This is a genomic window from Pseudomonas sp. S2_E02 (assembly GCF_054668355.1).
Genome location: NZ_CP162761.1, coordinates 5634019 through 5691477 on the forward strand (window position 1 = coordinate 5634019; position 57459 = coordinate 5691477).

Genomic DNA, 57459 nt, shown 5'->3' on the forward strand with positions numbered 1-57459 from the left:
CGGGGAAGTTGACCCCGACCAGCGGAATCTCCAGGCCACGCGCCAGCTCCAGGGCAATCAGCGCCAGTGCCAACGGCTGGCCGCGACGGGTCTGCAACACTTTGTGCAACAGCGCCGCTTGCGGGCGCAGCGGCAGGAAGTGGTCCTGGGCAAAGCCCAGATCAGTCATGCGGCGCAACAGGGGCTGCGCCAGTTCACTGACCGGCAACATCGGCAAGCCGTAACTGACTCGTTGTTGCAGGTCTTTGAATTCTTGTAACAGCGCGTCGGGATCGACCGCTTTTTCATGCTCGGCCGCCATCCACAGCGCGGCTTCGAACAGCGCGGGCGGTGAACGGTACAGGCATTCGAAAAAACGTTGACGCGCACTCATCGAAATCTCCGGGGAATGCCTCGTTTTAGCCCCGCCCGCAAGATTCGTCCAGTCCCCTGCTGCGCAGGTGTCGGGTTATGCCGCAAAACCGTTGTCGGCGCGGGCGCTTATTCCGGCGCGCTCCAGCAATTTTCAGGCGCAGGCCTATACTGGCGTTCTACAAGAAGTGATTCGGGAGCCCAACGATGTTTGCGCTCATGCAAAGCACTCGCCTGGAATCGCTGCACCTTAGCGTTGATCCGGTCACCGGGTTGAAGGCGGTCATTGCCATCCATAACAGTCGCCTCGGGCCAGCCTTGGGCGGATGTCGTTATCTCGCCTATCCCAATGACGAATCCGCCGTCGAAGATGCCATTCGCCTCGCTCAGGGCATGAGCTACAAGGCTGCGCTGGCGGGGCTGCCGCAGGGCGGAGGCGTGGCAGTGATCGTGCGCCCGGCTCATGTGGAAAACCGTGGCTCGCTGTTCGAAGCTTTTGGCCGTTGCATCGAACAGCTCGACGGTCGCTACATCACCGCCATCGACAGCGGCACTTCGGTGGCGGATATGGATTGCATCGCCCAACAGACTCAGCATGTCACCAGCACCACCTCGGCCGGCGACCCCGCTCCGCATGCCGCGATGGGGGTATTTGCCGGCATTCGGTCAACGGCCATGGCGCGGCTGGGCAGCGACAACCTGGAAGGCTTGCGCATCGCCATTCAGGGGCTGGGCAATGTCGGTTTTGCCTTGGCCGAGCAATTGCACGCCGCCGGCGCGGAACTGCTGGTCAGCGATATCGACCACGGCAAAGTACAACTGGCGATGGAACAACTCAACGCTCACCCGATCGCCAACGACGCGTTGCTCAGTACGCCGTGTGACATCCTCGCGCCGTGCGGTCTGGGCGGGGTTTTGAACAGCCATACCGTCACGCAATTACGCTGTTCGGCAGTGGCAGGCTCTGCCAATAACCAGCTGACACATCTGGATGTGGCCGATCAACTGGAACGGCGCGGGATTTTGTATGCGCCAGACTACGTGATCAATGCCGGTGGCTTGATCTACGTCTCGCTGAAACATCGTGGTGAAGAGTTGTCGACGATTACCGCGCATCTGTCGAAAATCAGCTCACGGCTGACCGAAGTCTTCGCCCATGCGCAGGCGGAAAAACGTTCGCCGGCACGAGTGGCGGATGAGTTGGCGGAGAAAGTTTTGTATCGCTGAGTTTCACAGGCATGAAAAAGGCCCTGAGCCATTCGACTCAGGGCCTATTCAATTTGGGCTGGATTACTTCGCAGCCTTCACCGCTTTGGCTGGCTTCGCAGGCGCTTCAGCAGCTTGCGCCGCTTCACCATTCTCCATCGGTTCGGCCGGTGCGTTGATCAGCTCCGACAACGCATCCGGCTGGCTCTTGAACGCCCGGGCGAACACATCGCGATTCTTCGCCATGTAGATCCCGGCTTCTTCCACTTGCTGTTCAGTCAGGGACGGAACGGCTTTTTGCAGGACATCGGCCAGATATTCGGCCAGTTCGAGCATTTTGTCATGACGGTCAGCTTCGGCTTTATCCATGAACAAGCGCTCCAGATCTCGGCTGCTGCGGTATACCACTTCGACGGCCATTCACCACCTCACATGCCTTCACATTAAGTTGTCTTGACGACTACTGTATCCATATACAGCGAAAAGGATAAGCGAATCCCTGCGCCATGGGTAGTGGCTTTTCAATGTAGACCGGATTTCGGGTTTGTCAGGCGACCGTGTCGCTGCATTCGCGAGCAGGCTCGCTCCCACAAAAGCACAGCGGTGCGACCAAACGCCACGGCGCGGGTTTGGCGGCGGCTCGCCATGATGGCGTGGCCTCTTTTCTGCATGAAAACCGTTACGTGCAGAAAACCGTCACGTCCAACACGCATCATCCGCTCGCATTCGAGCTAAGGAACATCATCGTGAAAATCAACTGGGCCGAGAAACTGCGGCAAAACGTGCATCAACTGGCCGAGTCCCTGGGCAACCTGTTCGTCGAAACCTTCCACTATCTGGCGTTGTTCGCCATCGGTGCGGTGACGGCATGGGCGGCGGTGATGGAATTTCTCGGGATGCTCGAGGAAGGCCATATCAAGATCGATGACATTCTGCTGCTGTTCATCTATCTCGAATTGGGGGCAATGGTCGGGATCTACTTCAAGACCAACCACATGCCGGTGCGCTTCCTGATCTACGTGGCGATCACCGCGCTGACCCGTTTGCTGATCTCCAACGTCTCGCACCACAACCCGCCGGACATGGGCATCATCTACCTGTGCGGCGGCATTCTGTTGCTGGCGTTCTCGATTCTGGTGGTGCGTTACGCCTCGTCACAATTTCCCTCGGTGAAGATCGAGAAACCGCAGCGCAAACTTGGCGCCGGTTCCAGCGAGCATCCGGAAGTCGAGAAGGGCGAGCTTTAAAGCCCGGCTGCTTGCCCGGGCTGCCCGATGATGCGTGGCGGTGGCGGGGTCAGCCCGTCGCCGCTGGTCATCGCTTCGAGGATTGCCATGGCGCTGTGGCCTTGCTCGATGGCAATGCCGAACTGGATGCTTTGCACCAGACGCTTGAGGCGCACGGGGTCGTTGCGCTGCTCGGCGCTGATCATGCGCTTGGCCACGATCCGGCCGCTGTTGGACAGGGTCAGCATTATGCTGCCGTCCAGGCCTTGAATGCTCAGGTTGATCTGATAGTCCGGCGCGAAGGCATCGGTAATGATCTGAAAAGGATTGTCCATGATGCGTCACCGCCTGATTGAACGTGCAGTTGTTGACCGGCCGTGATCGGGTTGGTTCGCCCAACCGGATCATCGGCCATTCCGTGGCCTGTATTTGTTGCTTCATGTAGAGCTGTCGAGTGAAACGAGGCTGCGATCTTTTGATCTTCGGTGTTTTGATTTCGATCATGAAGATCAAAAGATCGCAGCCTGCGACAGCTCCCACAGGGGAGTAGCAAGGGCTGTGCCGGGAAAATTGTCGAACAATGAACACGGGCATAAAAAAGGCGAGCCGCTTGGCTCGCCTTTTTTTATGGCGCGTTTTCAGGGCAGAACCGAGTAGATGATCGCTGACAGTGCAATCAGGCCGATCAACACCACAAACACGTTGGACGCCTGGCCCGAATACTGGCGCAAGGCCGGCACACGGCGGATGGCGTACATCGGCATCAGGAACAACAGGCAGGCAATCACCGGCCCGCCGAGGGTTTCGATCATGCCAAGGATGCTCGGGTTGAACGTTGCCACGGCCCAGCAACTGAGGATCATGAACACGGCGGTCGCACGGTTCAGCCAGCTCGCTGACATCACCCGGCCACGGCTGCGCAGGCTTTTCACGATCATGCCCTGGAAGCCTTCACTGGCGCCGATGTAGTGGCCGAGGAAGGATTTGGTGATCGCCACCAGCGCAATCAGCGGCGCGGCGTAAGCAATGACCGGGGTCTGAAAGTGGTTGGCCAGGTACGACAGGATCGAAATGTTCTGCGCCTTGGCCGCTGCCAGATCCGCCGGCGACAGCGCCAGCACACAGCTGAAGCAGAAGAACATCACCGTGACGACCATCATGCCGTGAGCCATAGCGAGGATGCCGCTGCTTTTGCGTTCTGCCTGCTCGCCGTAACGTTGTTTCTGCTCAACCGCGAACGCGGAAATGATCGGCGAATGGTTGAACGAAAACACCATCACCGGAATCGCCAGCCACATTGTCTTGAAGAAAGCGGACATTGGCATGGCTTCTTGGGCACTGGCAAAAAACGCACCGTTCCAGTTTGGAATCAGGCTGAGCGCCAGTAGCAGCAATGCGGCAACAAATGGATAAACCAGCACGCTCATGGCTTTGACGATGACGCTTTGACCACAGCGCACAATCGTCATCAGACCGAGGATCAACACCAGCGAGAGGATCGCCCGTGGTGGCGGAGCGATGTGCAATTGGTGTTCGAGGAAACTGCTCAGGGTGTTGGTCAGCGCCACGCTGTACACCAGCAGAATCGGGAAGATTGCAAAGAAATACAGGAGCGTGATCAGCTTGCCGGCACCGATGCCGAAGTGTTCTTCGACCACTTCGGTGATGTCCCCGGAGCGCCCGGACAACACGAAACGGGTCAGCCCACGGTGGGCAAAAAACGTCATCGGGAAAGCCAGTACGGCGAGAATCAGCAAAGGCCAGAAACCGCCGACACCGGCATTGATCGGCAGGAACAAGGTGCCAGCACCGATCGCAGTGCCGTACAGACCGAGCATCCAGGTGGTGTCGAATTTGTTCCAGCCCTTGTGGGCCGTTTCTGCATTGCGTGTGCGGTCTACAGCGGGATTTTCGGCAGCAGGTGTACGTACATCGGTCATCGGTATCGCCTCGTTATTATTTTTGCTCGGGCTCACGGTTGGCAGGCGGCTTCGTGCGGCCTGCCGGGGCGGTCAGGGAATGGGCCTCAGCATTCCACCCAGTTCACAGCCAGGCCGCCCCGTGAAGTCTCTTTGTATTTGTCGTGCATGTCGGCGCCGGTATCGCGCATGGTGCGGATCACCCGGTCGAGGGAAATGAAGTGTTTGCCGTCGCCGCGCAGGGCCATTTGCGTGGCGTTGATCGCTTTCACGGCGGCGATGGCATTGCGCTCGATGCACGGCACCTGCACGAGGCCGCCGACCGGGTCGCAGGTCAGGCCAAGGTTGTGTTCCAGGCCGATTTCGGCGGCGTTCTCCAGTTGTTCCGGGGTGGCACCGAGCACGTCGGCCAAGCCAGCAGCGGCCATCGCACAGGCCGAACCGACTTCGCCCTGGCAGCCGACTTCGGCGCCGGAGATCGAAGCATTTTTCTTACACAAAATGCCGACAGCCGCCGCGCCCAGAAAGAAAGCGACGACATCATCGTCAGACGCGTCCGGATTGAATTTCATGTAGTAGTGCAGAACGGCCGGGATGATTCCGGCTGCACCGTTGGTCGGTGCGGTGACCATGCGCCCGCCGGCGGCGTTCTCTTCGTTGACGGCGAGGGCGAACAGGTTGACCCACTCCATTGCCGACAGCGTCGAACTGATCACGTTCGGCTTGCCGATCTCCAACAGGCTGCGATGCAATTTCGCGGCGCGGCGCGGCACGTTCAGACCACCGGGCAGAATCCCCTCGTGGCGCAGGCCTTGTTCGACGCATTCGCGCATCACCGACCAGATGTGCAGCAGGCCCTGGCGGATTTCCGCGTCAGTGCGCCACGCGCGTTCGTTGGCCATCATCAGTTCGGACACGCGCAGGTTGTGCTGTTTGCACAGCGATAGCAGTTCGGCGGCGCTGGAGAAATCGTACGGCAACACCACTTCACTCGCCGGGGCGACACCGGACTCGGCTTCTTCCGCTTCGATGATGAAACCGCCGCCAACCGAGTAATAGGTCTGCTCGAACAGCTCGGCCGTTTCGCCAAAGGCCGTCAGCGACATGGCGTTGGGGTGGTAGGGCAGGCTCTCGTCCAGCAGCAGGAGATCACGTTGCCAGTCGAAGGCAATTTCTCTCTGACCGGCGAGGGACAGTTGGCCTGTCTCGCGCAGTTGCTGGATACGTGGATCGATGGTCGCCGGATCGATGCTGTCCGGCCATTCGCCCATCAGGCCCATCACCGTTGCGCGGTCGGTGGCGTGCCCGACGCCGGTGGCCGAGAGTGAGCCGTATAAACGGATTTCCACACGACGCACATCGTTCAACAAACGTTGATCAATCAGCGCCTGAGCGAAGGTCGCGGCGGCGCGCATCGGGCCTACGGTGTGGGAACTGGACGGGCCGATGCCGACTTTAAATAGATCGAAAACACTGATAGCCATGCTAAACCCTTACAAGCAATGGAGTAGGAATCGCTGCCATTTTTTGTAGGACAAGCGCAATGTCGGCGATACTGCCTACCTCGGTCCAACGTGACTAACGAAACTTCCTAAGTAAGCCTTTAGCAGGACTAAACGATGAGCCGTCAATTGCATGCCCAGACCTATGTCTGGCTGCAGGTGTTTTCCTGTGCCGCGCGGCACCTGTCGTTCACCCGTTGCGCCGAAGAACTGCACATCACCCCGGGGGCGGTCAGTCAGCAAATTCGTCAACTTGAAGAACGACTTGGTTTCCGTTTGTTTCATCGGCGGGCGCGTGGTGTGGAGCTGAGTGCGGAGGGGCAGCGGCTGGCTATCACGGTCAACGAGGCGTATGGCAGCATTGATGCCGAACTACGTCGACTGGACGCCGGGATGATCAGCGGGATTTTGCGTGTGCGCTCGATTCCGTCGTTTCTCAGCAAGTGGCTGACGCCGCGCTTGCCGCGCCTGCAGCAACGCTATCCGGACATTCAGTTGCGCTTGGTGGCAGAGGACAGCAGCGTGCCCTTGCACGAAGGCGATTTTGATCTGGCGATCGATTTGAACGACGGCAGCTACCCGGGATTGTTATCCACAGCCTTGCTCGACGAGCAGATTTTCCCGGTGTGCGCACCGAGCCTGTTGCGCGGGCGACCACCGTTGCACGGACCGGCGGATCTGGTGCATTTCCCGGTACTGCACGACATCACCGCCTGGCGTGGCAGTTATGAATACGCGGAATGGGAATTCTATTTGAACGCGATTGGTTTTGAGGGCGCCGACGTACGGCGTGGGCATACCTTCAATCGCAATCATCTGACCATCGAAGCGGCGATTGCCGGCATGGGCGTGGCGATTGCCCGCCGCACCTTGCTTAACGATGAATTGGAGCGAGGGACGTTGATTGTGCCGTTTGGCCTGTCGGTGCCTAATCACAAACGCTATGTGTTGCTCTATGCACCGGGGGCTTTAAGCCATCCGGGTGTGCGTGCGGTGCATGATTGGCTGGTCGAGGAGGCGGGGATATTTCGCAGTTTGCACCCGTTGAACGACGGGCAGTTGTGAGCAAATTTTGCAACATTGCCAAGCGACCCAACTCCCGACCTTACCAGTGCTTTGCCCGGTTGTCCGGCTTTTTTTGCGAATGAATATTTATCTTTTTTCAGGGGTTGAAATGTTCGGCAGTCGGGCCGATTGTTGTAACCAGGAGGTCAGGAAATTCAACTCAAGGCCTCTCACGAGCTAGCTGAAATAAGGGATGAACTATGCAAATCCAAGTCAACAGCGATAACCATATTCAAAGTAGTCAACGACTGGAGGAGTGGGTACGTACAACCATTGAGAGCACGCTCGAACGTTATGAAGAAGACCTGACCCGTGTCGAAGTCCACCTGAGCGACGAGAACGGTGACAAACCAGGTCCCCATGACTTGCGCTGCCAACTGGAAGCGCGGCCAAAAGGCCATCAACCGATTTCCGTGACCCACAAGGCCGATTCGCTGGAACAGGCAATCGACGGCGCTGCCGAAAAACTCGAGCACGCCCTGGAGCATCTTTTCGGCAAACTGCGAGGTAAACCACGTGCCGCTGTGGTGCCATTTAGCAAGGCGAATGACGCTCTGCTGGAGGAAGAATTTCTTGAGAATGAACAGGCAGCGATCAACAGTTGATGCGCTGATTTTATAAGCCAGCCAATGAGAACGGGCCTGCGAATGCAGGCCCGTTTTTGTTTGTGGCGGATTTTTGCGCAAGGCACAAGAGCGCGGCCCCTCACCCCAGCCCTCTCCCTCCGGGAGAGGGGGCCGACCGAGGTGTGTTGCGGGTTACATCGACCTGAAAGACAGCGTCGACTATGGATTCGGCAAAGCACTTCAGGTTGATGTATTTCTGAAGCATCCCGCAATCAGTCCCCCCTCTCTCCGGGAGAGGGCCGACCGAGGTGTCTGAAGAGGTACGTCGACCTGAAAGACCGAGTGATTATGGATTCGGCAAAGCAGAATCAGGTCGGCGTAGCTCGCAAGCATCCCCCGGTCAGTCCCCTCTCCCTCTGGGAGAGGGTTAGGGTGAGGGCATTTTTCGATTCGCCGCAATTCTTATGATCTGCTCCAGCACATCGTCCATCTGCTGGATCACCTCGAGATTACTGAAGCGCACGACTTCAATACCCTTTTGATTCAGATAGCGCGTCCGACGCTGGTCATGAATCAGTCCCGACGTTTCGTAATGCTGACCGCCATCCAGCTCAATCGCCAATTTCAACTCCGCACAGTAAAAATCCAGCACGTAAGGCGGACAGGGAAACTGGCGACGAAACTTCAGATTGGCGATCTGGCGGGAGCGGAGTTTTTGCCAGAGCAGGTGTTCACAGTCGGTTTGGTTAACGCGTAACTGGCGGGCGAATTGGGCGAGGCTGGGGCGAGTTTGCATGCTTCACGATCCTTGTGAAGTTGGTTTGAAATTTTACTGTAGACCATTCCCCTCACCCCAGCCCTCTCCCGGAGGGAGAGGGGGCCGACCGAGGTGTTTTGCGGGCTACATCGACCTGACAGACCGGGTCGATTATGGATTCGACAAAGCACTTGCAGGTCGATGAATTTCTGAAGCATCCCCAAATCAGTCCCCTCTCCCTCAGGGAGAGGGCTAGGCGGGCGGCGTTCCGATGAGGGCTTCTCAATCCTCAGAACGCCACAGAAGTCTGCACATAAACCGTACGCGGCTCACCCACATACTTGCCCTTGTTGTTGTCATCAAACGAGCGCGTGAAGTACTGCGTGTTGAAAATGTTCTTCACGCCCACCGCCACATTCAAGTCCGACAACTGCGGACCGAAGTCATACCCGGCGCGGCTGCTGAACAGCATGTAACCGGGGATCTTGCCGGTGCTGCCATCGGCGCTTTCCTTCGAGGTGTTGGCGTTGTCGGCGAACTGGTCGCTCTGGAAGCTGCTGTCGAGATTAAGCTTCCACGGTCCTTCGCTGTAACCCACACCAATCGTGCCTTTGTGTTTCGACGAGAACGGCACGCGGTTGCCCTTGTTCGGTCCATCTTCGCGGATAGTCGCGTCAACATAAGCGTAAGTGGCGTAGACATCGAAACCGGCCAGCGCCGGGCTCAAGTCATCCAGCGCGTAATTGACGCTGGTTTCGATCCCTTGATGGCGGGTTTCGCCTCGGGCAATTACCGAGTCATTGGTCTGGTTGCTTTCGTACTGGTTGTCGAAGTTGATCAGGAACGCGCCGATCTCCGCGCGCAACGCGCCGTTGTCATAGCGCGTGCCGAGTTCCCAGGTGCGGGCCTTCTCCGGTTTCACTTCGCCGCTGGTCACCCGGTTGGGCATCTGGCTGTATTGCACACTGCCGAAGGAGCCTTCGGTGTTGGCGTACAGGTTCCAGCTGTCGGTCAGGTGATAGAGCACGTTCAACGCTGGCAGTGCGGTGTTGTAGTCGCCCTTGTATTTGACGTTGGTCAGGTTGTTGGTCTGCTGCGATTCGATCATTTCGTAGCGCACGCCCGGGGTGATCGTCCATTTGCCGATGTCGATGCGGTCGTCGACGAAGAACGCATTGGCCTCGGTGCCGCCACGGGTGTCGCGGTCGTTGCGGCTGGCGGTGGTCGGGTATTGGTTGCTGCTGATCGGTGTGCGATAGCGCAGTTCGTGACCGGCCTCGTTGATGTAGCGATAGCCGACGCCGACTTCATGGCTGGTCGGGCCGAGGTCGAAACCTTGGGCGAATCGGGTTTCCAGGCCACGCACCCAATACTCGCGCGGTGACAGCGAGAGGAAGGAGCCCTGATCGAGATAACCGCTGCGCAAGGTCTTGGTGAAAAACGTGTTGGCGGTGAATTCGCGGCGATCTTCCTGATAGCGATAGCCGAAATTGAACATCGTGCGGCGGCCCCAGAACTGGTCCTTCGGGCGCGTCGATTGATAGGGATCGGCGTCGTAGTCGGCCACGTTCAGACCGCCGGGCATGTCAGCCTTGCCTTCGTAATACTGGGCCATGGCGTTGAAGCTATTGGCTTCGTCGAGCTGGTATTTGCCCTTGAGGATCAGGTCGTCGATTTCAGTGTCGCTGTGTTCGCGCCAGTCGCCGCCGCGCGTCCCGGAGTAGAGCAACGCACCGCCGAGGCCATTGGCGTTAGTGCCGCCGGCCAGCAGGTTGGCGCTGGTCTTGAAGCCGTCGTGGCTCGACGATGGGCTGGTTTCCGTCTGGAAGCCACCCTTGACCGTTGGCTCGTCAGGAATCGCCCGGGTAACGAAGTTGACCACGCCGCCGACGTTCTGCGGACCATAACGCACGGCGCCACCGCCGCGCACGACGTCCACGGCATCCATATTGCCCATGCTGATCGGCGCGAACGACAGTTGTGGCTGACCGTAAGGCGCGAACGGCACCGGGATACCATCCATCAACACGGTCGAGCGGGCAGCCAGTCGCGGATTCAAACCGCGAATGCCGAAGTTCAGCGCCATGTCATGGCTGCCGGTGCCGTTGTTTTCCGGGGCGTTGACGCCGGGGATGCGGTTGAGCACATCGCGCGCCTGCGTCGCGCCCTGACGCTCGAACTCTTCGCGGCGGATCACATCGCGCGCACCGGGATGTTCGAACACATTGATCTGCGCAGCATCGCCGAGCCAGTCGCCGACGACAGTCGAGGTGTCCAGCTCTAGCGCGGCATCCGCCACCGGTTGCAGGCTGAACGCATTGTTGCCCTCGGCGCGTGCTTGCAGACCGCTGCCTTCGAGCAATGCGTTCAAACCTTGTTCTGCGGTGTAACTGCCTTCCAGGCCACGGCTTTGCACGCCGCTGGTGACTTGCGAACCAAACGAAATCAGCACGCCCGCTTCACGGCCAAACTGGTTGAGGGCGTTTTCCAGCGACGACGGCGCGATGTGATAAGCCTTGGCTTCAGCGGCCAGTGCGGCGGGCAGGGCGCTGAAACTCAGACTGGCGCCGAGGACGAGATTGCGCAGGCTGCGGGCCAGTGGCGTGAGGCGGGTGGGGTGCATGGTGGATGATCCTGAGAAGGTTGAATCAAGGGGGCTTTCCTTCTCTGTCACGCCAGATCTGAAAAACGGCTCATTTATTTTTGAGTTTTTTCAAACCCGCGCTTCGACGGTCACCCAGTAGCGGGTAAAGCGCCTCACCTTCACCGGCAAACTGATTTCCAGCAGATCAAGAATCCGCTCGCTGTCGTCCAGCGGGTAAGTTCCGGAAATCAACAGGTCGGCAACGTTCCGGTCGCAATTGAGCTGGCCGCGACGATAGCGGCCGAGCTCATCGAGGAAATCGCCCAAGCGCATGTGCGCCGCTACCAGCATGCCGTCGGCCCAGGCGCCGCTGTTGGCTTCCAGCGGTTTGGCCTCGCTGACCGATGCCGAGGTGAAACTGAGCTGACGCGCGACCGGCAGCAACATCGGCGCGCGTCCATTACCGCTCAGTTCGACGCGACCTTCGAACAGCGCAATCTGCGTGCGATCAGCAAACTGACGCACATTGAGGCGCGCGCCTTGGGTTTTCAGAAGGCCCTGAGCCGTGCGCACTTCGAAAGATTGCGCGGCCGTCAGGAGGATTTCGCCTTGGAGCAAGCGGATCAATCGCTGCGCACCGTCGACGTCCACGGCACTGGCGGTATTGAGTTGCAACTTATCACCGCCACCCAGGGAAATTTTGCGTCGCTGCCCCAGCGGGCTGCGGTAATCAGCGAGCAGCGACGGCACAGGATTGTGCTCGCGCATGCCCCACGTGACGGCTGAACCCGCGCCAAGAATCAGCAAGAGTTTCAGTGCCTGACGACGACTGCCGGGCTTCGGCCCGTTCAACGCCGCGTGTGCCAGCGGCGACGACACACCGCGCAGACGCTGATTGACCCGCTGAATATGCTCCCACGCCCGGCGGTGTTCGCTGTGTGCCTCCAGCCATTGTTGCCAGGCCTGTTGCTGGCGCGGGGAGAGCGTGCCCTGCTGCAGTTCCATCAGCCAATGCACGGCCTGTTCAGCCACTTGGGAGGAGAAATCCGGCACGCGGTTCATAAGGCGAAGTAGCAGCGCATGGCAGCTTTGTTCAGGTGACGTTTGACCGTGGCCACAGAGATGTCGAGTTCAGCGGCGATCTGTGGATACGTCAGGCCATCGACCTGCGCCAGCAAAAAGGCGCGTTTGACCTGACGCGGCAAACCGTCGAGCAATTCATCCAGCTCCATCAGGGTTTGCAAGATGATCGCCTTGTCTTCTTCCGACGGCGCGACCATGTCCGGCATCTGCGCCAAGGTGTCGAGGTAAGCGCGTTCGACATCCTGACGGCGGTAATGATTGAACAGAACGCGCTTGGCCAACGTCGTCAGAAAGGCGCGTGGCTCGATGATCATCGGCGGTTCGCGGGCGGTCAGCACCTTGATAAACGTGTCCTGCGCCAGATCCGCTGCGCTGTCCGGGCAGCCGAGTCTGCGCCGCAGCCAGCCGGTGAGCCAGCCGTGATGGGCCTGATAGAGCGATTCGACGGGATGGGCGGACGACAACGGTATTACTCCGGGCGCTTGGTGGCGCGGTAGAGAGTATGCGTTAGAGAACAAGAACTGTTCGCATTGTAAGGGGCGAAACGCTCAACCGGCAATCAGATGCTTTTGCGTATGAGAATATTTATCATTAATATTGCTCGCCTGTAGGTTCGGCTGATCGGCCGGACGTTTTTCGTTTCAGGGTCGAAACATGAAAGGCAAACTCGCCACACTTCCCATGTCTTATCGTCTGGCCGTCACCTCACGGGTGTTGGCGGCGGTGTTTGGCGGCTATCTCGTCGCGGCGCTGGCCAGTGTCACCCTGACGCTGTGGCTGCCGTTGAGCCGCGCCGAAGCGGTGGTGACCGGCATGACCATTTCCTTTCTGGTCTATCTGGTGGCGGTGCTCTGGTGTTTCGCCTGTCGTACGGCGTGGTCGGCCTGGGTCGGTTTGCTGGTGCCAAGCGTGATTCTGGCGACCATCTCTGGCGCAGCACGTGGATTGGGCCTGGCATGAAAGAGGGCTTTCGTCAGGCGATGGCCTGGCTGCACACCTGGGCCGGACTGCTGTTCGGCTGGTTGCTGTTCGCGATTTTCCTGACCGGGACGCTGGCCTATTTCAAAGATGAGATCAGCCACTGGATGCAGCCGGAAATCTCCGCGCGATCGGTGAGTGCCGAGACGAGCCTGACGCTGGCCCAGGATTATCTGCAGCAACACGCGGCCGGCGCCTCACGCTGGCTGATCGATTTGCCTGATGCCCGAGATCCCGGCCTGACCGTGCGCTGGCAGCCAGTGCCGGCCAATCCCGGTGAGCGCGGGCGCTTCGAGTCGAAATCCCTCGACGCGCAAACCGGCGCCGAAGTGCAGGGCCGCGACAGCATGGGCGGCGAGTTCTTCTATCGCTTCCACTTCCAGTTGCAAATGCCCTATCCGTGGGGCCGCTGGCTGGCGACGATTGCCGCGATGGTGATGTTCGTTACGCTGATCACCGGGATCATCACCCACAAGAAAATCTTCAAGGACTTCTTCACCTTCCGCCCGCGCAAGGGGCAGCGCTCCTGGCTCGACGGGCATAACGCGGTGGGTGTGCTGGTGTTGCCGTTTCATTTGATGATCACCTACAGCAGCCTGGTGATTTTCATGTCGATGGTCATGCCGGCGAGCATCGTCGCGTCGTACGGCAGTGACGTGCGCACGTTTTATGACGAAGTTTTCCCCGCGTCGAAAACCCCGGAGCGCGCCAACATCGCGGCACCGTTGGCGACCATGGCGCCGCTGTTGAGCAAGGCCAGCGAGCAGTGGTCGGGCGGCCACACGGCGCGTCTGTCAGTGAGCAATCCGGGGGATGCCAATGCCACGGTGGTGCTGTCCCGTGCGGGGGATCGCGTGGTGCATGATTTCGGCCGCGCCGTGACCTTCAACGGGGTGACCGGGCAAATGCTCGGCAGCACACCGGAGCAGCCAATGGCGATGGCGGTGGGTGGTGCGTTCTATGGCTTGCACATGGGCCACTTCGCCGGACCGCTCCTGCGTTGGCTGTATTTCATTTGCGGATTGGCCGGCACGGCGATGATCGGCACCGGGCTGGTGATCTGGTTGGGCAAGCGTCAACTCAAACACGCCAAGAGCGGCCTGATGCCGTTCGAGCTGCGGTTGGTTGAAGTGCTGAACATCGCCAGCATGGCCGGCTTGGTTGCGGCGGTGGCTGTATTTTTCCTGGCTAATCGACTGTTGTCAGTGAGCTTTGCCGAGCGCGCAGATTGGGAGGTGAATGCGTTCTTTATCGCTTGGGCTTTGAGTGTGCTGCACGCGCTGCTGCGTCCGGGACGAAAGGCCTGGGTTGAGCAACTCACCCTGAGCGCCGCGCTGTTTGTCGCGGTGCCGCTGGTCAATGCGCTGACCACCCCGTGGAATCTCGCCGTCAGCCTGATGCAGGGTGATTGGGCGTTAGCCGGGTTTGATCTGACGTGCCTCGCAACCGGTTTCTTCCTGGCTTGGGCCGCGTGGAAAATGCAGCGTGCCGGCAGCACCGTCAGCATTAAAAAGCCCCGCCGCGAACAGGCCCGGCCGATCACCCTTGAACAAGGGGCGAACTGATGCTCTTGCCCTTGTTGCTCACCTACACCGGATTCACCGCGTTGTGCCTGTCGATGCCTCGCCACCACGATGAATTGCTCGGTCACAAACCCTCCACGCGTCGCCGTCAGGGCCTGAAAGTCGGCGGATGGTTATTGCTGTGTTTGTCGCTTTGGGCGGCGGTGAAGGCCAACGGCTGGAGCTTCGGCTTGGTCGACTGGTTCGCCGTGCTGATGCTCAGCGCCTTGGCGTTGGTCTTGTTGCTGCCGTATCGCCCGCGTTTCGTATTGGCGCTGGCCGGGGTCAGTCTGCTGGCCAGCCCGGTCGCCGCATGGGCGCAGTGCTGAAGTGCTGATCGGTCTGCCGCCGGAATCCCGCGACGACGAGCCGCGGGGGGCGCGTGCGCATTTTCTTCAGGTGTTCCTGTCCCAGCGTTCGCAAATGGAAGCGCTGGTGAACCGGCGCGTCGGTTGTCGGGCGACGGCGGCGGACCTGGTGCAGGATCTGTTTCTGCGTTTCTGGCGGCGGCCGCTGGTGCAGGTCGAAGAGCTCAGTACCTATCTGTTGCGCTGCGCCGGCAACATCGCCATCGATCATCTGCGCAGCGAAGGCACGCGCACGCGGGTCAACGAGGGTTGGCAACCGGACGCGCCGCACAGCCACGGCAGCGAACCGCAAGCAGCGCTGGAAGCGGGCAATGATCTGAAACATGTCGAAGCGGCGTTGCGCGCCTTGCCCGAGCGCACCCGGCAAATCTTTTTGCTCAATCGCATTCACGGCCGCAAGTATGCGGAAATCGCCAAAGCCATGGGCCTGTCCCAAAGTGCCGTGGAAAAACATATGATGCGCGCCCTCGAGGCCTGCAAGGCCAGCCTGCGCGAACCCGCGCCACGCCTGCCAGGGAAAGCACCGTGAAGCCCGCCGATTCCGTTATCCCCACGCCCGCGCAAGAGCAGGCCGCGTTTGCCTGGTTGAGCCTGCTGCATGATCGGCCGAGTGCCGGCGATCAACTGACCTTCAGCCAATGGCTGCGGGCCGATCCGGCGCACGCCGAAGCTTACGCACAGGCTCAGGTTGTGTGGGAGTTGAGTGAAGGCCCGGCGCGAACATTGGCCGATGAAGAAGCCTTCGCGTTGCAGGGTTACCTTCATGCGATGGACCGCCCGCGTCGTTTGCCCGTTTTGCGCTGGTCGGGCGCGCTGGCGATGGCCGCGTGTCTGTTGCTGATGGTCAGCCTTGGCACCCGTTGGCAGCCGCAGCGCTGGATTGATGATCTGGGCGCCGATTATGTCTCGGCACCCGGTGAGATCCGCACGGTGACACTGGCCGATCAATCGCAAGTGACGCTGGATGGCGACAGTGCGATTGCCGTGGATTTCAGTCATGGCGAGCGGCATGTGCAATTGCGTCGTGGTGCCGGTTTCTTCAGCGTCACACATACGGGGGATCCGTTTGTGGTTGCGGCGGAGCAGGGTGAGGCGCGGGTGCTCGGCACGCAATTCGAAGTGCGCCTGCAACCTCACGGTGCGCAGGTTACGGTGTTGTCGGGGCGCGTTGGTGTGACGGCGGATCGTGATGCTGAGCAGCAAATTCTTACGGCCGGGCAGCAGGTCGCTTACGGTGACGGTACGGCAGAAAAACTGCATACGGTGGACAGTGAGGCGCAGTTGGCCTGGCGTCAGGGCTGGCTGACTTATTACAAGTCGACACTGGCTGATGTGGTGGAGGATTTGCGCCGTTATTACCCCGGGCGGATTGTGTTGCTCAACGATGAGCTGGCGGCGCGCAAGGTCAGTGGCAGTTTTCCGAGCAAGGATCCGCAGGCCGTGTTGAGTTCGCTGCAAGGGGTGATGGGGTTTGAGCAGCATCAGGTGTTGGGTCATCTGATTATTTTGCGTTGAGGCTGCTGGCCTCTTCGCGAGCAGGCTCGCTCCCACAGGGGAACGCATTCCAAATGTAGGAGTGAGCCTGCTCGCGATGGAACCCGATCGAACACCACAAAAAATAATTTTCAAATGTTGGTGAGGTAAACCTCAGCCCCATCCGTGTAGTGACTGAAACTGCGAGTCATTCGCATCCGTTGCGGTTCTACACAGGTCATTGAGCAATGAAGTCCAGGGCAAAATCGGGTTCGGTCAAACAATGGTTAGGCGTTTCGGCACTGAGCTTTTCGGCATTGGCGCTGTTGCCGCTGAGCGTCGCGCTCGCCGCTGAAACCATCAGCAGCCAGGCGCAAAAGCAGTTCAACTTTTCCCTGGTCGCCAAACCGCTGCCGCAAGCCTTGAGCGACTTCAGCCGCGTCACCGGGCAAAGCGTGGTCTACACCGACGAAGCGCCCTACGGCCTGACAGCTCCTGCCGTCAATGGCCAGATGAGTGCCGAGCAGGCACTGCAACGCTTGCTCAGTGGCTCTGGCCTCAACTTCCGCCGCACCGATAGCCACACGCTGGCGCTGGAGCCTCAGCCTACTGAAGGTGCGCTGAATCTCGGCGCCACGACCATCACCTCGACCCGCGATGAATCGATGAGCTACCAGCCACCGGAGACCAGTTCGGTGATGCGCTCCTCAGCTTCGCTTCAGGAAGTCCCGCAAACCGTCAATGTCATCCCGGCGCAAGTCATCCGCGATCAGGCGCCGCGCAATCTGGATGACGCACTGGCCAACGTCAGTGGCATCACCCAGGGCAATACTTTGGGTAGCACTCAGGATTCGGTGATGACGCGCGGTTTCGGTGACAACCGTAATGGCTCGATCATGCGCGACGGCATGCCGATCGTGCAGGGCCGTGGCATGAACGCCACGGTCGATCGGGTTGAAGTGCTCAAAGGCCCGGCCTCGTTGCTCTACGGGATTCAAGACCCGGGTGGCGTGGTCAACCTGGTCAGCAAGAAGCCTGAACTTACTCAATACAATGCGCTGACCTTGCGCGGTTCGACTTACGGTGACGGCAAGAACGGCAGCGGTGGCACCTTCGACAGCACCGGCCCGTTGGGCGATTCCGGGCTGGCCTATCGCATGGTGCTCGACCACGAAGACGAAGATTACTGGCGCAACTTCGGCACCCACCGTGAAACCCTGATCGCCCCGTCGCTGGCTTGGTTCGGCGAGAGCACCAAGCTGTTGCTCGCCTACGAACACCGCGAATTTCTCACGCCGTTCGACCGTGGCACGCTGATCGATCCGCGCACCAATCATCCGCTGGACATCTCGCGCAAAGAACGCCTCGACGAACCGTTCAACAACATGGAAGGCCGTTCGGACCTGTATCACTTTGAAGCCGATCACGAGCTCAACGACGACTGGAAAGCCCACTTCGGCTACAGCTGGAACCGCGAAACCTACGACGCCAGCCAGGTCCGCGTGACCGCCATCGACACCAAAAAGGGCACGCTGACCCGCAGCATGGACGGCACCCAGAACGCGATCAGCACCGACCGTTTCACCACTGCCAGCCTCGAAGGCAAGGTCAATGTGCTGGGCATGCAGCATGACCTGGTGTTCGGCGTCGATGACGAGTACCGCAAGATCTACCGCGAGGACTTGATCCGCCAGAAAAGCCTGACCACCTTCAGCTACCTCAATCCGGTGTACGGCCGCGAGGTCGCCGGTACGACGGTCAGCGCTCCCGACAGCGCGCAGACCGATGAACTGCGCAGCGATTCGGTGTTCCTGCAGGACTCGATTCACCTCAACGAGCAGTGGATTCTGGTCGCCGGCGGGCGCTTCCAGGAATACGACCAGTACGCCGGCAAAGGCGTGCCGTTCAAGGCCAACACCGACAGCAACGGCCAGAAGTTCGTCCCGCGCGCAGGTCTGGTGTATCGCTACACCGACGCCTTGTCGTTCTACGGCAGCTACACCGAATCGTTCAAACCCAACTCGACCATCGCCCCGCTGAGTGGCAGCAGCACCGTGCTCGACGGCAGCATCGCCCCGGAAGAAGCCAAGTCGTGGGAGCTGGGTGCGCGGCTGGACATGCCGGGGCGTGTCACCGGCAACATCGCATTGTTCGACATCAAGAAACGCAACGTGCTGGTGGCCAATTCCGAAGGCCCGACGACGATTTACAGTGCGGCCGGTGAGGTGCGTTCGCGCGGTCTGGAAATGGACCTGACCGGTCAGTTGAGCGACCACTGGAGCATGATTGGCAGCTACGCCTACACCGATGCCGAAGTGACCGAAGACCCGGACTACAAAGGCAAGCGCCTGCAAAACGTGGCGAAGAATTCCGGTTCGTTGTCGGCGGTGTATGACTTCGGCAGTGTGATCGGCGGCGACCAGCTGCGTGTCGGCGCCGGGGCGCGTTATGTCGGTGAGCGTGCGGGTAACGCGGTGAATGATTTTGATCTGCCGAGTTATACCGTGGCGGATGCGTTTGCCACTTACGACACCAGGGTTGAGGGGCAGAAGGTCAAGTTTCAGCTGAATGTGAAGAACCTGTTTGATCGCACGTACTACACCTCGGCGGCGAGCCGGTTCTTTGTGTCGATGGGGGATGCGCGGCAGGTTTCGTTGTCGAGTACCTTGGAGTTTTGAGAACAGTGAAGTTAATGCGCTTTTCGGCGGCCCTTTATAGATATTTTCGTTCTCAGCTACTGCATGGTAATTGTAAAACGATCTAAGTGCCTGTCAGTTATGACAGGTGCTTTGGGGAGGATTTAAATGTGTACTGTCTTCTCAATGTCTTTGGAAGAGAGTATTGCCATGTCAAATGACCATGTAGCTGGAGCCGAGGGTTATTTTTTAAAGCTCATTGCGAAAGAAGACTTCAACGGTGTGAAGCCTGATTCACCGGAGAGATTTTCGAGTCTGGATCTTGAACATTTTTCTCTACAAACGCTCGGTGGCGAAAACGGCGCTTCTATGTCGACGATTTTGTTTGAGTCGGATCAGCGTTATGTGGAGGGTCAGTTCGAGGGGACCGGGATTCAATGCAGCGGTGACCACCAGAATGAAAATGATTCTGCCGAACTTCGGATTGTTCTGAAACCTGAAAAAGTTCACCGTTTGCGCTTTGCATTAGATGTTTTTGCGACCCAGAATGTATCGCATATCGAGTTTTACGAACCATCTGGAAACGTGTTGAAACGCTTCGAAAACAAGCTCGGGTGGATCGATTATCAGGTACCCCTGCTGGACAAAGAAATAGCGAGTATTGCGCGTGTTTCTATCTACTATAGGGTCTATTTTGGGACACCGTATATTGATTCGTTTGAGCTGTGGCGATGGCAGAGCTTTGAGTAATTGCGGAATAAGTCATCGTAAAAACGCCTGTCGATACTCGCCAGGTGTTCCTCCCAAAATCTGTTTGAACCGATTAGTGAAATGACTCGCGCTGGCAAACCCGCACGCCAGCGCAATCTCTCCCAACGGCAACGCCGTCCCGCGTAACAACTCCCGCGCCCGGCTCAGGCGCCGCGCCAGCACATACTGATGCGGCGGCAGGCCGAAACTGGTGCGAAACATCCGCGCAAAGTGGTATTCCGACAGCGCACACAATCCGGCCAATTGACCCAGGCTGATCGGCTCGGCCAACTGGTTGTCGATGAACTCCACCAGTTGCCGACGCTGGTGTGGTGCCAGTCCGCCCTTCAATCGCAAACCCTGACGCGCGCCGACCTGACTGAGCAAAGTGTGGCTGATCAACTCATGGGCGAGGCTGCTGGTTAGCAGACGCTCGGCAGGCTCATCCCAATTCAGCGTCAGCAACTGCCGGAAGCGTTGCGCCTGTTGCGGATCTTCGAGAAAGGTCTGCTCGCGCAACTGCATCTCGCGGGGTTCGCGATCGAGCAGCGTGACGCAACCGAGGGCGAATTGTTCGGCGCTGAAATACAGGTGCGCCAAGCGAATATCACCGTTGATCACCCAGCCCGATTCATGATCGGCCGGCAGGATGCACAACTTGTCCGGCCCGCCTTTTTGCCCGGGTTGATCGCGACGAAAGGTGCCGGTGCCACCGGCGATGTAGCAGGACAAGGTGTGGTGGCTTGGCGCTTCATAATCCTGCGCATCGTGGTGGTTGGTCCACAAAGCGGCAGACAAGCCGTCACCGAGCTCGGCGCTGTGCACCAGGCGTGCGTTCGGCGAGCTGTTCAACGCTTGAAAGACTTGGAGGGTATCGATGGCGGCCATGGTCGGTTCTCTTCAACGCCTTGCATCCTACTCCGTAGACACCGCGCTGCCAGCCTGCCGCCAGACAAAAGCGCAAGAATCTGCAAGCGCACAAGCCTGACCCGGACGGACACTCAAGGCCTACCGAGGAGTGCCTGCCATGAACCTGTCGTTGTATTTGCTGACCGTGCTGATCTGGGGCACCACTTGGATTGCCCTGAAATGGCAGCTTGGCGTGGTGGCGATTCCGGTGTCGATCGTCTATCGCTTCGGTCTCGCCGCGCTGGTGCTGTTTGCGCTGTTGCTGCTCAGCCGTCGCTTGCAGCCGATGAACCGCCGCGGGCATCTGATCTGCGTGGCTCAGGGGCTGTGCCTGTTTTGCGTCAACTTCATGTGTTTCCTGACCGCCAGTCAGTGGATCCCCAGCGGTCTGGTCGCGGTGGTGTTTTCCACCGCGACGCTGTGGAACGCGCTGAATGCGCGGGTGTTCTTTGGCCAGCGCATCGCGCGCAATGTGCTGATGGGCGGTGCGCTGGGGCTGTTCGGCCTGGGCATGTTGTTCTGGCCGGAACTGGCCGGGCATCACGCCAGCCCGCAAACCTTGCTGGGACTCGGCCTGGCCTTGTGCGGCACCTTGTGTTTCTCGGCGGGCAACATGCTCTCGAGTGTGCAGCAGAAGGCCGGTCTCAAGCCGCTGACCACCAACGCCTGGGGCATGGCCTATGGTGCGGCGATGCTGTCGGTGTGGTGCCTGGTCAAAGACATTCCATTCGACATGGACTGGAGCCCGCGTTACGTCGGTGCGCTGCTGTATCTGGTGATCCCCGGTTCCGTCATTGGTTTCACCGCGTATCTGACGCTGGTCGGGCGCATGGGGCCGGAGCGTGCGGCTTACTGCACGGTGCTGTTTCCGGTGGTGGCGCTCAACGTTTCGGCGTTTGCTGAAGGGTACCAATGGACAGCGCCGGCGCTGGTCGGTCTGGTGTTAGTGATGCTGGGCAATGTGCTGGTGTTTCGTAAACCGAAAGCAGTGGTGCCGCCAGTACAGGGAAAGTTGGCTTGAAATAAACGAGCGCTGAACGTCAGCGCTCGACTTTCAAGGTGATGTAAATCATCACCGGGAAGATGAAGTCAACGATATGCCGTGCCCAGTCCTTGGCATTCCATGATTGCGAAGTGTCCATGTCGAACCATTCCACACCCACGGTTTGCAGGCAGACGTAATAAATGAAAATGGCCGCGAGTATGCCCATGATCGAGAACTTCTTTGCCTCATGGAATACCTCGGCAGGGGCATTGATATGGCGCAACAACTGATAGGTACCCATCAGGCATAGCACGGTGTAGGTGACTTCCAAAGTAATGATGAACCAGTAAATCCGGTGATGAATCATCGGCGACTCGATGGCCCGATACTTGATGGTTTCGCTGGCAGTGGTGGTGTCCATGCTCAGGATATGGGCCACGTAAGTGTAGTTTGAGTCATAGTCGGTGAAGTTGTGGATCATCACCAACAGGCCAAAGAAACTGATGTAGGCCATCAATATAACTTTGCTGTAACGGATAAGTTTGTCGGTGGTCAGGGTGTTCAAGGTTTTGGCTCTCCATAGCGCTTGTCGATTATTCGGCAGCCAGGCAGAGCTTATAACGCTGTTGTTTGAATTGGTTTGTTGTTCAATTTCAAGTTGTGTATGGCAATAACTAACGGGCAAGTGCGATGTTGCACTTGCCCATATTTTTTTATCCGCGCCAGACTTGCGGGTTGACCAGATCCTGCGGGCGTTCGCCGAGCAGGGCGCTGCGCAGGTTGGCGAGGGCGCGATTGGCCATGGCTTCGCGGGTTTCATTCGTCGCCGAGCCGATGTGCGGCAGGGTCACGGCGTTACTCAACTGGAACAGCGGCGATTCGGCCAGCGGTTCTTTTTCGTAGACGTCGAGACCAGCGCCACGAATACGCTTGTTTTGCAGGGCTTCGATTAACGCCGGTTCATCGACGACCGGGCCACGGGAGATGTTGACCAGAATCGCGTCGGGTTTCATCAAGGCCAGTTCGCGATGGCTGATGAGGTGGCGGGTCTTGTCGCTGAGCGGCACTACCAGGCAGACGAAATCGGCCTCGGCGAGCAGTTGATCGAGGCTGCGAAATTGCGCGCCGAGTTGTTCTTCCAGTTCGGTCTTGCGGCTGTTGCCACTGTAGATAATCGGCATGTTGAAACCGAAGTGGCCACGGCGGGCGACGGCGGCGCCGATGTTGCCCATGCCGACGATGCCGAGGGTTTTGCCGTGGACGTCACAGCCGAACAGTGGCGCGCCGACGCTGGCTTGCCATTGGCCGGCCTTGGTCCAGGCGTCGAGTTCGGCGACGCGGCGGGCGCTGCTCATGATCAGGGCGAAGGCCAGGTCGGCGGTGCTTTCGGTGAGTACGTCGGGGGTGTTGGTGAGCATGATCCCGCGTTCGTTGAAGTAGGCGAGGTCGTAGTTGTCGTAGCCGACGGAGACGCTTGAGACCACTTCCAGTTTTGTGGCGTTTTCCAGTTGTGCGCGGCCGAGTTTGCGGCCGACGCCGATGAGGCCGTGGGCGTGGGGCAGGGCTTCGTTGAATTGGGCGTTGATGTCGCCGGCCTTTGGATTGGGGACGATGACGTCGAATTCTTGTTGCAGGCGTTCGATCATGGGCGGGGTGATGCGGCTGAAGGCCAGGACAGTTTTTTTCATCGTTTTTGGCTCTTGTTCGGGCTTGATACCAAGCACGCTAACATTTTTGTTTTGGGGTGTCTTGGCGGCCTTTGGGCCGACCATGTTCTTGGGGTTTTGGGTGTATATCCGTTGCTTCGGGGGCTGCGGCTGGCGGTTTCGCCCTTACGGCGACTCACTTTTTTACAAACGCCTAAAAAAGTAAGCAAAAAACGCTTGCTCCTACGTGCGGCCCGCTCGCTGGGGCTCGGGGTTCCTTCGCTGCGGGATCGATCCGGGCGCAGCGTCTACGGTTTGCTTCGCTGCACCTCCTCTCGCTGTGTTTGGCTGCGCCAAACGGTCGCTGCGCTCCCACGCCCGGATCAATCCCTCCACTCAGCCTTCCGACGTCGCCTTACAGATCAAGATCAAGAGCAGGCGAGCTGACACTCGGCCTATTGAGTGGTGAAAAGCGGGTGTTCGGCTTTTGATTTGCGTTGTTTGCTGCCCCTCACCCCAGCCCTCTCCCGAGGGAGAGGGAGCCGATTTTTGGGCTTTTCAAAGTCTGAGTTCGACTCGGTATCGCACGTCGGCGTACCTCGCCCAAACACCGCGATCAGTCCCCTCTCCCTCTGGGAGAGGGCTAGGGTGAGGGGCTCTTGATCTGATTCAGAATTTGTATTCGACTCGGTATTTCACGTCGGCGTAACTCTGCCATACACCACAGTCAGTCCCCTCTCCCTCTGGGAGAGGGCTAGGGTGAGGGGCTCTTGATCTGATTCAGAATTTGTATTCGACTCGGTATTTCACGTCGGCGTAACTCTGCCATACACCACAGTCAATCCCCTCTCCCTCCGGGAGAGGGTTAGGGTGAGGGGCTTTTAGCTGTGTGCCGGGGATTGGGAGATTTCGTGGTTATCCAGCACCCGATTCACCGCCAGTTCAGCGAGCATGATGATCTGCTGAATCGCCAGAATCGTGCGCCGTTGCGGCAAGTCGATGTAGGCGGCGATGTCGCTGGTCATCAGGCTGGCTTGTGCCAGTGATTCGCAGGCGTGGACCAGCAGGCTTTCGCTGTCCTGTTCCGGTGCGACCTGGAACATGGTGCTGGGTTTGTGAAAGCGCAGGGTTAACGCGTTGGGTTTGAGGTAGTGGTCGAGGGCGCGCTCGGCGGCTTCGTGGAATTTCTTCGAACCGGGGAATTCGTAGGGGGTGGTGTCTTCCGCTTCAGGCGGATTGGGACTGTGTTTGATCATGGCAATATCCTTTTAAAGAGATGGAGCTGCCATGTTTCGTTTTCCAGGCGAAAGGGGTGGCAGCTGTACGCGGACTGGAAAAACCGGCAAAGGATCAAACCCGGCAGACCCGAAGGTCTCCCACGTACAGCCGCCATAACAAAACTTCGGCGCCGAAAAAGCGCGGCATTATGTCATGTGCTGTGATCCTGCGGGTTTTCCAGACCCGGTCGCTGATGCGTCAGCGACACCCAAATCCTAGCCAGCGCACTTCCGACGGACAACCTTCAAAACCTGTCGGAAAGATCCGCGAAATCCCCGTTCTGTAGGAGCTGCCGTAGGCTGCGATCTGTTGATTTTTAAACATCAAGATCAAAAGATCGCAGCCTACGGCAGCTCCTACAGAAGACGCATTGTGTTTACAAATCAGTTGGCGACGCGCGCGCCGGCGAGGCTGCCGCTGAGTTCGTAAGCGGCCAATTCGGCTTGATGCGCCGCAAGAATCTCTGGCAACGATCCACGCAAATACTCAACCCACGTCTTGATCTTCGCATCCAGATATTGCCGCGACGGGTAGATCGCATACAGGTTCAGCTCTTGCGAGCGGTAGTTCGGCATGACCCGCACCAGTGTGCCGTTACGCAAACCTTCGATCGCCGCATACACCGGCAACACGCCGACCCCCATGCCGCTGGTTATCGCGGTTTTCATGGCGTCGGCGGAGTTCACCAGAAACGGCGAGCTGTTGATGGTGACCATTTCCTGGCCTTCCGGGCCGTCGAAGGCCCATTTTTCCAGGGGGATCACCGGGCTGACCAGGCGCAGGCAGGCGTGGTTGAGCAGGTCGCTGGGCTTTTGCGCGGCGCCGTTGGCTTTCACGTAGGCCGGGGAGGCGCAGACGATGCTGTAGGTGATGCCCAGGCGTTGCGACACAAAACCTGAGTCCGGCAACTCGCTGGCGAGCACGATGGACACGTCGTAGCCCTCGTCGAGCAGGTCCGGCACGCGGTTGGCCAGGGTCAGGTCGAAGGTCACGTCCGGGTGGGTTTTGCGGTAGCGGGCGATGGCGTCGATGACGAAGTGCTGGCCGATGCCGGTCATGGTGTGCACTTTCAATTGCCCGGCCGGGCGTGCGTGGGCGTCGCTGGCTTCGGCTTCGGCCTCTTCGACATAGGCAAGGATCTGTTCGCAGCGCAGCAGGTAGCGTTTGCCCGCTTCGGTCAGGGCAATGCGCCGCGTGGTGCGATTGAGCAAACGGGTTTGCAGGTGGGCTTCCAGGTTGGAGACCGCGCGCGAGACGTTGGCGGTGGTGGTGTCGAGTTGCACGGCGGCGGCGGTGAAGCTGCCGGCTTCGGCCACGCAACTGAAGGCGCGCATGTTTTGCAAAGTGTCCATGGGGTGCTCTCAAGGGAGATGGCAAATTGTGACACGAAGTTTCGGGGGCTGAGACCCCAGACTTAAGGATTATCTCGTTAACCGTAACAAAGATTCACAGAAATCCCAGCTTATCGCCGTACGGGGCCTTCCATAGAATTGCGCCGATCCCTGTAGGAGCTGCCGAAGGCTGCGATCTTTTGATTTTGTTTTAAGGGAATCAAGATCAAAAAATCGCAGCCTGCGGCAGCTCCAACACGGGTTCTCGATCTACCCCTCTCTCAGGAATTCGCAGCTGTGCCGCGTCGCATCAACAGAGCGCTTTTGCCGCTCAGTGTTCTGGCTTTTACCCTGGGTCTTGGCGGCTGCATCTCAACGGACGGAATTGTCCCACAGGGCACGGCAATGGAGGCCAATACACTGGCCACCGACGATGCCATCGCCCACGCCGCCCGTGACGCCAACTGGCCTACCGCGCAATGGTGGCAAGCCTACGGCGACCCGCAACTCAATCGCTGGATCGACCTCGCCGTGCAAGGCAGCCCGAGCATGGCCATGGCTGCTGCGCGAGTACGTCAAGCCAAAGCCATGGCCGGTGTCGCCGAAGCCGCCGAGTCGTTGCAGATCAATGGCGAGTCGACCCTCAAGCGGCACAACTGGCCGAGCGATCAGTTCTACGGCCCGGGCGATCTGGCCAACACCACCACCTGGGATAACAACGCCGCGTTGGGTTTCAGCTACGCGCTCGACCTCTGGGGCCGCGAAAGCAATGCCAGCGAGCGGGCGGTGGATCTGGCGCACATGAGCGCCGCCGAGGCGCGGCTGGCGCAGCTGGAATTGCAGAACAACATCGTCCGCGCCTACATCGAACTGTCGCTGCATTACGCGCAGCGCGACATCGTCGCCGCGACGCTCAAGCAGCAGCAACAGATTCTCGATCTGGCGCAGAAGCGCTTGAACGGCGGGATCGGCACGCACTTCGAAGTCAGCCAGGCCGAAACGCCGTTGCCGGAAACCCATCGTCAGCTCGATGCGCTGGATGAAGAAATCGCCCTGAGTCGCAACCAGATCGCCGCGCTCGCCGGCAAAGGTCCGGGGGCGGGCGCACAGTTGCAGCGCCCGACATTGTCCCTCGGTGCTGCGCTGAAACTGCCATCGGCATTGCCCGCCGAATTGCTCGGCCAGCGTCCCGATGTAGTCGCCAGTCGCTGGCAAGTGGCGGCGCAGGCGCGCGGTATCGATGTGGCGCATGCCGGGTTTTACCCCAACGTCGATCTGGTCGGCAGCCTCGGCTACATGGCTACCGGCGGGGGCGCGCTGGAGTTTTTGACCGGCAAGAAACTCAACTACAACGTCGGGCCGGCGATCTCGCTACCGATCTTCGACGGTGGCCGACTGCGCGCCGAGTTGGGTGAAGCCTCCGCCGGTTACGACATCGCCGTGGCGCATTACAACCAGACGCTGGTCAATGCGCTGAAGAATATTTCCGATCAGTTGATCCGCCGCGAGTCGATGGACAAGCAGCAAGGCTTCGCCGCCGAGTCGGTAGCCACGGCGCAGAAGACCTACGACATCGCGATGATCGCTTATCAGCGCGGCCTCACCGATTACCTCAACGTGCTCAATGCGCAGACGTTGCTGTTCAAGCAGCAGCAGGTGCAGCAGCAGGTGCAAGCGGCGCGGTTGAGTGCGCATGCCGAACTGGTGACGGCGCTGGGTGGTGGACTGGGGGCAGGCAACGATGTGCCGACCGCCGAGAAAACCCAAGTGCCGAAAACCCCGGTTCTCCTGCGTTGAACACACAACCTGTGGGAGCGAGCTTGCTCGCGAAGAGGGCGTGTCAGCCAGCACATTGGTTGCCTGACTCACCGCATTCGCGAGCAAGCTCGCTCCCACAGGATCCCGGTCCGACCCGACTTTTCTGAGCAGAATTCATGACTCCCTTGCCCGCACCTCTGCGCTGGCTCTACTCCCTGGAATGGCGCCGTGGTTTCTTCGACTGGGCGCGCAGCGATGGCGTGACCTGGGTCTACATCTTCAAGGTGTTGATCGCCGCATTCCTCACGCTGTGGCTGGCCATGCGCCTGGAATTGCCGCAACCGCGCACGGCGATGATCACCGTGTTCATCGTCATGCAGCCGCAGAGCGGCCAGGTGCTTGCCAAGAGTTTCTATCGCTTCCTCGGCACGTTGGCCGGGTCGGCGATGATGGTCACGTTGATCGCGTTGTTCGCGCAAAACACCGAGCTGTTCCTCGGTTCGCTGGCGATCTGGGTCGGCATCTGCTCGGCCGGTGCCGCACGTTGCCGCAACTTCCGCGCCTATGGTTTTGTCCTCGCCGGCTATACCGCCGCGATGGTCGGGCTGCCGGCGCTGGCGCACCCGGACGGCGCGTTCATGGCAGCGGTTTGGCGAGTGCTGGAGATCTCGCTGGGGATTCTCTGCTCGACCCTGATCAGCGCCGCGATCCTGCCGCAAACCGCCAGCGCCGCCATGCGCAACGCCTTGTATCAGCGCTTCGGCGTGTTCGCGCTGTTCGTCACCGATGGCCTGCGCGGGCGCAGCAAAGCCGAAGCTTTCGAGGCGAGCAACGTGCGCTTTATCGCCGAAGCCGTGGGGCTGGAAGGGCTGCGCAGCGTGACCGTGTTCGAAGACCCGCACATGCGTCGGCGCAACGGTCGCCTGAGCCGTTTGAACAGCGAATTCATGGGCATCACCACGCGCTTCAACGCGCTGCATCAGCTGCTTGAACGCTTGCGCGGCAATGGCGAAGAACATGTGGTTGCCGCGATCAGACCGGGTCTGCAGGATCTCGCCGAAGTGCTCGACGGCTTCAGTGGTCGTGCCCTTACCAGCCCCGACGCCGCCCGTTTGGCGACAGCGCTGGCGACCTACAAGGAGGGGCTGCCGGCACGGGTTCGAAGCTTGCGAGCAATCTTCCAGGAAACCGATCCAAGCGACGCCGAACAACTGGATTTCCACACTGCGTACGAACTGCTTTATCGCTTCGTCGACGACCTGCACAGTTATGCACAGACCCACGCATCCCTGGCCGATCACCGCCACGAACGAGAGCGCTGGGACGAGCCGTTCACCCCACAAACCAACTGGTGGGCGGCAGCGGCTTCGGGGATTCGCGCCTCGTTCATCCTCATTGTGCTGGGCAGTTATTGGGTCGCCACCGCTTGGCCAAGTGGCGCGACGATGACGCTGATCGCTGCGGCCACCGTGGGCCTCTCGGCGGCCACGCCGAACCCGAAACGCATGGCGTTCCAGATGGCATGCGGGACCTTCCTCGGTGCGCTGATCGGCTTCGTCGAGATGTTTTTCATCTTCCCGTGGATCGACGGTTTTCCGCTGTTGTGCGTGATGCTCGCGCCGGTGATCGTGCTCGGTTCGTTCCTCACGTCGCGCCCGCAATACGCCGGTGTCGGCCTTGGGTTGCTGATCTTCTTCAGCACCGGTTCGGTGCCGGACAACCTGACCATCTACAACCCGTACACCTTCATCAACGACTACATCGCCATGGTCATGGGCATGCTGGTCTGCGCGGCGGCGGGGGCGATTATCCTGCCGCCGAACAGCCGCTGGTTGTGGAGGCGTCTGGAGCAGGATCTGCGTGGCCAAGTGGTTTACGCGATCAGCGGCAAGCTCAAAGGCCTGGCGTCGAGTTTCGAGAGTCGCACCCGTGATTTGCTGCATCAGGCTTACGGTCTCGCGGCCGGGCAGCCGAAGGTACAGAAGAACCTGCTGCGCTGGATGTTCGTGGTCCTGGAAGTCGGCCACGCAATCATCGAGTTACGCAAGGAGCAGGCGATTTTGCCGGTGCACCCGGCCTATGCCGAATCGCAACCGTGGCGCCAGGCGATCCGCGTAATGGGTCGCGCGCTGGTGCGGCTGTTTCTGCAACCGAACGCCAGCAATCTCGAACGCGCACTGGTCGCTGTCGATCATGCGATCAGTCGCGTGGCGGCGACCGATGAGCCATTCGCGCCGCACTTCGATACCTCAGCATTGCGTCGGGTGAAGAGCTATCTGCACTTCATCCGCACTTCGCTGCTCGACCCGCAATCTCCACTCGCTGCCTACGCCATCGCCAAGCCCGAAGGACTTGCCCATGCCTCGTGAAATCGCCTTCCACGGCGTGTACATGCCGACCATGACCTTGATGTTTTTCATCGCTGCGGCACTGGCCTGGGCGGTGGACCGCTTCTTGTCCGGGTTCGATCTGTACCGCTTCTTCTGGCACCCGGCGCTGCTGCGTCTGAGTCTGTTTACCTGTCTGTTCGGCGCCATGGCGCTGACTGTCTACCGTTGAGAACGATCTGATGAAAAAGTTTTTCAGCCTGCTCGCGACCCTGCTGGTGCTAGCCCTGGCGTTGTGGATCGGCCGCACGCTGTGGGAGCACTACATGAACACGCCGTGGACCCGCGATGGTCGGGTACGCGCAGACATCATCAACGTCGCCGCCGACGTCACCGGTGAAGTCATCGACGTGCCGGTGCGCGACAACCAACTGGTGAAGAAGGGCGATCTGCTCATGCAGATCGACCCTGAGCATTACCGCATCGCCGTCAAACAAGCACAGTCTTTGGTTGCCTCGCGCAAGTCGACGTGGGAGATGCGCAAGGTCAATGCCCATCGCCGCGCCGACCTCGACAACCTGGTGATCTCCAAGGAAAACCGCGACGACGCCAGCAACATCGCCGACGCCGCGCTGGCCGATTACCAACACGCTCAGGCGCAACTGGAAGCCGCCGAACTCAACCTCAAACGCACCGAAGTACGCGCGGCGGTCGACGGTTATGTGACCAACCTCAATGTGCATCGCGGCGACTACGCGCGCATCGGCGAGGCGAAAATGGCCGTGGTCGACATGAACTCGTTCTGGGTTTACGGCTTCTTCGAAGAAACCAAACTGCCCCACGTCAAAGTCGGTGACAAGGCCGACATGCAGTTGATGAGCGGCGAACTGCTCAAGGGCCACGTGGAGAGCATCTCGCGCGGCATTTATGACCGCGACAACCCGGAAAGCCGCGAGCTGATTGCCGATGTAAACCCGACGTTCAACTGGGTACGACTGGCACAGCGGGTGCCGGTGCGCATTCACATTGATGAAGTGCCGGAAGGTGTGCTGCTGGCAGCGGGGATTACCTGCACGGTGGTGGTGAATCAGAGCACGGTGGTTAACTGACAGACCGTGTGGCTCCTTTCGCGAGCAGGCTCGCTCCCACAGAGGTCATGCATTTCAAATGTGGGAGCGAGCCTGCTCGCGAATGGGGGCGACTCGGTATTTCAGACCAACACCGAGCAATCACTCAGCGCAAAACGTCTCCTGCAAATGCAGCCACAACACCCGCCCGGTTTCGAGTTTTTCAAACACCACGGTCGAACGCCGATCCGTGTGCACACCGCTCGCATCGCTCTGCTGTTCGCGGTAACTCACGGTCGCGCCGCGCTGATGCAAGGCAATCACACGTAACTCACTGAGCTGGATTCTGAAACCTTTCTTCTGTCCGCCTGCGGCTCGGAACAGCACGCGCAAGGCATCGACATCCAGGGCTCGGCCCAACGGCGTCACCATGGAAAAGCGTGGCGAAAAACGCGCCAGCAAGCGCTGCAACGCGGCGTCATCTTCTTCTACGGCAAACCATCGTTCGATGGCTTCGTGCGCCTGGATCACTTCGTCCAGGTAGGTCGTGGCGTCGTTCATGCAGTTTTTTCCTCAAGGGTAGTCGGGTTCAATAGCGCGAGCACGTGGGTCGAGTCGAAACGCAGGACGGCGACCATCGGCAACAGCGTGAGCAGCGCGGCAGCGATAAAACAGGCTTGGAAACCAACACCGCCCAAGGCGCCCAGCAGTGAGCCGAGCAGCGCCGCCGCGAGGCAGAAACCGAGTTGGCGATTGATGTTCCACAGGGCACTGGAGTGGCCCATTTTTTCTGGCGCGATGCCAACAAAGGCCAAGGTCTGCGCGGTGACGCTGCACAGGCTACCGCCCAGCCCCATCAGGGCATAGGCAATGATCAGCGGCGTGCTGGCGGGTTGTTCGCTGCGCATCAGCAAAACGATGCCCAGGCATTGCACGAGCATGCCGGCGCTGAGCAATGGCTTGGGGCCGAGGCGGTTGAAGCTGCGCTTGCCAAGCATGATCGCCACCCCCGAGCCGACTGCCCACGGCAGCATCAGCGCGCCGGTTTGTGCCGCGCCGACACCGAGGTTGTGCAGGTACAGCACGGCTATCATGTGGGTGCCGGTGAACACTCCCGGCACGCACAGGTAGATCAGCATCGCCAGACGCAGCGACGGGTTCTTGATCAGTTGCAGATCGAGGATCGCGCCGGGTTTGCGCCAGCCATCGCGCAGGTAAATGCACAGGGTCAGAAGGCTCAGCAGCAGGGCAACGATGCCGAGGTTACGGGTGTCGGCGTCGCTCAACAGACTGATGGCGATCAACAGTAAACTTAGCGCCGAGGCTGCCAGCAGCAGGCCGCGCGCGTCCAGCGTCGGGCGTTCAGTCAACGGTTGATCGGCTTTCAACCAGAGCAGGCCAAGCCCAAGTGCGAGCAGTGTCACCGGCAGATTCAGGTAAAAAATCCAGCGCCAGGATAACGCCTGAACGATCAGTCCACCGGCCGCCGGCGACAGTGCCGGCACCAGCAGCGCCACCAGCAACACCACTCCGGTGAAGTGCGCGCGTTGCGTCGCCGGGAACTGTCGATACGCCAAGGCCTGGCCCACCGGCAGCAGCAGTCCGCCACCGAGGCCTTGCAGCAGTCGCCAGGCAATCAGGCTTTCAATCGATCCCGCCTGCGCCACCAGTGCCGAGCCCACACCGAACAGCAGCAGCGAGGCGAGGATCAAGCGCCGCTCACCAACCCGTGTCGCCAGCCACACGCTCAATGGAATGATCAGCGTCAGGCCGAGCATGTAGGCGTTGCTGATCCACGCCAGTTGCGTCACCGAGGCGTGCAATTGTTGCGCGATGTCGGGGTAGGCGATGCTGGCGACGAACATGTTCAGCAAGTCGAGCGCGAAGCCCAACAAATACACCAGCGCGACTTTCGAGCGATAAGCCATGGCAGCTTCCCTGTGATGAGACGTGCAGGGTAGGGCGCTTCTGGTCATAGGAAAACGCTGGTTTGGCTGCTAGTTTGTCAAAATCATTTTGACAAAGAGTGCCTTGGATATGGTCAGTCTGGATCGGTTTGACACCTTCAAAGCGGTGGTCGAGGCGGGATCACTCACGGCTGCTGCCGACACATTGGGGCAAACGCGCGCCGTGGTCAGTTTCAACCTCAAGCGCCTGGAGGAAGAACTGGGCGTGACCTTGCTCACCCGCAATACGCGGCAACTGGCGCTGACCGATGCCGGTGAGCGCTTTTATCGACGTTGTTTGCGCACACTGGATGAGGCGCGGCTGGCGATCGAAGAGGCGCGTTCCGAGCATGCACAGCTCAAGGGCACACTGCGTATCACCACGACGGTCGAGTTTGCCTTGGCTCAGGTGGTGCCGGCGCTTGAGGTGTTTCGCCAGCAGCAACCACAACTGAACATTCATCTGTCCACATCCTCGACCCATGCCGATCTGATTTCCGAGCGCTTTGACATGGCGATTCGGCTGGGACGCATGCACGACTCCAATCTGCGTGCGGTGCAGTTGTCGACGTTCGAAATATTTGCCGTGGCGGCGCCAGGGTTGGTCGAACGCTTCGCGCCGGTGGTCACGCTGGCCAGGCTGGAGTCGATGCCGACCCTGGGCCATGGGCGAGTGCCGGAGTTGACGGTGACCGATCCGGCCGGTGAGGAACATGTCTACCAGCCAAAACCGGGAACCACGGCCATCGTCGCCGACAACTCGGCGACGCTGCGGGCGTTTGCGTTGACCGGGCAAGGTGTGGCGATTTTGCCGCAATGGTTGATTCAGGACGATCTCGATGCCGGGCGGTTGCAGCGTTTGCTGGTGGATTACCGGTTTGCGCAGCAGGGGGTGTATGCGCTGTACCCGGACACCCGGCATTTGCCGCTGAAAGTGCGGGCGTTCATTGATTTCATGAAGGGCTGGGCCTGAGTGTTTGAGGTGTATTTTCTGGCCTCTTCGCGAGCAAGCTCGCTCCCACAGGAGATCTTCGGTGTGACAGATAGCCAATGTGGGAGCGAGCTTGCTCGCGAAGGTGTCGACTCTAGTTCAGAGCTTTGCGCGCAATCCGAACCGCTTCATCAACGTCGATTCGAGCAAGCCCTTGGGCAACAACGCCGCCAACAACGGCAACGCCCGGCTGCCGTTACCAATGCGGATCAACCGTGGCGGTTTGCTCTGCTGCACAGCCTTCAACAGTTCAGCGGCAAACTCACTGGCCGGGGTCGGCTTGTCCTGCGACGCCTTGGCCCGCGCGCGAATGCCCTCACGCAGTGGAAACCACGGCGATTGTTCATTGATCAACTGTTCGGCTTCATGCCCGGCGTTCTTGGCAAAACTCGACTGGATTGCCCCCGGTTGAACCTCCATGACGCGAATGCCGAACGGTGCCAGTTCCATGCGCAAGGCATCGCTCAAAGCATGCACTGCCGCTTTCGAGGCGCAGTACGCACCGGCGAACGGTGTGACCAGAACCCCTGAAACGCTGCCGATATTCACCACCAGCCCCTTGGCCCGGCGCAGCACCGGGAACAGCGCGCGGGTGACGCCGACAATCGAAAACACGTTGGTTTCGAATTGACGCTGCATGGCCGCCACACCGCCGTCGAGCAGCGGTCCCATGGCGCCATAGCCGGCGTTGTTGATCAGCACATCGAGGCCGCCGTGTTGCTGGTTGATCCGCTCGGCGAGTTGTTCCAGCGCCGCATTGTCATTGACGTCGAGTTGCACGGCGGTGAACCCGGCTGCCGCCAGCACCGCCACGTCTTCAGTCTTGCGCGCACTGGCCCAGACCTCGAAACCGGTGGCTTTGAACGCGTCGGCGAGGGCACGGCCGATGCCGCTGGAACAACCGGTAATCAACGCAACGGGCATGGCGCATTCCTTGTGCAAAAGAGTGGGGAAGGGGATCAGTCGGAGAAACTGCCCTGCAAACGCTCGGCGCGAAACTCCAGGGTTTGCGGGCGATATCCGGGGCGCAGCGGTGGCAGGGGCAGACAGTCTTCCCATTCGCCACCGGCCTGCAATTCGCCGGGGCCGCGATAGCGTGGCGCGGTGTATTGGTTGTCGGCCAGATTGACCGTGTCGCCCGGCGCGTAGGCAGCGATGCGCCAGCGCAGTTCGGTCAGGGGCACGTCGTTGCCGTTCTTCATTTTCAGTTGCAGCGGACGATCGGCCGGGCATTGTTCGGGGGCGTAGGCAATACGCATCTCAAGGCGCGCCAGTTGCTTGATCTCGCGGTTGTCCAGCCACACCACCCACATGGCCACGAAACCCAGGCCAATCGCCGCCGCCACCGACACCGGCAGGGCCTTGGCCGGGTAGCGCAACAGCAGGATCAACCAGGTGATGACCAGCAGAATGCCGATGAACATGTCGCACAACCTCGAAAAGAGAGAGGGTCATCCTACCTAAGCGTAGGTGAGGTTGGCGATGGGCATCGGGACTTGCGGTGTCTGACCGGGCCTCTTCGCGAGCAGGCTCGCTCCCACAGGGGAGTGCATTTCAAGTGTGGGAGCGAGCCTGCTCGCGAAGAGGCCATTTCAGGCGACACAAAATCATGACAAAAAAAGCACCCGCCCAACCCGCTGCGGATAGGGGACGCAGCGGGCTGGACGGGGGCTTCTTGTTTTATCGATCAGTTATTGCGCGATGGTTTTCACCGACACGCCGCGTTCGATCGGGGTGGAGCGACCGTAGATATCTTCGAAACGTTCGATATCGTCTTCACCCAGGTACGAACCCGATTGCACTTCGATGATTTCCAGCGGGATCTTGCCCGGGTTGCGCAGGCGGTGCACCGAGGCGATCGGGATGTAGGTCGACTGGTTCTCGCAGAGCAGGAACACGTTTTCATCGCAGGTCACTTCGGCGGTGCCGCTGACCACGATCCAGTGCTCGGCGCGGTGGTGGTGCATCTGCAGCGACAGGCACGCGCCCGGTTTTACCGAGATGTGCTTGACCTGGAAACGCCCGCCCATGTCCACCGAGTCATACGAGCCCCACGGACGATAGACCTCGCAGTGGTTCTGGGTTTCGCTGCGGCCTTGCTCGTTGAGCGTGTTGACCATCTGCTTGACGCCCTGAACCTTGTCTTTGTGGGCGATCATCATGGCGTCTTTGGTTTCGACCACCACAATATTTTCCAGACCGATCACCGACACCAGTTTGCCGTTGCCGTGGATCATGCAGTTCTTGCTGTCCTGAATCACTACATCGCCTTTGGTGACGTTGCCGTTGGCGTCTTTCTCGTTGACTTCCCACAGCGACGACCAGCAACCGACATCGCTCCAGCCAGCGGTCAGCGGCACGACGCAGGCGCGCTGGGTTTTTTCCATGACGGAGTAGTCGATGGAGTTGTCCGGGCAGCAGGCGAAGGTGGCTTCGTCGAAGGTGATGGTGTCGGCGTCCTGCTGGCTGCGTTCGAGGGTCAGCAGGCAGGTGTCGTAGATGTCCGGGTCGTGCTTTTTCAGTTCTTCGAGGAAGCGGCTGGCGCGGAACAGGAACATGCCGCTGTTCCAGTAGTAACCGCCGGATTCGACGTACTCGGTGGCACGTTTCACGTCAGGTTTTTCGACGAAGTGCGAAACGCGGCTGACGCCTTCTGGCAGCAGCGAATCGCCGGTGGATTTGATGTAGCCGTAACCGGTTTCCGGTTTGGTCGCCGGTACGCCGAACAGGACCATTTCGCCGTTTTCGGCAGCGACGGTGGCCAGGGCCAGAGCACGTTGCAGGGCTTTCTGGTCTTCCAGTACGTGGTCGGCCGGCAGTACCAGCATCAGTTCGTCACGGCCTTCATTGACCAGCATCATCGCGGTCAGCGCTACGGCTGGCGCAGTGTTGCGGCCGAACGGCTCCATGAGAATGCGTTGGCATTCCAGTTTGCGATTGGCCAACTGCTCGTTGACGATGAAGCGGTGATCCTTGTTGCAGACCACGATCGGGGTGTCCATGCCTTCGAACACCAGGCGCTCGAGGGTCTGCTGGAACAGCGTGTGTTCGCCGGTCAGGGCGAGGAATTGCTTAGGGAACTGCTTACGCGAAAGCGGCCAGAGACGCGAACCGCTACCACCTGACAAGATCACCGGAATCATATTGTTTACTCCATAAAATCGATTGGTTAGAGGCACGAACGCTGTGTCGTTTCACTCTTGTTTTTGTCTCGTACCCGAACTGACAACCCGATTCATTGTGGGAGCGAGCTTGCTCGCGAAGTCGGCGTATCAGTCGACACATCTGTTGAATGTCAGACCGCTTTCGCGAGCAAGCTCGCTCCCACAGGGGATATGTGTCAGTCAGGAAAAATGATTAGCGAGTCGATACCGGGCGTTTCACCCAGACTGGCGACAGGCTGCTGCCGCTGCCGGTGACGTACAGCACCGCCGCTTCACCGCGCTCAAGGGCGACCGGCTTCACGTCGCCGACTTTCTTGTCACCTTCGTACAGCGCCAGGCTGACTTTCACCGGGTTGATTTCACGTTCGCCACGGCCCTTGGCGGCCACGTTCGGCACCACGTCGGTCTTGCCGTCGGCAGTCTTCAGGGTCAGCGGCTTGTCGCTGAGGTTCTGTACGCGCACCAGTGATTTCTGCTTGTTCTTGAACGGCGGCTCTTCAATCAATTGCGGCGCGCCGGAAGCGTTGTTGACCAAGGTGTAGTAGTGGTCACCGGCGAGTTTCACCGGCAGGGTCTGGCTGCCAACTTTGGCGCTGTAATCACCGCCCGGCATGAAGCTGAAGTCACTGCTGGCCAGTGGCGCAACGTCGCTCAGGTTGGTGCTGCCGACAGTGGCGCTGACTTCAGCGTTGCTGGCGTTATAGACACGCACAAAGGTCGAGCCTTTCGGTGCGGTCGGGCCGTACAGCGCGGCGTCGCCACCGGCGAAGGCAGGCACGGAAAGCACGCTGAGGCCAGCAACCAGTGCGAAGCTTTTAGCGAGACGACGAGGAGTAGTAGTGAAAGTCATGGTGTACCTCTCTTTCAGTTTTGCGCCCGATCGGGCGTCTCGGATTTAGTGTTGATGGCTACGTTTTGTTGGCGAGCACCGGCTTGTTTAAGCTCTGCGACCCACTGCGGGTCGGCGTCGCCGATTTCGTTGTTCACAGGCAGATAACGTTCAGGAAACTCCCAGATCAGCACCTGTGGCGGGCTGTTCTTGAAGTCATCGCTTTTCAGGTAGCTGAGCATCGGCAGGATCGGGCCGTGGCCGTCTTCGGCGTAGCTCACCACGTCGCTGTGCAGCGCTTGTTTCAGCGCACCGACGAAGTTCCAGTTGGGGTTGGCGCTGTAGCTGGTGCCGACCAGTGCCACCGGCACTTCATTGCTGGCGAACAGCGCGTCGTCACCGGCAGGCTGCTCGCCAGCCGCGACGGTATTGCGCTTTTGCAGCGGCTCTTGCGCCGGCATCAGGTTTTCGAACAGCGGATCGAGCGGCAGGAACAGACGCAGGTCGCCCTTGTGCGTGACCTTCTCGGCTGGCGTGGTGACGAAGCGCTGCGGCTCGCCGCTGAGCGGGAACTTGTCGGCGATGGTTTTCGCCAGGGTGTTGGCGGCGATCTCGGCGCCTTCCGGCGTCCAGTGGGTGTCAGTCCGCAGGAACACTTGCTGACCGTTCTGCTTGGCCTGTTGCAATGGCTTGAGCAGGTCCGGGGCGAGGATCTTGTCGGCCGCCACACGTTGGTGGAAATCCTGATAGAGGTTTTCGTGGATGCTCGCCGGTTTCACTTCACCCAGATGCTCCGGGTACAGACGAACCTTGGCCGGCACGATCGCCATCACCAGTTTCACGCCTTTCGCTTTCAGGGTCTGGCGTACGCCTTCGACCAGCGCGTAGTTGCCTTGCAGGTTCAGCTCTTCGTTGACGATCGGGTTGAATTCCTCATCGCTGTACAACCACTGATCGCGACCGAGCACCACGCCCGGACGACCTTCGTTGAACAGTTTGAAATCCAGCGCGGCCCAGAGATTGGTGCCCAGACGCTTGATCGGGAATTCATCGTCGTAGTGGGTTTCCACAGCCTTGGTCCAGCGACCGTTGAGCACCGTAGCGTCGGCATTGGTGCTGAAACCGAAGAAGCTGCGAACCGACCACAAACCAAGGACCAACAGGGTCACCAGGAACAGGGCAATGTAGAAGATGCGTAATGAGCGGGTCATGTCAGATCCCTCAGAACTGGAAGTAAAGGAACGGCGAGAAGCTTTGCGCCGAGAGTTTGAGAATCGAGGCGATGAACAGCAGCAGGATCAGACCGCGCATCACGTAACGGGACCAGTCCGCCGTCCAGTAAGCCGGCTGCACCTGGGCTTCGACGCCGACGGTGTAGCCAGGTTCATGGATGCTCGCCGGGTTTTCGCCGGGTGCGGCTTTGATCATTCCCGGGGTCGCGGTGGCAGGGCCGTTGGCCTCGACGTTGACTTCAGGCTTGGTCTTGGCTGGCGGCTGATTGGTGTACAAATCGCGCAGACCGAAGAACGCCAGCGTCACGTACGCAACAACCAATGTCGCCACTTGCAGGCCGGTGAGGCTGGCCTGATTGAGTTCCGACAGCGACCAGTCGCCAAAGCTGAACATCGCGCCGTACATGCGCCCGGCAACGTGCAGGTTCTCGGCACGGAAAATCACCCAGCCCATGACCACCAGCAGGAAAGTCAGCGCCCAGCGGATCGGGTTGAGGCTGCGCGGCGAGGTGTTCAGGCCCAGCGCTTTTTCAATCGCCAGCCACATGCCGTGCCACGCGCCCCAGACGATGTAAGTGATGTTCGCGCCGTGCCACAGACCACCGAGGAGCATGGTCAGGAACAGGTTGCGATAGGTCATCAGCGTGCCTTTACGGTTACCGCCGAGGGTGATGTACAGATAGTCACGCAGCCAGGTCGACAGGCTGATGTGCCAGCGGCGCCAGAACTCGGTGATCGACTGACTGATGTACGGCTGCTTGAAGTTTTCCATGAAACGGAAACCCATCATCAGGCCCAGACCAATCGCCATATCGCTGTAGCCGGAGAAGTCGAAATACAGCTGCGCGGTGTACGCCAGCGCGCCAAGCCAGGCATCGCCGGTGGTCGGGTTTTGCAGGGCGAAGCAATGGTCAGCGACCACCGCGAGGGTGTCAGCGATGAAGACCTTCTTGATGAAACCCTGCATGAACCGCGTGCAGCCCTCGGAGAACTTGTCGAGGGTGTGCGTGCGGTTGTTGAACTGGTCGGCGAGGTCGCGGAAACGCAACACCGGGCCGGCGATCAAGTGCGGGAAGATCGCTACGAACGCGGCGAAGTCGATCAGGTTGCGCGTGGCCGGGGTGTCGCCGCGATACACGTCGATGATGTAGCTGATCGACTCGAAGATGTAGAACGAGATACCGATCGGCAACAGCACGTGGGTGAGGATGAACGGCTCAAGACCGACCGAGGTCATCATCGCGTTGATGCTGTCGACACCGAAGTTGGCGTACTTGAAGTAGCCGAGGATGCACAGGTCAACCGCGACGCCAAGCAACAGCCAGCGCTGCGCCGGTTTGGTCCGCACACCGGCGGCACCGACTTTAAGGCCGATCCAGTAGTTCCACAGCGTGACAGCTGCGAACAGCGCGAGGAAGTCCACACGCCACCAGGCGTAGAACACGTAGCTGGCGATCAGCAGCAGCAGGTTGCGATAGCGTTGCCCGCTCAAGTAGTACAAGCCGAGAAAGATCGGCAAGAACAGAAACAGGAACACGTTGGATGAAAATACCATCCCGATCTCTCCATGTTTGAACCAACAGTCAAGGGCCAAAGCCCCCCCAAACCCCCCGTGGTCGTGGAGGGGTGAAACGGTGTTTCTGTCAGGGTTGTGCCGGGCCTTGAAAACTTGCCCTCACCCCCCGCCCTCTCCCGGAGGGAGAGGGAGCCTGATCTCCATGGTTTTCAAAAATGGAGATCGACTCGGTATTTCTGTGCAGCCTGATCTCGATTGTTTTTCAACACCTGAGATCAACTCGGTATTTCTGTGCCGCCTGATCTCGGTTGTTTTTCAACACCTGAGACCGACTCGGTATTTCATTTCGGCGTAACTCGCACAGCACCTCGGTCAGTCCCCTCTCCCTTTGGGAGAGGGTTAGGGTGAGGGGCTTTTTGCTTCATGAGCCTTTGTTGCCCTTTTCATGCGACGGGTCGTAGACCTTGGTCAGATCCCCACCCAGGCGGAAAGTCTTGAACGGCTGCATGCCGTGCTTCTTCTCGATCACATCCGGCGCACAGGTGTAGAGCGTGCAGAACGGTTCGAGCCAGGCGAATTTCATGTCCTCTTTCAGATCGGTCATGTCCTGCTCTTTGCCGTTCTTCTTCTCGAACTCATCCGGGTCTTTCACCCCCGACAACACTCGATCACCGAGACGTTTCAGCGCGCCGTTGTTTTCCTGACGCAGATCGACACCGTTGACCTGGGCGAAACTGGCGATCATCGCCAGCGGCGGCAGGGCGTAGTTGTGATAGGCGAGAGCGCGTTGCTGACGCTTGAGTTCGTTCGGCAGGAAGCCGTCGGCATCGACTTGATTGACGCCAACCTTGTATTCCTTCACTGCCCAGTCAAACAGGTCGCGGCGGTTGGTCGCGACCGAAGTCGCCATCACCGACCAGGCGGCCCAGTACGAGTGGTTGTTGGTTTTTTCCAGCGGCAGGTTGTCCCAGTCGCTGACGACCTGATCGGCCATTTTGCTGAACCACGCCTCGATCAACTGCGCCTCCTGCTGATGCTGCGCCAGCGGGTGCGAGTCGGAGAACTTCAGACGAATGTACGAAGAGGCCATGCTGCCCAACGCCCATTTGCGCATCGACTTGCCGGTGTGGTTGAAGTCTTTCGACATCAACGCATCGGCCTTGGCCCACGCGGTCAGCCAGTTCAGCGTGCAATCGAGCTGCTCCGGGCGACCGTCGCGCATGAACTGCATCACCCGTTTGGCGGTGCCGCGTTCCAGCGTGGTGATGTCTTTGGTGGTGTCGCGAAAGGCTTTTTCCGACTGCACGTTCAGTGTTGCGCGGGCCTTGTCCGAACCTTCGTATTTGCTGCGAAATTGCAGCGGCCCGGTGTACGGCGTCGGCATCGCATCGCAGCCTTCGCTTTTGTCACCGGTCTTGAATTTATCCACAGGCGCAAAATAGCCCTGAGGTGGACGCAGTGGCGCGGCGGCCTGCGCGGTGCCGGCGAAGATCGCCAGCCCGAGCAGCGTCGGCGCTAAAAGAGTTTTCAGTTTCGAGTTTCGCATAGCAGACCTCATTGCCCGACCTGAGCGGTTTGTTGCCCAGCGCCCGGGAATACGTTGCGTTTGCAGATTTTCGCTTCGACTTTCTGTGGCGCGGTGCCCGCTTCCGGGCCCTGGACTTCGACCGCCAGCAGGTTTTGCGAGGCCCAGTCTTCGTCCGTGCGCAGCTCAAAGGCGAAACGACCGTCGGTGTCGGAGGTTTCCGGTTTCTCGATCTTGATGTCCTCGTGGCGACCGTTCATGTACCAGAGGGTGGCTTGCAGGGTTTTCACCGAAGGGTCGGCGAAGCGGATGTCGACCTGATGGCTGCTGTTCTGCAGGTTCAGGTTCTTGCTGTTGACCAGCAGTTCTTGTTTGCTGCCCGGCTTGAGCGTGGTGCTCGCGGACATTTGCGCGTCTTTGCCTTCGCAGCCGTTGTCGAGAAGAGACATCATCTGGCGATAGATGGTTTCCTGGTCGAGGCGGTACAGCGGCGAGAATTCCCAGATGAGAATTTTCGGCGGGGTCTTCTGGAATTCGTCGCTGCCGAGGTACTGCAACATCGAACCTTCCAGACCACCGCCGGGGAAGGCGACGTTGAGAATGTCAGCGCCGATGGCTTCTTCGAGGAAGCCGGCGAAGTTGTAGTTCTTGCCGCTGTGCGAGGTGCCCACAAGGGTGATTTGCGGGTTGCCGGAATCACCGAACAGGTCGCCATCGCCAGCCTCACCTTTCGGCTCGGTGGTGAACTGGTCCATGTACTGGATCGCGTAACTGGTGCCGCACAGTTGCCCGGCCATGTTGTGCAAGGTACCGGTCTTGCCCATGCGCCCGGAGCGCTTGGTTTCGAATTCACGCTTGGGAATGTCGGTGAAGGCCGGAATCTGCTTGACCTTCTCGGCAACTATTTTCGCCGTGCGCTGTGCGCCGTAAGGGGTCCAGTGCTGGTCGCCGCGGAAGTAGAAATCGTGGGCGGGCAGGGTGTCCGGCAGCGATTCGTTGGTCAGCGGCGACAGGTCTGGCACCACGTAACCCATCTTGGCGAAACGGCCGAGCATGGTCTTGTAGTTGCCCAGCGCTTTCTCGTAATCGAACGCGGCTTTTTCCTGCGGATTGAGCTTGTTGCGGTTCACCAGACCACGGGTCGGCTGGTAAACGATCACCAGTTCGACGCCTTTGGCTTTGAACGCATCGTGCAGTTGTTGCAGGCGCTTGTAGCCGGCCGGGGTGGTGTTGAATTCGGTGCGCAAATCTTCCTGCGTGCGGAACAACCAGTCGCCTTGCGCTTGCACCAGGGTGGTGAAGTTTTGCTGATAACGCGTGGTGTAGTTCTTCGCGTCATGCGCCGCCGGGCACAGGTTGCAGCACGGTTCGGCGCTGAATTTTGGCGGCGTGGCGGCGGCGCCTTCGTCGGCACGGGCGCCGTTGCTGGCCGCGAGAATGCCCACGGTCAGGGCCGACAGGCTGAGTAATCTGATCAAGTGTGGGTGCATAAAATTATCCTCAGTCCCGCATTTCGGTCTGGCGTTCGACAGGGTCGATCAGCACGGCTTTCTGCTGGCGCACCAGCAGGTCGAGAATTTCATCCTGGCGCTCGCCGAGGATGCCGTTGAAGCTGATGCCGCTGGATTTGGTCGGCGCCAGCATCGACACGCGATACAGCTCGACGCTCAAGGGCGAATCGATCGACAGCGGGCCGCTGCCATTGGCCGCCAGCTCACCGCCAACGACGATCAGCGACACCTGCGCATCGAACGGGTCGAGCTTGATGTCACGGTCGGTGTCGGTGAGGTCTTTGATGTGGCCGTAGACGCCGGTCAAACCGTTGGCCATGGCGACGTTTTCGTAGAGGCGGATATTCACGCTGTTACGAATGCGAATGCCGTGGCGCTTGTTGCTGATGACCTTGTTGCCCCACAGCAGGTTGTCGGCAGACTCGTAGAGGGTGATGCCGTCGGTGTGGTTCTTGTAGATCTCGTTGTAGGCAATGATGTTGTTGACGCTGTTACGGTCGATCACCAGGCCTGAGAGGTGGTTGTCGAAGCTCTTGTTGTTGAAGATGAAGCTGTCGTTGACCTCACGGGAAATAATGATCCCGTGCTTCTTCTTCGTACCGTACACGGTGTTCTCGGCAATGATCAGACCGTGGGAACGGTCGTGCGGGTCGATGCCGTAGACGATGTTGTCTTTGTAGGTGTTGCCCTTGACCACGAAGTCGCGGGTCTCGTAGCAGTAGAAGCCGTACCACATGTCGGAGAACTCGGAACCGACGATCCAGCCGGTCGGTTCAGGACGCTTGAGCACCTTGGCCATGTTCGGCGTGTACTGGGAAATACTCACGCCGTACGACTTACTGTTGGCGTAACCGAAACTGGCCATCTTGCTGTTGACGATGTAGGTCTCGGTGCCACCCCAGGCGAGCAGGAACGGACGGAATTCCTTCGGCGAACGGAAGGTCGCCGGGCCGTTGTCCTTTTCGCGCCAGCCGGTGACTTTGGTGTCACGCACAAACAGTTGGCCGTCGTTGACCAGGAACGAACCGGCCTCTTGCGACAGGCGCAATTCCTGGGTTTGGCCGTCGATTTCGAGGATGCCTTTACGGCCGACGACGATCGGCAGCTTCGACAGGTACACGCCCGGCGAGGTCTCGCTGAAGTACTGCTTGGGCAGTTTCTGCGCCAGGTCCTTGAGGTTCATGTAGCCGTCATCGACGAAGATCGCCTGGGGGATGCCGTGCTGACGCACCACCCATTCGGCCATCTTGTTGTCGCCGCCGATAAAGTCCTTCAGCGCGTCTTCCTGCATCATCCGGCGCACGCTGACTTTGCCTGCTTTGCTGCGGACGATTTTCGCCGCAGCGGCTTCGGCGGTGTAGCCGGAAATGTCCGGTAGTTTCGGCGCGGCCAGGTTCAGCGCTTCGGTCGGCGCGCTGCTGACCGTGTAGGTCTTGGCTTGTTGCAACTCTTTCGCGGTGGTCACCGGTTTAACCGGCTCCACAGTCGCGAAGGTGCTGGCGCTGGCTAGCAGCATCGCGCCGGCCAGCAGGCTGAGTGAGCCTGTCCTGGTGCTGATCATGTCGGGCACTCCCTTGGCGGTTTGCATCAGAAGCGCCAGATCACGTCGATGAACGCGCGGTGCATGTACGAATCAACCTGCTTGCCGTAGGCATCGCCCGGTTTGAACACACCGCCACGGAAACGCACCAGGGCCGATGGCTCGTCGATCGACTGGCTCAACGCCGCCGGCAACAGGCCTTGCTTGAAGTACTTGGTGACGACCAGGTCCATCTCCTGACCCAGATCCTTGTTGCCGTCTTCAAGCGGCAGCGAGGTGCTGGAGAGGATCGCGCCGGTGGCGTCGTCGGTGTTGTTTTCCACGGCGTTGATGCCGTTGCTGCCCACCGGCTTGTTGCCGTCGACACGCCAGAACTTGTGGTAGATCAGGCTGGCGTCGTACTCGTCGTTGACCATCCACGAACCGAACAGGGTTGCGGTCTGCATGTTGTTCATTTCGCCACGGAACGCTTCACCGAAACGGTGAACCCGCGAGCGGGTACCGGTGTAGTTGGAGCGGTTGCTCTCCAGACCGTTCTGTTCGTAATCAGCGCTGGCGCGGGCATAGGCACCGCCGACTTGCCATTGCGGATCGAGGCGCAGGCGTACGCCGATGTCGGTGGCCCAGCCGTTGACGTCATCACTGCGCTTGGCTTGTGCCGGACGCGAGCCATCGGCGTTCAAGGCGTTGACCGTATCGCGGTCGCCGCTCATGCCGGTGATGCTGCCCCAGTAGTTGACGGTGTTGGTGTTGCGCCAGTTGTAGGCGTCGCTGTCGGCGGTCAGGCCGAGCCAGCTGATGTCGCCGTTCTGGGTTTTATCCAGCGAATCGCGCGCTACGCCCGGCTCGGCGTAATCGAGTTTGCCGTCATCATGAGTGTGGTGACCGCGAATGCCGACCCAGTTGCCCGGCGTCCACTGATAGGCGGCATCGGCGTAGGCGTGCAGGCGATCCTTGTCTTTCGGCGCCAGCTCTTTGAGGTCGGTGCGGTATTCGCTGAAGCGTTCGGCGACACCGGCGTTGGCGCGCAACAGGGTGGTGTCGAAGGTCCAGTTCAGCGCTTCGATGTTGGTGTCGCGCCATTGGCCGTCGTCATTGCGCAGGCGCTGGCGACCGAACTTGAGCATCTCGCCCGGGTACGGGGTGAGGCCGCTGTAACCGACCCAGAACTCGCGCATCGCCAGGTAGTTTTTCTTGGTTTTGCGATCACTGTTGTCGGTGGCTTGTTCACCGTCGGATTGTTGCAGGGTGTCGGTTTCGATGATGTCGGTCGAGGTCACGGCCTGGCCCATGGCGTAGGCGCTCCACGCGCCGCTTTCGCCGTAGATCCACGGACGCAGGTCGAGGCCGACGCCGTTGACGTCACCGCCCTTGGCGGTGCCGAGGTCACGGTCGTCTTCGGACTGGCCGGTGACTTTGACTTCGAGGCCGAAGTTCTTGGTTTCAGTCATCGCGGCCAGTGTCGGGCAAGACCAGATCAGCGCGAACGAAAGGCCAATGCCGGCCTTCACGAATGGATTCAACTTCATAATTTTTCCTCGCCGTCTTCTTCTTGCAGGGCGTGCAGTTGCAGCGTGTTCGGGTTCAGAGCGCCACGGCTGGCTTGCTCTTGTTGCAGCAGACGTTGGGCTTCGGCCAGACGCTCGGGCGGCAGTTGCGCGGCGAGGGTGGTCGCCAGCTCATCGGCTTGCGGAGTGTTTTGTGCTTTGGCCAATTGGCTGAACACGTAGGCGTTGAGCGGGTCGGGCTTGGTGCCCTTGCCTTGGGAGAACAGCTGGGCGATGGCGAAATCGGCGCTGTTCTGGCCGTTGCGCGCAGCGGTCAGCAGGTGGTCGAGGGCTTTCTGCGGATAGACCTTGCCGAGGTAGCCACGGCGATAGATCTGGCCGAGGTAGTAGTCGGCGGCGACTTCGCGGCCGACGGCTTTCTGGAAATGTTCTTCGGCGACTTTGGCGTCGGCCGGGACCAGTTTGCCTTCGTAGTAGAGCTTGCCCAGCAACAGCTCGGCGCGTGGCTGGTCGGCGGCGCGACCGTTGTCGAGGTACTTCATCATCTGATCGACGTCGCCCAGTTCCGGGTAGTCGTAGAGCAGTTGTGCGAGGGTCACCCACGACGCCGGGTAACCCGGAGCGATCGGCTCAAGCAACGACTGCGCGGTTTTCTCGTCAGTCTTGCCGAGGGTCGAATCGGCCAATACACGGGCCACGGAATCGACGCGCTGCGCGGTGACGGTGCCACGGCTGTAACCGGCCTGCATCTGCTTGATCAGCTCGGCCTGTTGCTCTGGCTGGGCACGTTTCTGATAGACCGTGGCCAGTTCGACGTAGCAGATGTCGGTGGTGTTGAGCGCGGCTTTGCAGATCTTTTCCACGTCATCCAGGTGCTGGTCGTAGGTGCCTTGGGTGCGATACAGCAGCACCTGCGCCAGACCCGCTTCCGGGTAGCCGGATTTGCGCCACTGATCGATCTGCTGCTGGGCGTTGATGTTGGGGAAGCTGTGCGGGTATTGCAGGTACAGCATCGCCAGCGGGATCAACGTGTTGCCTTCGCCATTGGCGGCGGCTTTTTTCAGCAGGCTTTCGGCTTCGTGGTGCTCGGCTTCGGTGGAACCCGGCTTGGCCACCAGCAAACGGCCGAGACGCGCCTGCGCCCGCGGCGAAACACTGGCGGCGGCGCGGTAAGTCGCTTCGGCCTGTTTCATTTGCGCCGGATCGCGGCTGTCGACCTGGATATCAGCGAGACCGACTTGCGCCTCGCTGTAACCGAGATCGGCCAGTTGCTGATAATTCTGCGCGGCGGTGGCGGTGTCGCCACGTTTGAGCGCTTCGTTGGCCAGACGCTGATCGGGCAGGCCGGCACAACCGGCCAGACTCACCGCCAATGCCAATGCGCACACTGAACCCATGTGGGAGCGAGCTTGCTCGCGAAAGCGGTGTGTCAGTCGGCACTGAGGCTGAATGTCAGAATGCATTCGCGAGCAAGCTCGCTCCCACAGGGTTTGTGGTGTGCTTGAGATGGGTGGAGTAGTCACAGGCATATCCTCGACTTAAAGACCGGCAGCCATGGCTTTGTCGATCAACCAGTTCAGGTTCGGGCCACGGTCGCTGTTCACTTCCACCGGGCGGCCGGCCAAGCTGCTGTCGAGCGGCTCGTCAGGCTGGATCTGCACGCGGATGTCGGAGGACAGGTCGGCGCTTTTCAGGCTGGTGCTGCTGACGATCTTGCCGGTGCGGGTCTTGTCTTCGCCGGCGATCTGGAAGCTCACCGGGGTGCCCGGACGCACGTCGCCGAACTGGCGATAGGAGAAGCGCGCATCAACGGTGGCCTGGGTATTGCGCGGCACCAGTTGGAAGATCACATCGCCTTTGCTGGCGTATTGCCCGTCAGCCACCAGTTGCTGGGCCACGGTGCAATCGCATGGCGAGGTCAGGGTGCCGGTCATTTGCTTGCCGAACAGTTCTTCAACCTTGGCCGGGGACAGTTGATCTTCTTCCAGATGACCCTTGAGCACATCGAGCATGCTGGTGCTGAAGGTCGCCAGTGGCGCGCCTTTCGCTGCAACGCCGTCGGACTTGACCAGGCTCTGCACGGTGCCGTCGCGCGGCATGGTGATGTTCATCCCCGGTACGCTGACCAGACCGGCCTGCGCGTGGCTGACGAAGTACATGCCGTATACCGATTTGAAAATGAAGCCCGCCGCGACCAGGCCGACCGCGAAGATACCGGCGCTGAAGGTCACTGCTTTCAGGCGCCCGAACGGAGTCATGCCGGAGCCGCCGTCCTTGACCTTGCGCGCTTTGGTGAAGTTATCGCGCTGCAAGGTCGCCAGCACTTCGCCGATGCTGACGATGTCGCCGGCCAGGTGCGAAGTGATCAGGTGGCGCAGGGTGGAAATATCCTGCGGTTCCAGATTCTGGAACTGGCAGCCGGCGCGGCCGGTCTGGCGGTCGAAGGAGCGCACCTGCAATTCAACGTCCATGGCGATGCCGAGGTTGTCGATGACGAATTGCAGACGCGCCTTGTACACCTGGCCAATGGTCAGCGGCAGTTGCCCGGCGTTGAACGCCAGACCACCGGCAGACAGGTCGATGACCCGCGCTTCGACCGGCGTCCGGTCAGGACCGAAGAAGCGCAGTTTGGCCGGGATTTTCACGCGGGCGTGTTGGCGCTGGGCTTCGGATTCATGCACTACGTTGGCGTTGACGGCGGTATTCATAGGGGCGATTTCCTTGTTAATTCAATAGGGGCGGGTCAGACCATCATCAGCAGCACGGCGACGAAAATGCTGCCGGCGGAGAAGGTCATGGTCCGAGACGACCAGGTGTTGAACCAACGTTGAAAGCTGGCGAGATCACGGGTCAGGGATGTGGGTTGGCGAGTCCAGGATTGTTGGTCGAGGCGGAAGAACACGTAGATCTTCACCAGCGCACCGACGATCTGGTTGTAATACAGAATCGCTGGGTAAGCCGGGCCGATGCGGTGACCGGAACACGACAGCAGTAAGGTCAGAATCAGGCGGGTGATGCCGATCCACAGCAGGTAAACCAGGATGAACGCGGTGCCGTATTTGAAGCTTGCGATGAGCGCCACGGTCAGGCCGAGCAAAGACGTCCACATCGACACGCGTTGGTCGAACAGCACCACCGAGGTGAACGCGCCAAGGCGTTTCACACCCAGGCCCAGCGCTCGCGAGTTCTGCCGCAGGTTGTTGCCGTACCAGCGGAACATCAGTTTGCGGCTGGCCTTGATGAAGCTCTTTTCCGGCGGGTGTTCAACAGTGTTGATCGCTGCGTCAGGCACGTAGAAAGTGTCGTAACCGAGGCGCATCAGGCTGAACCAGCTGGACTTGTCGTCGCCGGTCAAAAACTTGAAACGGCCCAGACGCCAGTGTTGCAGCGAGTCGCTTTCAACGTCGGCGATGAATTCCGGGTTGGTCACCACGGTGGCGCGAAACACTGACATACGACCGGTCATGGTCAGTACGCGTTTGGACAGGGCCATCGAGCACATGTTGATGTGGCGCTGGGCGAAACGCAGCTTGTGCCATTCGCTCATGATGTAGCCGCCGCGCACTTCGCAGAACTCGTTGGTGGTCAGGCCGCCGACGTTGCCGAACAGCTGGAACCACGGCACGGTCTTGCGCACGGTGCCTTCGCCGAGCACGGTGTCGCCATCGATCACGGCTACCACGGCGCGGTCGTCCGGCAAGTGGCGGGAAATCGCGCGGAAACCATAGGCCAGGCCATCACGTTTGCCGGTACCGGGAATGCGCACGAAGTCGAGCTTCACGCGGTCTGGCGGATTCATTCGCGCCCACAGCGCCTTGACCAGCAGCTCATCGGACATTTCGACGATCGAGCAGACCACGGTGGTCGGCAGTTCGCAGTCGATGGCTTCGCGGATCACCGAGCTGTAGACCTGCGCCGTGGTCAGCGCGTCGATCCGGAAACTGGTAACCATCAGGAACACATGCGACGGGTCCGCCGCCTTACCCAGCTTGCGTACTTTGCGACGCAGGTGCGGGTAAACGATGTAGAGAAAAATCATGCCGCGCACAAAGTGCGTTGCACCCATCGAGTAGCGCCAGATACCCACGGCGCCAATCAGGAAAATGAAGTCCTTCGACTCGGAGTCGAATGTGGACGTGGGCAGCATCAAGGCCAGGCCCATCAGCAGACTGAGATAAAAAAGCCAGCCGGCTGATTGCAGAAAAAAATGTTTGAGCTTGCTCATCAGCGTCATCCGAAGGTAAGGGAGGCTTCAAGCTGCAAGCTTCGGGCTGCAAGTACTGCAGCTCGAAGCTTGTCGCTTAGGTCTGCATTACCAGCAGATACCCTCGGTGCGCGTACCGGCGTCGGTGGCTTTGGCCATGAAGCCGACCAGGTCGATGACCTGTTTGCCGTGCGGCGCTTGCTGGGCCAACGGGCGGAACTTCTCGTCGCGGTTGCCGAGGATGATCACGTCGGAGTTATCGATCACCGAATCGAAGTCCGCGTTGAGCAGGGACGACACGTGCGGGATCTTCGACTCGATGTAGTCCTTGTTCGCGCCGTGAACACGGGCGTACTCGACGTTGCTGTCGTAGATGCTCAGGTCGTAACCCTTGCCGATCAGCATCTCGGCCAGTTCCACCAGCGGGCTTTCGCGCAGGTCGTCGGTACCGGCCTTGAAGCTCAGGCCGAGCAGGGCGACTTTGCGTTTGTCGTGGCTTTCCACGATGTCGAAGGCGTTCTGCACTTGCGATTCGTTGCTGCGCATCAGCGAGTTGAGCAGCGGCGCCTCGACGTCCAGCGAACCGGCGCGATAGGTCAGGGCGCGCACGTCTTTCGGCAGGCACGAACCGCCGAAGGCGAAGCCCGGGCGCATGTAGTACTGGGACAGGTTGAGGGTCTTGTCCTGGCAGACCACTTCCATCACTTCACGGCCATCGACGCCGACTGCTTTGGCGATGTTGCCGATCTCGTTGGCGAAGGTCACTTTGGTCGCGTGCCAGACGTTGCAGGTGTACTTGATCATCTCGGCAACGGCGATGTCCTTGCGGATGATCGGTGCGTCGAGTTCTTCGTACAGCGATTGCAGAACGTCGCCCGAGGCCTTGTCGAACTCGCCGATGACGGTCATCGGTGGCAGGTCGTAGTCGGCGATGGCGGTGGATTCACGCAGGAATTCCGGGTTGACCGCAACGCCGAAGTCGACGCCAGCCTTCTTGCCCGAGCAGTCTTCGAGAATCGGGATCACCACGTTGGCCACGGTGCCCGGCAGCACGGTGCTGCGCACGACGATGGTGTGGCGGGTGGTTTTTTCACGCAGGACAAAACCGATCTCGCGGCATACCGCTTCGATATAGTTCAGTTCCAGGTCGCCGTTCTTTTTGCTCGGCGTACCCACGCAGATCATCGACAGGTCGGTGTCGCGAATCGCCTCGGCGAAGTTGGTCGTGCCACGCAGACGACCGGTCTGGATACCCTGTTGCAGAAGTTCGCCCAGGCCCGGTTCAACAATCGGCGACTTGCCGGCGTTGATCATGTCGATCTTGTCTTTGGCAACATCGACGCCAACTACGTCATGGCCCCGTGCAGACAGGCAACCGGCACATACTGCGCCAACGTAACCCAAACCAAATATGCTGATGCGCATCGCAATTACCTCTGTATATATCAGGCCTTAGAGGCCGGAGTTAATGGTGTTCAGCGTTCATTAGTGCACTCGAAAGTGCGGCACACAGGCGCCACAATGCCGTGTGCAGGCATACTAAGTTTCGAGTGTCTAAATAAGTGCACTCAAGATGTGCGCAACCAGGCCTTGTTGTTATGACTTGCCCTGTTATGCAGCCGATCCTCTTTGGAGAAGACTCTTGTGCAATCGTCTTGCGCGCTCGATGTCAGGATGAAGGTCCCGTAAATCAAGCGGTTGGGTGCTCAGGCGAGCACGTTTATTAGGGCGCGGCCATGGCCTTTGTAGGGGATATAAATGGTGCGTATCTCCTGTCCATCGTCTGTTTTGAGACTAGTTAGTCATCTAGGCAAGTTGCTGTGACAACTTGGTTACATGGCTATCTGCTCTGCGTAAGTTATCTCGTACAAACTCGGCGAGAATCGTTACCGGTGGTATGAGCTATGCATTCGGACGAAGTTCCTGTCCGCTCATCGCGAAATCTGAAATTTCTTGAAATATTGTCAGAGATGGCACTAGTCTCAATTTGATAGCACTTTCGTTTTCGACCTTTAATAACAGGCGAAAAATCACGTTAGATAGTTTTGTGCCACTACGCTGAAAAAAGTTAGGTGCCACTACTGAAAAAAATGATCAGTGTCGAGTGAAACTAATCTTAGAAAAGACAGGGAGGTTTTTCTGGCGCCATTAAAATGGCGAAATGGTGCGAGGGTTTTTTGACATCGTGCGAGCTGCACGACTCTTTATAGAAAGAGTCGTGCATTGGGCATGCTTTATTCCGGGGCGTGGTCGCGCAAAAACACCAGATTGTCGGGTTTCGACTGTTCGACGCTGTAGCGATAACCCTGCACATCGAACTGTTTGAGCTGGGCCGGATCGTTGATCTTTTCCTGGATCACGAAACGGCTCATCAGGCCCCGGGCTTTTTTCGCGTAGAAGCTGATGATCTTGTACTGGCCGTTCTTCTGGTCCTTGAACTCGGTGTTGATGATCCGCGCGTTCAGGGCTGTGCGTTTCACTGCCGAAAAGTACTCATTGGAGGCGAGGTTGAGCAGCACGTCGTCGCCTTGATCGGCCAGCGCTTCATTGAGCCATTCGCTGATGCGCGTACCCCAGAAGGCGTACAGGTCTTTGCCACGGGCGTTGGCCAGTTTGGTGCCCATTTCCAGACGATAGGGTTGCATCAGGTCGAGCGGGCGCAGCAGCCCGTAGAGACCGGAGAGCATGCGCAGGTGTTTTTGCGCGTAATCGAAATCGGTTTCGCTGAAGGACTGGGCGTCGAGACCGGTGTAGACGTCGCCCTTGAACGCGAGCAGTGCCTGTTTGGCGTTTTCCGGAGTGAAGGCAGGCGTCCAGCTGCCGAAGCGCGCGGCGTTGAGCCCACCGATTTTGTCGGACACGTGCATCAGTTCGCTGATCTGCGCCGGGGTCAGGTCGCGCAGTTGCTGGATCAGTTCCTGGGAATGGTCGAGGTATTGCGGCTGGGTGAAGCGCTGGGTCGCCGGCGGTGTTTCGTAATCGAGGGTCTTGGCGGGGGAAATCACCATCAGCATGAAGTCGTCTCCTTTAATCGTGGGGGCGATTCTAGGGGGTTGTCCGATTTGACTCCAGCTATGGGGGTTATAGGTATGAGTAAGCTCCGGCATTTGCGACGGCTGGTGGATTTTTCCCTCACCCCAGCCCTCTCCCGGAGGGAGAGGGAGCTGACCGAGTTGTACTGTCGATTTACGCCGACATGATCTATCGAGTTGAACTCAAATTTTGAAATCAATGAAGGTCAGCTCCTTCTCCCCCCGGGAGAGGGCTGGGGTGAGGGCGGCGTCCTTCAGCCTTGCACATCAGCTATAGTGCCGCGCGGGTTTTGTTATGGAGACATCCCTTTTGCGCATTGTTCTTTTATTCACCGCGTGGCTGTTGAGCTTCGGTGCCGTCGCGGCGCCGGGCGATGTGGCGACGCTGGATCGCAGCACCTGGCCGGAGCAGCTTAGCAACCCGACCCTGTTTGACGTGGCGTCACGGGCGGAAATCCTGATGTTCGCCCGTGTCCTGCTGGGCACCGAGTCGATGGACGAGGCCGCTCTGGCGCAGCGTCTAGGCTTGCGCACGGTCAATATCGATGCGGTCAACATTCTGCGCCAACGCCTCTGGCAGCGCCTGCTGGCCAACTACAACTTCGCCCAGCAAAGCTGCGATCAGGACGCCTCGTTCTGCTTCCTTGTAGAAGACTTGCCAACGCTGCGCGAGCAAGCCGCCAAGTTCGTCGTCAGTGACGACAGTTATTACACCAAGTGGGCCGAGCCGAGCCGGATCTTCCATGTGCAGTACCTCGACGAGTTGTTGCGCAAGGCCGCGTTGTCGCCGCAGAGCAGCAACGAATTCGATCGTTTCGGTGACTACGAGCGCAACGGTGACGCGATGCACGACCGGCTGTTCCTGCTGACCTTCGACAGCGCCGCCAATCTGCAACCGGACAACACCGGCTGGCTCACCGAATACCTACGCAAATCGAACCTGAGCGGCACGTTCTTCGTGCTGGGCAAGGATATTCAGGCGCGACTGGCTGATCGCTCGGTGAGCAGCCTGCAAGCAGAGTTCTCGAAACAGTGCGTCGGCGTTCAAGGTTGGGAGTTCCGCTCCCACAGCCACTGGCAGGACTGGCAGGATTCGGTGCGGCGCAGCGCAGATCTGGTGAAGAACAAGTTGCCGGAAAACTACGTGCCGCTGTTTCGTCCGCCGGAAGGGCAGCGCCGCAGCGATGCGCAAGGTTTCTTCAACACACAAGGCCTGCAAGTGGCGCTGTGGGACATCGATGCCCAGGACGGCGCCGGCAAACTCAAGGGCGCAGCGAGCGCGCAGAGGGTGCTGACTCTGATGCTGCTGTGGCGACACGGGGTGATCAATTTCAACATGAAACAGGACGCGGTGAAGACCTCGTTACCGTGGTTGATCACGCAGACCGCGCAGAGCGGTATCGGTTGGGAAGACTGTCAGGACGCTTTTCGCTGAGAAACGAAAAAAGCCCGGAAACATTGGGCTTGGGGCGATTTTTTTGAAGAGTTCGATGCAGGCGGACTTCCGACTTTAGCGGGGTCTGGGCAGTCCGCCAAGGGCTTTTCGTCACTCTGAAAAATAAACTTAAAAAAACCGTCAAAGTACTTTTTTATGTCATCGGTTTTGGAGTATTACGAAGACAGACCGCCGAAACCTGCAACACAGGTGGCGTCTTCCAAGACCCGTTTGTTTGCAGTCACTTGAATCTCCGCAGGTGAGATTTCGGCAGTCACTTCGAGGCGCAGCACCGCTCAGGTATTGCGTCCAATGGCTCTGACAAAGGTGACCGAGTATGGATGATCACGGACGTAGCCCTTCCTCCAACCAGCCAATCCTTTATGTACTCGATACCAACGTATTGATTCACGATCCAAATGCCCTGCTGAATTTCGAAGAACACCACGTCGCGATCCCGATGACCGTGCTTGAAGAGCTGGACAAGCTCAAGAGCGGGCATCACAGCGTTGCCGCCGAATGCCGTCAGGCCATCCGGCTGATCGACAAGACTCTGGGTGACGCTTCCCCTGAAGACGTCGAGCTGGGTGTGCCGATCCAGCGCGGTAAAGGCGGGCCGAAGGGCTTGCTGTCAATTCTGATGAGCAAACAGGCCGAATCGAATCTGATTCTGCCCGAGCATCTGAACGACAATAAAATCATCAACCAACTGATCGATTTGCACACCCGCGATCCGAAAAAGCCTGTGGTGCTTGTCACCAAAGACATCAACATGCGCCTCAAGGCGCGCGCCTGTGGCATCGATGCCGAGGATTACAGCACCGACCAACTGGTCGATGACGTGTCCCTGCTGCCCAACGGCTATCACAACATGACCGGCTCTTTCTGGGACCGCGTGAGCAAGGTCGACACCCGCCAGGATCACGGCCGCACCTGGCACCAAGTGCAACTGATCGACAACCTGCCGGCGGTGCACATCAACGAGTTCATCATCGACGAACAGGGCTTTGTCGGCTGGATCAAGGAGATCGACGAGGCCAAGCTGCTGATCCTCGACCTGCATCAGGAACCGCTGCTGCATCAAGAGGCCTGGGGGCTGAAGCCACGCGACATCTATCAGAGTCTGGCGCTGTACGCGCTGCTCGATCCGGACATTCATCTGGTCAACCTGTCGGGTGCCGCCGGTTCCGGTAAAACCATTCTGGCTCTGGCCGCGGCGATCGAGCAGACCATGGTCAGCAAGCGTTATCGCCGCATCATTGCGACCCGCAGCGTGCAGGGCCTGGACCAGGAAATCGGCTTCCTGCCCGGGACTGAAGCGGAAAAAATGGAGCCGTGGCTGGGCGCCATCACCGACAACCTCGAAGCCTTGCACATGGATGACGAAAACACCCATGGCAGCGTCGACTACATCCTCAGCAAAGTGCCGTTGCAGTTCAAATCGCTCAACTACATTCGCGGTCGCAGCTTCCAGCAGAGCCTGATCCTGATCGACGAATGCCAGAACCTCACGCCGCATCAGATGAAAACCATCATCACCCGGGCCGGCGCCGGTTCCAAAGTGGTGTGCCTGGGCAACCTCGCACAGATCGACACCCCTTACCTGTCCGCGACCAGTTCCGGGCTGACCTACCTGACCGAACGCTTCAAGGATTTCCCCAACGGTGTGCACATCACCCTGCAAGGGGTGCCTCGTTCG

At 59.5% G+C, this 57459-nt stretch carries 49 protein-coding genes and 1 pseudogene (2 of these 50 cut by a window edge); 19 read left to right on the forward strand and 31 right to left on the reverse strand.

The genetic code is table 11. The features are described 5' to 3' along the window. Positions 1–373: the beginning of a SirB1 family protein gene (locus AB4O01_RS25145; RefSeq protein WP_460089905.1), read on the reverse strand. The gene continues 431 nt to the left of window position 1, outside the view; 373 of the gene's 804 nt are visible here — the first part of the coding sequence; it begins with the start codon at positions 371–373; the stop codon falls past the left edge of the window. A gap of 185 nt (positions 374–558) precedes the next feature. Here AB4O01_RS25145 and AB4O01_RS25150 point away from each other — a divergent pair, with 185 nt between their 5' ends. Beyond that, on the forward strand, positions 559–1578 hold the full coding sequence (locus tag AB4O01_RS25150; RefSeq protein ID WP_093436130.1) for a Leu/Phe/Val dehydrogenase: 1020 nt from the start codon (positions 559–561) through the stop codon (positions 1576–1578). Between the two features lie 144 nt (positions 1579–1722). Here the strand turns inward: AB4O01_RS25150 and AB4O01_RS25155 are convergent. Beyond that, positions 1723–1977: pseudogene (locus AB4O01_RS25155) on the reverse strand (YebG family protein); the annotation flags it as partial. Positions 1978–2303: 326 nt separating this feature from the next. Between AB4O01_RS25155 and AB4O01_RS25160 the strand changes: the two are divergent. Continuing rightward, positions 2304–2804 (forward strand): phosphate-starvation-inducible protein PsiE, encoded by a 501-nt coding sequence (locus AB4O01_RS25160; RefSeq protein ID WP_026000737.1) that lies wholly within the window; start codon positions 2304–2306, stop codon positions 2802–2804. Here the strand turns inward: AB4O01_RS25160 and AB4O01_RS25165 are convergent. The 3 genes from AB4O01_RS25165 to AB4O01_RS25175 form a co-directional block, all read right to left on the reverse strand. Then, positions 2801–3118: a DUF3509 domain-containing protein gene (locus AB4O01_RS25165; RefSeq protein WP_186624939.1), complete on the reverse strand. Its 318-nt coding sequence runs from the start codon at positions 3116–3118 to the stop codon at positions 2801–2803. The two genes, AB4O01_RS25160 and AB4O01_RS25165, sit on opposite strands and share 4 nt — an antisense overlap. A gap of 303 nt (positions 3119–3421) precedes the next feature. Further along, complete coding sequence (locus AB4O01_RS25170; RefSeq protein WP_460089906.1) at positions 3422–4723, reverse strand: serine/threonine transporter; 1302 nt, start codon at positions 4721–4723, stop codon at positions 3422–3424. Between the two features lie 86 nt (positions 4724–4809). After that, positions 4810–6186, reverse strand: a complete 1377-nt coding sequence (locus tag AB4O01_RS25175; protein WP_460089907.1) for an L-serine ammonia-lyase — start codon at positions 6184–6186, stop codon at positions 4810–4812. Between the two features lie 135 nt (positions 6187–6321). On the opposite strand from AB4O01_RS25175, the gene AB4O01_RS25180 reads away from it, so the two are divergent. Together AB4O01_RS25180 and AB4O01_RS25185 are read left to right on the forward strand one after the other, a co-directional pair. Continuing rightward, positions 6322–7269, forward strand: a complete 948-nt coding sequence (locus AB4O01_RS25180) for a LysR substrate-binding domain-containing protein (RefSeq protein ID WP_093436172.1) — start codon at positions 6322–6324, stop codon at positions 7267–7269. A gap of 200 nt (positions 7270–7469) precedes the next feature. Next, the gene (locus AB4O01_RS25185) at positions 7470–7874 is read left to right on the forward strand and encodes an HPF/RaiA family ribosome-associated protein (RefSeq protein WP_034154535.1); all 405 of its coding nucleotides are present in this window, start codon (positions 7470–7472) and stop codon (positions 7872–7874) included. A gap of 388 nt (positions 7875–8262) precedes the next feature. Here AB4O01_RS25185 and AB4O01_RS25190 read toward each other — a convergent pair whose 3' ends face one another. The 4 genes from AB4O01_RS25190 to AB4O01_RS25205 form a co-directional block, all read right to left on the reverse strand. Further along, a complete protein-coding gene (locus AB4O01_RS25190) occupies positions 8263–8631 on the reverse strand; it encodes an endonuclease domain-containing protein (RefSeq protein WP_116254640.1) in 369 nt (122 codons plus the stop codon). 250 nt (positions 8632–8881) lie between these two features. Then, a complete protein-coding gene (gene fecA / locus AB4O01_RS25195; protein WP_460089908.1) occupies positions 8882–11215 on the reverse strand; it encodes a TonB-dependent Fe(3+) dicitrate receptor FecA in 2334 nt (777 codons plus the stop codon). A 90-nt stretch (positions 11216–11305) separates the two neighbouring features. Next, positions 11306–12238, reverse strand: coding sequence for a DUF4880 domain-containing protein (locus AB4O01_RS25200; protein ID WP_460089910.1), 933 nt, complete (start codon positions 12236–12238; stop codon positions 11306–11308). Next, positions 12235–12723 (reverse strand): sigma-70 family RNA polymerase sigma factor, encoded by a 489-nt coding sequence (locus AB4O01_RS25205; RefSeq protein ID WP_093436181.1) that lies wholly within the window; start codon positions 12721–12723, stop codon positions 12235–12237. The genes AB4O01_RS25200 and AB4O01_RS25205 overlap by 4 nt, the downstream gene beginning before the upstream one ends. A 190-nt stretch (positions 12724–12913) precedes the next feature. Here AB4O01_RS25205 and AB4O01_RS25210 point away from each other — a divergent pair, with 190 nt between their 5' ends. The 7 genes from AB4O01_RS25210 to AB4O01_RS25240 all read left to right on the forward strand — a co-directional run bounded on the left by AB4O01_RS25210 (position 12914) and on the right by AB4O01_RS25240 (position 20026). Continuing rightward, a complete protein-coding gene (locus tag AB4O01_RS25210; RefSeq protein WP_016986986.1) occupies positions 12914–13219 on the forward strand; it encodes a DUF3649 domain-containing protein in 306 nt (101 codons plus the stop codon). Further along, positions 13216–14802 (forward strand): PepSY-associated TM helix domain-containing protein, encoded by a 1587-nt coding sequence (locus tag AB4O01_RS25215; RefSeq protein WP_460089912.1) that lies wholly within the window; start codon positions 13216–13218, stop codon positions 14800–14802. The genes AB4O01_RS25210 and AB4O01_RS25215 overlap by 4 nt, the downstream gene beginning before the upstream one ends. Continuing rightward, positions 14802–15128 carry a DUF3325 domain-containing protein gene (locus tag AB4O01_RS25220; RefSeq protein ID WP_093436188.1) on the forward strand — a complete coding sequence of 109 codons (327 nt, stop codon included), beginning with the start codon at positions 14802–14804 and terminating at the stop codon, positions 15126–15128. The genes AB4O01_RS25215 and AB4O01_RS25220 overlap by 1 nt, the downstream gene beginning before the upstream one ends. Before the next feature lies 1 nt (position 15129). After that, positions 15130–15696, forward strand: coding sequence for an RNA polymerase sigma factor (locus AB4O01_RS25225; protein WP_116254636.1), 567 nt, complete (start codon positions 15130–15132; stop codon positions 15694–15696). Further along, the gene (locus AB4O01_RS25230) at positions 15693–16682 is read left to right on the forward strand and encodes a FecR family protein (protein WP_460089913.1); all 990 of its coding nucleotides are present in this window, start codon (positions 15693–15695) and stop codon (positions 16680–16682) included. The genes AB4O01_RS25225 and AB4O01_RS25230 overlap by 4 nt, the downstream gene beginning before the upstream one ends. 206 nt (positions 16683–16888) lie before the next feature. Continuing rightward, on the forward strand, positions 16889–19318 hold the full coding sequence (locus AB4O01_RS25235; protein ID WP_460089914.1) for a TonB-dependent siderophore receptor: 2430 nt from the start codon (positions 16889–16891) through the stop codon (positions 19316–19318). A gap of 126 nt (positions 19319–19444) precedes the next feature. After that, positions 19445–20026 (forward strand): hypothetical protein, encoded by a 582-nt coding sequence (locus tag AB4O01_RS25240; protein ID WP_093436202.1) that lies wholly within the window; start codon positions 19445–19447, stop codon positions 20024–20026. Between the two features lie 12 nt (positions 20027–20038). On the opposite strand, the gene AB4O01_RS25245 is transcribed toward AB4O01_RS25240, so the two are convergent. Continuing rightward, on the reverse strand, positions 20039–20914 hold the full coding sequence (locus tag AB4O01_RS25245; protein ID WP_093436205.1) for an AraC family transcriptional regulator: 876 nt from the start codon (positions 20912–20914) through the stop codon (positions 20039–20041). Positions 20915–21053: 139 nt separating this feature from the next. Between AB4O01_RS25245 and AB4O01_RS25250 the strand changes: the two genes are divergently transcribed. Beyond that, entirely contained in the window at positions 21054–21956 is a 903-nt protein-coding gene (locus tag AB4O01_RS25250) for a DMT family transporter (RefSeq protein WP_093436207.1), read from the forward strand. A 19-nt stretch (positions 21957–21975) separates the two neighbouring features. On the opposite strand, the gene AB4O01_RS25255 is transcribed toward AB4O01_RS25250, so the two are convergent. The 4 genes from AB4O01_RS25255 to AB4O01_RS25270 form a co-directional block, all read right to left on the reverse strand. Continuing rightward, positions 21976–22485 carry a DUF2165 family protein gene (locus AB4O01_RS25255; RefSeq protein WP_093436210.1) on the reverse strand — a complete coding sequence of 170 codons (510 nt, stop codon included), beginning with the start codon at positions 22483–22485 and terminating at the stop codon, positions 21976–21978. Between the two features lie 148 nt (positions 22486–22633). Beyond that, complete coding sequence (locus AB4O01_RS25260; RefSeq protein ID WP_099758044.1) at positions 22634–23608, reverse strand: 2-hydroxyacid dehydrogenase; 975 nt, start codon at positions 23606–23608, stop codon at positions 22634–22636. Between the two features lie 839 nt (positions 23609–24447). Next, on the reverse strand, positions 24448–24822 hold the full coding sequence (locus AB4O01_RS25265; RefSeq protein ID WP_427120074.1) for a DUF6124 family protein: 375 nt from the start codon (positions 24820–24822) through the stop codon (positions 24448–24450). Positions 24823–25227: 405 nt separating this feature from the next. Next, positions 25228–26196: a LysR family transcriptional regulator gene (locus tag AB4O01_RS25270; RefSeq protein WP_007914118.1), complete on the reverse strand. Its 969-nt coding sequence runs from the start codon at positions 26194–26196 to the stop codon at positions 25228–25230. A gap of 276 nt (positions 26197–26472) precedes the next feature. On the opposite strand from AB4O01_RS25270, the gene AB4O01_RS25275 reads away from it, so the two are divergent. From AB4O01_RS25275 to AB4O01_RS25290, 4 genes are all read left to right on the forward strand, one after another. Next, positions 26473–27972 carry an efflux transporter outer membrane subunit gene (locus AB4O01_RS25275; RefSeq protein ID WP_460089916.1) on the forward strand — a complete coding sequence of 500 codons (1500 nt, stop codon included), beginning with the start codon at positions 26473–26475 and terminating at the stop codon, positions 27970–27972. A gap of 137 nt (positions 27973–28109) precedes the next feature. Further along, positions 28110–30302, forward strand: a complete 2193-nt coding sequence (locus AB4O01_RS25280; protein WP_460089917.1) for an FUSC family protein — start codon at positions 28110–28112, stop codon at positions 30300–30302. Beyond that, the gene (locus tag AB4O01_RS25285; protein WP_007914106.1) at positions 30292–30492 is read left to right on the forward strand and encodes a DUF1656 domain-containing protein; all 201 of its coding nucleotides are present in this window, start codon (positions 30292–30294) and stop codon (positions 30490–30492) included. The genes AB4O01_RS25280 and AB4O01_RS25285 overlap by 11 nt, the downstream gene beginning before the upstream one ends. Before the next feature lie 10 nt (positions 30493–30502). Then, positions 30503–31369, forward strand: a complete 867-nt coding sequence (locus AB4O01_RS25290) for an efflux RND transporter periplasmic adaptor subunit (protein ID WP_460089919.1) — start codon at positions 30503–30505, stop codon at positions 31367–31369. Positions 31370–31489: 120 nt separating this feature from the next. On the opposite strand, the gene AB4O01_RS25295 is transcribed toward AB4O01_RS25290, so the two are convergent. Further along, complete coding sequence (locus AB4O01_RS25295; RefSeq protein WP_460089921.1) at positions 31490–31888, reverse strand: DUF4440 domain-containing protein; 399 nt, start codon at positions 31886–31888, stop codon at positions 31490–31492. Then, positions 31885–33255, reverse strand: coding sequence for an MFS transporter (locus tag AB4O01_RS25300; RefSeq protein WP_460089923.1), 1371 nt, complete (start codon positions 33253–33255; stop codon positions 31885–31887). Before AB4O01_RS25300 ends, AB4O01_RS25295 begins: the two co-directional genes overlap by 4 nt. 109 nt (positions 33256–33364) lie before the next feature. Between AB4O01_RS25300 and AB4O01_RS25305 the strand changes: the two genes are divergently transcribed. Then, entirely contained in the window at positions 33365–34246 is an 882-nt protein-coding gene (locus tag AB4O01_RS25305; RefSeq protein ID WP_460089925.1) for a LysR family transcriptional regulator, read from the forward strand. A 117-nt stretch (positions 34247–34363) separates the two neighbouring features. Here AB4O01_RS25305 and AB4O01_RS25310 read toward each other — a convergent pair whose 3' ends face one another. The 15 genes from AB4O01_RS25310 to yaaA form a co-directional block, all read right to left on the reverse strand. Then, positions 34364–35188 (reverse strand): SDR family oxidoreductase, encoded by an 825-nt coding sequence (locus AB4O01_RS25310; RefSeq protein WP_460089926.1) that lies wholly within the window; start codon positions 35186–35188, stop codon positions 34364–34366. Positions 35189–35223: 35 nt separating this feature from the next. After that, on the reverse strand, positions 35224–35688 hold the full coding sequence (locus AB4O01_RS25315) for a multidrug transporter (RefSeq protein WP_122609540.1): 465 nt from the start codon (positions 35686–35688) through the stop codon (positions 35224–35226). Between the two features lie 267 nt (positions 35689–35955). Beyond that, positions 35956–37407, reverse strand: coding sequence for a mannose-1-phosphate guanylyltransferase/mannose-6-phosphate isomerase (locus AB4O01_RS25320; RefSeq protein ID WP_007914094.1), 1452 nt, complete (start codon positions 37405–37407; stop codon positions 35956–35958). Positions 37408–37621: 214 nt separating this feature from the next. Continuing rightward, positions 37622–38278: an alginate O-acetyltransferase AlgF gene (locus AB4O01_RS25325; RefSeq protein ID WP_007914291.1), complete on the reverse strand. Its 657-nt coding sequence runs from the start codon at positions 38276–38278 to the stop codon at positions 37622–37624. 14 nt (positions 38279–38292) lie between these two features. Next, a complete protein-coding gene (locus AB4O01_RS25330; RefSeq protein WP_186624995.1) occupies positions 38293–39468 on the reverse strand; it encodes an alginate O-acetyltransferase in 1176 nt (391 codons plus the stop codon). A gap of 10 nt (positions 39469–39478) precedes the next feature. Further along, the gene (locus tag AB4O01_RS25335) at positions 39479–41044 is read right to left on the reverse strand and encodes an MBOAT family O-acyltransferase (protein WP_093436261.1); all 1566 of its coding nucleotides are present in this window, start codon (positions 41042–41044) and stop codon (positions 39479–39481) included. A gap of 382 nt (positions 41045–41426) precedes the next feature. After that, positions 41427–42551 carry a mannuronate-specific alginate lyase gene (locus tag AB4O01_RS25340; RefSeq protein ID WP_093436266.1) on the reverse strand — a complete coding sequence of 375 codons (1125 nt, stop codon included), beginning with the start codon at positions 42549–42551 and terminating at the stop codon, positions 41427–41429. An 8-nt stretch (positions 42552–42559) separates the two neighbouring features. After that, complete coding sequence (locus tag AB4O01_RS25345; RefSeq protein ID WP_460089928.1) at positions 42560–44020, reverse strand: alginate O-acetyltransferase; 1461 nt, start codon at positions 44018–44020, stop codon at positions 42560–42562. Between the two features lie 10 nt (positions 44021–44030). Next, positions 44031–45602: a mannuronan 5-epimerase AlgG gene (gene algG, locus AB4O01_RS25350; protein ID WP_460089930.1), complete on the reverse strand. Its 1572-nt coding sequence runs from the start codon at positions 45600–45602 to the stop codon at positions 44031–44033. Between the two features lie 26 nt (positions 45603–45628). Continuing rightward, the gene (locus tag AB4O01_RS25355; protein ID WP_460089932.1) at positions 45629–47110 is read right to left on the reverse strand and encodes an alginate export family protein; all 1482 of its coding nucleotides are present in this window, start codon (positions 47108–47110) and stop codon (positions 45629–45631) included. Further along, a complete protein-coding gene (gene algK / locus AB4O01_RS25360) occupies positions 47107–48618 on the reverse strand; it encodes an alginate biosynthesis TPR repeat lipoprotein AlgK (protein WP_407047279.1) in 1512 nt (503 codons plus the stop codon). Before algK ends, AB4O01_RS25355 begins: the two co-directional genes overlap by 4 nt. Before the next feature lie 9 nt (positions 48619–48627). After that, positions 48628–49797 carry an alginate biosynthesis protein Alg44 gene (locus AB4O01_RS25365; protein WP_007914303.1) on the reverse strand — a complete coding sequence of 390 codons (1170 nt, stop codon included), beginning with the start codon at positions 49795–49797 and terminating at the stop codon, positions 48628–48630. A 35-nt stretch (positions 49798–49832) separates the two neighbouring features. Beyond that, complete coding sequence (gene alg8 / locus AB4O01_RS25370; RefSeq protein WP_007914304.1) at positions 49833–51314, reverse strand: mannuronan synthase; 1482 nt, start codon at positions 51312–51314, stop codon at positions 49833–49835. An 87-nt stretch (positions 51315–51401) separates the two neighbouring features. After that, complete coding sequence (locus AB4O01_RS25375) at positions 51402–52718, reverse strand: nucleotide sugar dehydrogenase (protein ID WP_007914305.1); 1317 nt, start codon at positions 52716–52718, stop codon at positions 51402–51404. A gap of 809 nt (positions 52719–53527) precedes the next feature. Continuing rightward, positions 53528–54307, reverse strand: coding sequence for a peroxide stress protein YaaA (gene yaaA / locus AB4O01_RS25380; RefSeq protein WP_099758057.1), 780 nt, complete (start codon positions 54305–54307; stop codon positions 53528–53530). A gap of 313 nt (positions 54308–54620) precedes the next feature. On the opposite strand from yaaA, the gene AB4O01_RS25385 reads away from it, so the two are divergent. Continuing rightward, complete coding sequence (locus AB4O01_RS25385; RefSeq protein ID WP_460089935.1) at positions 54621–55760, forward strand: polysaccharide deacetylase family protein; 1140 nt, start codon at positions 54621–54623, stop codon at positions 55758–55760. 337 nt (positions 55761–56097) lie between these two features. After that, a protein-coding gene (locus AB4O01_RS25390; RefSeq protein WP_007914309.1) for a PhoH family protein crosses the window boundary here: on the forward strand, positions 56098–57459 show its 5' portion. Its footprint extends 33 nt past the window's final position; 1362 of the gene's 1395 nt are visible here — the first part of the coding sequence; its start codon is at positions 56098–56100; its stop codon lies beyond the right edge, outside the window.

Excerpts from the sequence above, each read along its gene's own strand:
- AB4O01_RS25150 (WP_093436130.1), top strand. The coding sequence starts at position 559 with ATGTTTGCGCTCATGCAAAGCACTCGCCTGGAATCGCTGCACCTTAGC.
- AB4O01_RS25165 (WP_186624939.1), bottom strand. The coding sequence starts at position 3,118 with ATGGACAATCCTTTTCAGATCATTACCGATGCCTTCGCGCCGGACTAT.
- AB4O01_RS25170 (WP_460089906.1), bottom strand. The coding sequence starts at position 4,723 with ATGACCGATGTACGTACACCTGCTGCCGAAAATCCCGCTGTAGACCGC.
- AB4O01_RS25175 (WP_460089907.1), bottom strand. The coding sequence starts at position 6,186 with ATGGCTATCAGTGTTTTCGATCTATTTAAAGTCGGCATCGGCCCGTCC.
- AB4O01_RS25180 (WP_093436172.1), top strand. The coding sequence starts at position 6,322 with ATGAGCCGTCAATTGCATGCCCAGACCTATGTCTGGCTGCAGGTGTTT.
- AB4O01_RS25185 (WP_034154535.1), top strand. The coding sequence starts at position 7,470 with ATGCAAATCCAAGTCAACAGCGATAACCATATTCAAAGTAGTCAACGA.
- AB4O01_RS25190 (WP_116254640.1), bottom strand. The coding sequence starts at position 8,631 with ATGCAAACTCGCCCCAGCCTCGCCCAATTCGCCCGCCAGTTACGCGTT.
- fecA (WP_460089908.1), bottom strand. The coding sequence starts at position 11,215 with ATGCACCCCACCCGCCTCACGCCACTGGCCCGCAGCCTGCGCAATCTC.
- AB4O01_RS25200 (WP_460089910.1), bottom strand. The coding sequence starts at position 12,238 with ATGAACCGCGTGCCGGATTTCTCCTCCCAAGTGGCTGAACAGGCCGTG.
- AB4O01_RS25210 (WP_016986986.1), top strand. The coding sequence starts at position 12,914 with ATGAAAGGCAAACTCGCCACACTTCCCATGTCTTATCGTCTGGCCGTC.
- AB4O01_RS25215 (WP_460089912.1), top strand. The coding sequence starts at position 13,216 with ATGAAAGAGGGCTTTCGTCAGGCGATGGCCTGGCTGCACACCTGGGCC.
- AB4O01_RS25220 (WP_093436188.1), top strand. The coding sequence starts at position 14,802 with ATGCTCTTGCCCTTGTTGCTCACCTACACCGGATTCACCGCGTTGTGC.
- AB4O01_RS25235 (WP_460089914.1), top strand. The coding sequence starts at position 16,889 with ATGAAGTCCAGGGCAAAATCGGGTTCGGTCAAACAATGGTTAGGCGTT.
- AB4O01_RS25240 (WP_093436202.1), top strand. The coding sequence starts at position 19,445 with ATGTGTACTGTCTTCTCAATGTCTTTGGAAGAGAGTATTGCCATGTCA.
- AB4O01_RS25245 (WP_093436205.1), bottom strand. The coding sequence starts at position 20,914 with ATGGCCGCCATCGATACCCTCCAAGTCTTTCAAGCGTTGAACAGCTCG.
- AB4O01_RS25250 (WP_093436207.1), top strand. The coding sequence starts at position 21,054 with ATGAACCTGTCGTTGTATTTGCTGACCGTGCTGATCTGGGGCACCACT.
- AB4O01_RS25260 (WP_099758044.1), bottom strand. The coding sequence starts at position 23,608 with ATGAAAAAAACTGTCCTGGCCTTCAGCCGCATCACCCCGCCCATGATC.
- AB4O01_RS25265 (WP_427120074.1), bottom strand. The coding sequence starts at position 24,822 with ATGATCAAACACAGTCCCAATCCGCCTGAAGCGGAAGACACCACCCCC.
- AB4O01_RS25270 (WP_007914118.1), bottom strand. The coding sequence starts at position 26,196 with ATGGACACTTTGCAAAACATGCGCGCCTTCAGTTGCGTGGCCGAAGCC.
- AB4O01_RS25280 (WP_460089917.1), top strand. The coding sequence starts at position 28,110 with ATGACTCCCTTGCCCGCACCTCTGCGCTGGCTCTACTCCCTGGAATGG.
- AB4O01_RS25285 (WP_007914106.1), top strand. The coding sequence starts at position 30,292 with ATGCCTCGTGAAATCGCCTTCCACGGCGTGTACATGCCGACCATGACC.
- AB4O01_RS25290 (WP_460089919.1), top strand. The coding sequence starts at position 30,503 with ATGAAAAAGTTTTTCAGCCTGCTCGCGACCCTGCTGGTGCTAGCCCTG.
- AB4O01_RS25295 (WP_460089921.1), bottom strand. The coding sequence starts at position 31,888 with ATGAACGACGCCACGACCTACCTGGACGAAGTGATCCAGGCGCACGAA.
- AB4O01_RS25300 (WP_460089923.1), bottom strand. The coding sequence starts at position 33,255 with ATGGCTTATCGCTCGAAAGTCGCGCTGGTGTATTTGTTGGGCTTCGCG.
- AB4O01_RS25305 (WP_460089925.1), top strand. The coding sequence starts at position 33,365 with ATGGTCAGTCTGGATCGGTTTGACACCTTCAAAGCGGTGGTCGAGGCG.
- AB4O01_RS25310 (WP_460089926.1), bottom strand. The coding sequence starts at position 35,188 with ATGCCCGTTGCGTTGATTACCGGTTGTTCCAGCGGCATCGGCCGTGCC.
- AB4O01_RS25315 (WP_122609540.1), bottom strand. The coding sequence starts at position 35,688 with ATGTTCATCGGCATTCTGCTGGTCATCACCTGGTTGATCCTGCTGTTG.
- AB4O01_RS25320 (WP_007914094.1), bottom strand. The coding sequence starts at position 37,407 with ATGATTCCGGTGATCTTGTCAGGTGGTAGCGGTTCGCGTCTCTGGCCG.
- AB4O01_RS25325 (WP_007914291.1), bottom strand. The coding sequence starts at position 38,278 with ATGACTTTCACTACTACTCCTCGTCGTCTCGCTAAAAGCTTCGCACTG.
- AB4O01_RS25330 (WP_186624995.1), bottom strand. The coding sequence starts at position 39,468 with ATGACCCGCTCATTACGCATCTTCTACATTGCCCTGTTCCTGGTGACC.
- AB4O01_RS25335 (WP_093436261.1), bottom strand. The coding sequence starts at position 41,044 with ATGGTATTTTCATCCAACGTGTTCCTGTTTCTGTTCTTGCCGATCTTT.
- AB4O01_RS25340 (WP_093436266.1), bottom strand. The coding sequence starts at position 42,551 with ATGCGAAACTCGAAACTGAAAACTCTTTTAGCGCCGACGCTGCTCGGG.
- AB4O01_RS25345 (WP_460089928.1), bottom strand. The coding sequence starts at position 44,020 with ATGCACCCACACTTGATCAGATTACTCAGCCTGTCGGCCCTGACCGTG.
- algG (WP_460089930.1), bottom strand. The coding sequence starts at position 45,602 with ATGATCAGCACCAGGACAGGCTCACTCAGCCTGCTGGCCGGCGCGATG.
- AB4O01_RS25355 (WP_460089932.1), bottom strand. The coding sequence starts at position 47,110 with ATGAAGTTGAATCCATTCGTGAAGGCCGGCATTGGCCTTTCGTTCGCG.
- algK (WP_407047279.1), bottom strand. The coding sequence starts at position 48,618 with ATGCCTGTGACTACTCCACCCATCTCAAGCACACCACAAACCCTGTGG.
- AB4O01_RS25365 (WP_007914303.1), bottom strand. The coding sequence starts at position 49,797 with ATGAATACCGCCGTCAACGCCAACGTAGTGCATGAATCCGAAGCCCAG.
- alg8 (WP_007914304.1), bottom strand. The coding sequence starts at position 51,314 with ATGAGCAAGCTCAAACATTTTTTTCTGCAATCAGCCGGCTGGCTTTTT.
- AB4O01_RS25375 (WP_007914305.1), bottom strand. The coding sequence starts at position 52,718 with ATGCGCATCAGCATATTTGGTTTGGGTTACGTTGGCGCAGTATGTGCC.
- yaaA (WP_099758057.1), bottom strand. The coding sequence starts at position 54,307 with ATGCTGATGGTGATTTCCCCCGCCAAGACCCTCGATTACGAAACACCG.
- AB4O01_RS25385 (WP_460089935.1), top strand. The coding sequence starts at position 54,621 with ATGGAGACATCCCTTTTGCGCATTGTTCTTTTATTCACCGCGTGGCTG.